The 56,641-nt window shown below is 60.8% G+C and carries 52 protein-coding genes and 1 tRNA gene (1 of these 53 cut by a window edge); 30 read left to right on the forward strand and 23 right to left on the reverse strand.

The window, feature by feature from the left end; translation table 11 throughout:
* Together tusD and ACGLWX_RS01340 are read right to left on the reverse strand one after the other, a co-directional pair.
* On the reverse strand, nt 1-347 hold the 5' portion of the coding sequence (gene tusD, locus ACGLWX_RS01335; protein ID WP_396236704.1) for a sulfurtransferase complex subunit TusD. Its footprint begins 43 nt before the window's first position; 347 of the gene's 390 nt are visible here — the first part of the coding sequence; its start codon is at nt 345-347; the stop codon falls past the left edge of the window.
* A gap of 115 nt (nt 348-462) precedes the next feature.
* The gene (locus ACGLWX_RS01340; RefSeq protein ID WP_396236706.1) at nt 463-1,143 is read right to left on the reverse strand and encodes a Bax inhibitor-1/YccA family protein; all 681 of its coding nucleotides are present in this window, start codon (nt 1,141-1,143) and stop codon (nt 463-465) included.
* A 204-nt stretch (nt 1,144-1,347) separates the two neighbouring features.
* Here ACGLWX_RS01340 and ACGLWX_RS01345 point away from each other — a divergent pair, with 204 nt between their 5' ends.
* A complete protein-coding gene (locus ACGLWX_RS01345) occupies nt 1,348-2,118 on the forward strand; it encodes a dienelactone hydrolase family protein (protein ID WP_396236708.1) in 771 nt (256 codons plus the stop codon).
* A gap of 69 nt (nt 2,119-2,187) precedes the next feature.
* On the opposite strand, the gene ACGLWX_RS01350 is transcribed toward ACGLWX_RS01345, so the two are convergent.
* A complete protein-coding gene (locus ACGLWX_RS01350) occupies nt 2,188-2,364 on the reverse strand; it encodes a hypothetical protein (RefSeq protein ID WP_252108788.1) in 177 nt (58 codons plus the stop codon).
* A gap of 102 nt (nt 2,365-2,466) precedes the next feature.
* On the opposite strand from ACGLWX_RS01350, the gene ACGLWX_RS01355 reads away from it, so the two are divergent.
* Nucleotides 2,467-2,640 carry a hypothetical protein gene (locus tag ACGLWX_RS01355; RefSeq protein ID WP_252108789.1) on the forward strand — a complete coding sequence of 58 codons (174 nt, stop codon included), beginning with the start codon at nt 2,467-2,469 and terminating at the stop codon, nt 2,638-2,640.
* Between the two features lie 64 nt (nt 2,641-2,704).
* On the opposite strand, the gene ACGLWX_RS01360 is transcribed toward ACGLWX_RS01355, so the two are convergent.
* Complete coding sequence (locus ACGLWX_RS01360) at nt 2,705-2,932, reverse strand: hypothetical protein (protein ID WP_252108790.1); 228 nt, start codon at nt 2,930-2,932, stop codon at nt 2,705-2,707.
* A gap of 495 nt (nt 2,933-3,427) precedes the next feature.
* Here ACGLWX_RS01360 and ACGLWX_RS01365 point away from each other — a divergent pair, with 495 nt between their 5' ends.
* Both ACGLWX_RS01365 and ACGLWX_RS01370 read left to right on the forward strand, forming a co-directional pair.
* Complete coding sequence (locus tag ACGLWX_RS01365) at nt 3,428-4,096, forward strand: 7-cyano-7-deazaguanine/7-aminomethyl-7-deazaguanine transporter (protein WP_396236710.1); 669 nt, start codon at nt 3,428-3,430, stop codon at nt 4,094-4,096.
* 30 nt (nt 4,097-4,126) lie between these two features.
* Entirely contained in the window at nt 4,127-4,942 is an 816-nt protein-coding gene (locus tag ACGLWX_RS01370) for an alpha/beta fold hydrolase (RefSeq protein WP_396236712.1), read from the forward strand.
* Here ACGLWX_RS01370 and ACGLWX_RS01375 read toward each other — a convergent pair.
* A complete protein-coding gene (locus ACGLWX_RS01375; RefSeq protein WP_396236714.1) occupies nt 4,939-6,324 on the reverse strand; it encodes an exonuclease domain-containing protein in 1,386 nt (461 codons plus the stop codon). The genes ACGLWX_RS01370 and ACGLWX_RS01375 overlap by 4 nt on opposite strands.
* Nucleotides 6,325-6,398: 74 nt before the next feature.
* On the reverse strand, nt 6,399-7,607 hold the full coding sequence (locus ACGLWX_RS01380) for an ABC transporter substrate-binding protein (protein WP_396236716.1): 1,209 nt from the start codon (nt 7,605-7,607) through the stop codon (nt 6,399-6,401).
* Between the two features lie 148 nt (nt 7,608-7,755).
* On the opposite strand from ACGLWX_RS01380, the gene ACGLWX_RS01385 reads away from it, so the two are divergent.
* The 3 genes from ACGLWX_RS01385 to ACGLWX_RS01395 all read left to right on the forward strand — a co-directional run bounded on the left by ACGLWX_RS01385 (nt 7,756) and on the right by ACGLWX_RS01395 (nt 10,318).
* On the forward strand, nt 7,756-9,462 hold the full coding sequence (locus ACGLWX_RS01385; RefSeq protein WP_396236718.1) for a potassium/proton antiporter: 1,707 nt from the start codon (nt 7,756-7,758) through the stop codon (nt 9,460-9,462).
* 57 nt (nt 9,463-9,519) lie between these two features.
* Nucleotides 9,520-9,610 (forward strand) — tRNA-Ser (locus ACGLWX_RS01390).
* A gap of 291 nt (nt 9,611-9,901) precedes the next feature.
* The gene (locus ACGLWX_RS01395) at nt 9,902-10,318 is read left to right on the forward strand and encodes a DUF3617 domain-containing protein (protein WP_396236720.1); all 417 of its coding nucleotides are present in this window, start codon (nt 9,902-9,904) and stop codon (nt 10,316-10,318) included.
* Nucleotides 10,319-10,515: 197 nt separating this feature from the next.
* On the opposite strand, the gene ACGLWX_RS01400 is transcribed toward ACGLWX_RS01395, so the two are convergent.
* Both ACGLWX_RS01400 and ACGLWX_RS01405 read right to left on the reverse strand, forming a co-directional pair.
* Nucleotides 10,516-10,875, reverse strand: a complete 360-nt coding sequence (locus ACGLWX_RS01400) for a hypothetical protein (RefSeq protein WP_396236722.1) — start codon at nt 10,873-10,875, stop codon at nt 10,516-10,518.
* Between the two features lie 120 nt (nt 10,876-10,995).
* Nucleotides 10,996-12,912 (reverse strand): acetate--CoA ligase, encoded by a 1,917-nt coding sequence (locus ACGLWX_RS01405; protein WP_396236724.1) that lies wholly within the window; start codon nt 12,910-12,912, stop codon nt 10,996-10,998.
* 311 nt (nt 12,913-13,223) lie between these two features.
* Between ACGLWX_RS01405 and ACGLWX_RS01410 the strand changes: the two genes are divergently transcribed.
* Nucleotides 13,224-13,544, forward strand: a complete 321-nt coding sequence (locus ACGLWX_RS01410; protein WP_252108862.1) for a metalloregulator ArsR/SmtB family transcription factor — start codon at nt 13,224-13,226, stop codon at nt 13,542-13,544.
* Between the two features lie 26 nt (nt 13,545-13,570).
* Here ACGLWX_RS01410 and sohB read toward each other — a convergent pair whose 3' ends face one another.
* A complete protein-coding gene (gene sohB / locus ACGLWX_RS01415) occupies nt 13,571-14,611 on the reverse strand; it encodes a protease SohB (RefSeq protein ID WP_396236726.1) in 1,041 nt (346 codons plus the stop codon).
* Nucleotides 14,612-14,806: 195 nt separating this feature from the next.
* On the opposite strand from sohB, the gene ACGLWX_RS01420 reads away from it, so the two are divergent.
* Nucleotides 14,807-15,118: an SCP2 sterol-binding domain-containing protein gene (locus tag ACGLWX_RS01420; protein ID WP_252108864.1), complete on the forward strand. Its 312-nt coding sequence runs from the start codon at nt 14,807-14,809 to the stop codon at nt 15,116-15,118.
* Between the two features lie 19 nt (nt 15,119-15,137).
* Here ACGLWX_RS01420 and nudC read toward each other — a convergent pair whose 3' ends face one another.
* The 4 genes from nudC to ACGLWX_RS01440 are packed head-to-tail and all read right to left on the reverse strand — an operon-like array spanning nt 15,138 to nt 17,932.
* On the reverse strand, nt 15,138-15,923 hold the full coding sequence (gene nudC / locus ACGLWX_RS01425; RefSeq protein ID WP_396236728.1) for an NAD(+) diphosphatase: 786 nt from the start codon (nt 15,921-15,923) through the stop codon (nt 15,138-15,140).
* The gene (dnaQ, locus tag ACGLWX_RS01430; RefSeq protein ID WP_252108866.1) at nt 15,916-16,653 is read right to left on the reverse strand and encodes a DNA polymerase III subunit epsilon; all 738 of its coding nucleotides are present in this window, start codon (nt 16,651-16,653) and stop codon (nt 15,916-15,918) included. The genes nudC and dnaQ overlap by 8 nt, the downstream gene beginning before the upstream one ends.
* Nucleotides 16,641-17,141: a ribonuclease HI gene (gene rnhA, locus ACGLWX_RS01435; protein WP_396236730.1), complete on the reverse strand. Its 501-nt coding sequence runs from the start codon at nt 17,139-17,141 to the stop codon at nt 16,641-16,643. Before rnhA ends, dnaQ begins: the two co-directional genes overlap by 13 nt.
* Complete coding sequence (locus ACGLWX_RS01440) at nt 17,138-17,932, reverse strand: methyltransferase domain-containing protein (protein WP_396236732.1); 795 nt, start codon at nt 17,930-17,932, stop codon at nt 17,138-17,140. Before ACGLWX_RS01440 ends, rnhA begins: the two co-directional genes overlap by 4 nt.
* Before the next feature lie 112 nt (nt 17,933-18,044).
* Between ACGLWX_RS01440 and gloB the strand changes: the two genes are divergently transcribed.
* Genes gloB through ACGLWX_RS01470 form a run of 6 tightly spaced genes read left to right on the forward strand, consistent with a single transcriptional unit; the run spans nt 18,045 to nt 25,802 of the window.
* The gene (gloB, locus tag ACGLWX_RS01445; RefSeq protein ID WP_396236734.1) at nt 18,045-18,812 is read left to right on the forward strand and encodes a hydroxyacylglutathione hydrolase; all 768 of its coding nucleotides are present in this window, start codon (nt 18,045-18,047) and stop codon (nt 18,810-18,812) included.
* Nucleotides 18,813-18,836: 24 nt separating this feature from the next.
* Nucleotides 18,837-20,069, forward strand: a complete 1,233-nt coding sequence (locus ACGLWX_RS01450; RefSeq protein ID WP_396236736.1) for a transglycosylase SLT domain-containing protein — start codon at nt 18,837-18,839, stop codon at nt 20,067-20,069.
* A gap of 48 nt (nt 20,070-20,117) precedes the next feature.
* Entirely contained in the window at nt 20,118-22,040 is a 1,923-nt protein-coding gene (locus ACGLWX_RS01455) for an extracellular solute-binding protein (protein ID WP_396236738.1), read from the forward strand.
* 30 nt (nt 22,041-22,070) lie between these two features.
* On the forward strand, nt 22,071-23,144 hold the full coding sequence (locus ACGLWX_RS01460; protein WP_396236740.1) for a microcin C ABC transporter permease YejB: 1,074 nt from the start codon (nt 22,071-22,073) through the stop codon (nt 23,142-23,144).
* Between the two features lie 2 nt (nt 23,145-23,146).
* On the forward strand, nt 23,147-24,217 hold the full coding sequence (locus ACGLWX_RS01465; protein ID WP_396236742.1) for an ABC transporter permease: 1,071 nt from the start codon (nt 23,147-23,149) through the stop codon (nt 24,215-24,217).
* Nucleotides 24,210-25,802, forward strand: coding sequence for an ABC transporter ATP-binding protein (locus tag ACGLWX_RS01470; RefSeq protein ID WP_396236744.1), 1,593 nt, complete (start codon nt 24,210-24,212; stop codon nt 25,800-25,802). Before ACGLWX_RS01465 ends, ACGLWX_RS01470 begins: the two co-directional genes overlap by 8 nt.
* Before the next feature lie 197 nt (nt 25,803-25,999).
* Here the strand turns inward: ACGLWX_RS01470 and ACGLWX_RS01475 are convergent, their stop codons facing one another.
* Together ACGLWX_RS01475 and ACGLWX_RS01480 are read right to left on the reverse strand one after the other, a co-directional pair.
* A complete protein-coding gene (locus tag ACGLWX_RS01475) occupies nt 26,000-26,704 on the reverse strand; it encodes a pseudouridine synthase (protein ID WP_396236746.1) in 705 nt (234 codons plus the stop codon).
* Nucleotides 26,704-27,519, reverse strand: a complete 816-nt coding sequence (locus ACGLWX_RS01480; RefSeq protein ID WP_396236748.1) for an amidohydrolase — start codon at nt 27,517-27,519, stop codon at nt 26,704-26,706. Before ACGLWX_RS01480 ends, ACGLWX_RS01475 begins: the two co-directional genes overlap by 1 nt.
* A 76-nt stretch (nt 27,520-27,595) precedes the next feature.
* On the opposite strand from ACGLWX_RS01480, the gene rarD reads away from it, so the two are divergent.
* Nucleotides 27,596-28,498: an EamA family transporter RarD gene (gene rarD, locus ACGLWX_RS01485; RefSeq protein ID WP_396236750.1), complete on the forward strand. Its 903-nt coding sequence runs from the start codon at nt 27,596-27,598 to the stop codon at nt 28,496-28,498.
* On the opposite strand, the gene ACGLWX_RS01490 is transcribed toward rarD, so the two are convergent.
* On the reverse strand, nt 28,495-30,123 hold the full coding sequence (locus tag ACGLWX_RS01490; RefSeq protein WP_396236752.1) for a methyl-accepting chemotaxis protein: 1,629 nt from the start codon (nt 30,121-30,123) through the stop codon (nt 28,495-28,497). The two genes, rarD and ACGLWX_RS01490, sit on opposite strands and share 4 nt — an antisense overlap.
* A 220-nt stretch (nt 30,124-30,343) precedes the next feature.
* Here ACGLWX_RS01490 and ACGLWX_RS01495 point away from each other — a divergent pair, with 220 nt between their 5' ends.
* The 14 genes from ACGLWX_RS01495 (at nt 30,344) to ACGLWX_RS01560 (ending at nt 48,927) form a co-directional block, all read left to right on the forward strand.
* Nucleotides 30,344-31,315 carry an IclR family transcriptional regulator gene (locus tag ACGLWX_RS01495; RefSeq protein WP_252108879.1) on the forward strand — a complete coding sequence of 324 codons (972 nt, stop codon included), beginning with the start codon at nt 30,344-30,346 and terminating at the stop codon, nt 31,313-31,315.
* A gap of 46 nt (nt 31,316-31,361) precedes the next feature.
* Nucleotides 31,362-32,516 carry an acyl-CoA dehydrogenase family protein gene (locus tag ACGLWX_RS01500; protein WP_396236754.1) on the forward strand — a complete coding sequence of 385 codons (1,155 nt, stop codon included), beginning with the start codon at nt 31,362-31,364 and terminating at the stop codon, nt 32,514-32,516.
* On the forward strand, nt 32,513-34,630 hold the full coding sequence (locus ACGLWX_RS01505; RefSeq protein WP_396236756.1) for an acetate--CoA ligase family protein: 2,118 nt from the start codon (nt 32,513-32,515) through the stop codon (nt 34,628-34,630). Before ACGLWX_RS01500 ends, ACGLWX_RS01505 begins: the two co-directional genes overlap by 4 nt.
* Nucleotides 34,631-34,716: 86 nt before the next feature.
* Nucleotides 34,717-35,676, forward strand: coding sequence for a Bug family tripartite tricarboxylate transporter substrate binding protein (locus tag ACGLWX_RS01510; RefSeq protein ID WP_396236758.1), 960 nt, complete (start codon nt 34,717-34,719; stop codon nt 35,674-35,676).
* A 3-nt stretch (nt 35,677-35,679) separates the two neighbouring features.
* Nucleotides 35,680-36,141, forward strand: coding sequence for a tripartite tricarboxylate transporter TctB family protein (locus ACGLWX_RS01515; RefSeq protein WP_396236760.1), 462 nt, complete (start codon nt 35,680-35,682; stop codon nt 36,139-36,141).
* Nucleotides 36,142-36,172: 31 nt separating this feature from the next.
* A complete protein-coding gene (locus ACGLWX_RS01520) occupies nt 36,173-37,699 on the forward strand; it encodes a tripartite tricarboxylate transporter permease (RefSeq protein WP_396236762.1) in 1,527 nt (508 codons plus the stop codon).
* 190 nt (nt 37,700-37,889) lie between these two features.
* Nucleotides 37,890-39,590, forward strand: coding sequence for a SulP family inorganic anion transporter (locus ACGLWX_RS01525; protein ID WP_396238152.1), 1,701 nt, complete (start codon nt 37,890-37,892; stop codon nt 39,588-39,590).
* Between the two features lie 217 nt (nt 39,591-39,807).
* Entirely contained in the window at nt 39,808-40,962 is a 1,155-nt protein-coding gene (locus ACGLWX_RS01530) for a TAXI family TRAP transporter solute-binding subunit (protein WP_396236764.1), read from the forward strand.
* A gap of 46 nt (nt 40,963-41,008) precedes the next feature.
* Nucleotides 41,009-43,015 carry a TRAP transporter permease gene (locus ACGLWX_RS01535; protein WP_396236766.1) on the forward strand — a complete coding sequence of 669 codons (2,007 nt, stop codon included), beginning with the start codon at nt 41,009-41,011 and terminating at the stop codon, nt 43,013-43,015.
* Between the two features lie 63 nt (nt 43,016-43,078).
* On the forward strand, nt 43,079-44,224 hold the full coding sequence (locus ACGLWX_RS01540; RefSeq protein WP_396238154.1) for a TAXI family TRAP transporter solute-binding subunit: 1,146 nt from the start codon (nt 43,079-43,081) through the stop codon (nt 44,222-44,224).
* Between the two features lie 163 nt (nt 44,225-44,387).
* Entirely contained in the window at nt 44,388-45,803 is a 1,416-nt protein-coding gene (locus ACGLWX_RS01545) for an enoyl-CoA hydratase/isomerase family protein (protein ID WP_396236768.1), read from the forward strand.
* Complete coding sequence (locus tag ACGLWX_RS01550) at nt 45,800-46,993, forward strand: acyl-CoA dehydrogenase family protein (protein ID WP_396236770.1); 1,194 nt, start codon at nt 45,800-45,802, stop codon at nt 46,991-46,993. Before ACGLWX_RS01545 ends, ACGLWX_RS01550 begins: the two co-directional genes overlap by 4 nt.
* Nucleotides 46,994-47,003: 10 nt before the next feature.
* The gene (locus tag ACGLWX_RS01555) at nt 47,004-48,125 is read left to right on the forward strand and encodes an acyl-CoA dehydrogenase family protein (RefSeq protein ID WP_396236772.1); all 1,122 of its coding nucleotides are present in this window, start codon (nt 47,004-47,006) and stop codon (nt 48,123-48,125) included.
* Between the two features lie 10 nt (nt 48,126-48,135).
* Complete coding sequence (locus tag ACGLWX_RS01560) at nt 48,136-48,927, forward strand: enoyl-CoA hydratase/isomerase family protein (protein ID WP_252108890.1); 792 nt, start codon at nt 48,136-48,138, stop codon at nt 48,925-48,927.
* On the opposite strand, the gene ACGLWX_RS01565 is transcribed toward ACGLWX_RS01560, so the two are convergent.
* From ACGLWX_RS01565 to ACGLWX_RS01595, 7 genes are all read right to left on the reverse strand, one after another.
* The gene (locus ACGLWX_RS01565; RefSeq protein ID WP_252108891.1) at nt 48,897-49,856 is read right to left on the reverse strand and encodes a nitronate monooxygenase family protein; all 960 of its coding nucleotides are present in this window, start codon (nt 49,854-49,856) and stop codon (nt 48,897-48,899) included. The genes ACGLWX_RS01560 and ACGLWX_RS01565 overlap by 31 nt on opposite strands.
* Nucleotides 49,857-49,970: 114 nt before the next feature.
* Nucleotides 49,971-50,897 (reverse strand): electron transfer flavoprotein subunit alpha/FixB family protein, encoded by a 927-nt coding sequence (locus ACGLWX_RS01570; RefSeq protein ID WP_396236774.1) that lies wholly within the window; start codon nt 50,895-50,897, stop codon nt 49,971-49,973.
* A gap of 52 nt (nt 50,898-50,949) precedes the next feature.
* Nucleotides 50,950-51,699 (reverse strand): electron transfer flavoprotein subunit beta/FixA family protein, encoded by a 750-nt coding sequence (locus ACGLWX_RS01575; RefSeq protein WP_396236776.1) that lies wholly within the window; start codon nt 51,697-51,699, stop codon nt 50,950-50,952.
* 108 nt (nt 51,700-51,807) lie between these two features.
* Nucleotides 51,808-53,202: a hypothetical protein gene (locus tag ACGLWX_RS01580; protein WP_396236778.1), complete on the reverse strand. Its 1,395-nt coding sequence runs from the start codon at nt 53,200-53,202 to the stop codon at nt 51,808-51,810.
* Entirely contained in the window at nt 53,199-53,681 is a 483-nt protein-coding gene (locus tag ACGLWX_RS01585; protein ID WP_396236780.1) for a PaaI family thioesterase, read from the reverse strand. The genes ACGLWX_RS01580 and ACGLWX_RS01585 overlap by 4 nt, the downstream gene beginning before the upstream one ends.
* Nucleotides 53,665-55,215, reverse strand: a complete 1,551-nt coding sequence (locus ACGLWX_RS01590; RefSeq protein WP_396238156.1) for a class I adenylate-forming enzyme family protein — start codon at nt 55,213-55,215, stop codon at nt 53,665-53,667. The genes ACGLWX_RS01585 and ACGLWX_RS01590 overlap by 17 nt, the downstream gene beginning before the upstream one ends.
* 62 nt (nt 55,216-55,277) lie before the next feature.
* Nucleotides 55,278-56,429, reverse strand: coding sequence for an acyl-CoA dehydrogenase family protein (locus ACGLWX_RS01595; RefSeq protein ID WP_396236782.1), 1,152 nt, complete (start codon nt 56,427-56,429; stop codon nt 55,278-55,280).
* Nucleotides 56,430-56,641 lie beyond the last annotated feature (212 nt).

Consider the following 56,641-nt stretch of genomic DNA (forward strand, 5'->3'; position numbering starts at 1 on the left):
AAAAGCTGGCCCAGCCCCGTCAGCTCGAATGGCGCTTCCAAACTGTGCTGGGTCAGGCCGTGCCGTTTGGCCTCGGCGTGGTCGAGCACGCCACGGCGAAGCGCCGCCGCCACGCAAACGTCCAGGGTAGTGGCGTGGTCGCGATGAAGCGACGCCCAGGCCTCTCGTAAATTAAGCTCGTCCTGGGGTGGGCTCATCAGCGACGAGGCGTTGTGCACGCCGTCCTGATAGAAAAACACGCCGGTAAGCGTATGGCCCGCGCCGATCACGGCGTGAGCAAAGCGCAGCGCCGAATGCGGGGCCGGGCTTGAATAGGGCGCGCCTGTCACCAGTAGTCCGTACTTCATGGCTTTAACTTCATGCCCCTGACTCCAACACCTGTTCGTTGCGGGCATGAACCGCCCATAAAAAAACAGACCCTACCGAAGTAGGGTCTGTTTGGGTAGCGGGTCGACTAAAAAATCAGTCGTTGCTCATAATACCCAGGATAGAGAGAAGGCTTACGAACAGGTTGTAGATGGAGACGTAAAGGGTGATCGTCGCCAGAATGTAGTTGGTTTCGCCCGCACGGTGAACGATCTCGCTAGTCTGGTACAAAATCGACGCCGAGGCGAACAGTACGAAACCGGCAGAGACCATCAGCGACAGCGCCGGAATCTGGAAGATCAATCCAGCCACCATGGCGAGGACCAGCACGATGGCGCCCGCCATCAGGAAGTTACCAAGGAAGCTGAAGTCCTTTTTAGTCATCAGCGCGACGGCGGAAAGACCGATGAAGGTCAAGCCGGTCATGGCCAGCGCGTTCATGATCAGCGCGCCGCCATTTGGCAGCGTCAGATAAGCTGAGATGATCGGCCCAAGCGTGAAGCCCATGAAGCCCGTGAACGCAAAGGTGGCCAGTAGCCCCGCGGCGGAGTTGGCGGTTTTATGAACCAGAAACATCAGCCCGTAAGCGCCGATGAAGAAAACGAAGATATTCATCTGCTGTACGCCGAGCGCGACAGAGGTGCCAGCAGTAACGGCCGAGAACAGCAGCGTCATGGCCAGAAGTGCATAGGTATTACGCAGTACCTTATTGGCTCTAGCGCCGCTAACCGCCTGATCCTGCTGCGGTCGTACGGTGTGCGAATCGTTGAACGCCATGGTTATAAACTCCCTGGTAGTCGTACTAACAACGGACAAGCATGCCGGTACGTAGTTCCCGGTGCAAGCCCTTCAAATTTAGAAAAAGCTCGTCGTTGGACGATGGTTCAACGCAATGAGTCTATGCTGACTTTACAGATATAACATCACCTCGAATAAATGCGAGTTTATTCTTTCCATGTAAACCCGGTAAAAGGAGTCACCATGACGCTATCCATCCGCCCTATTCTGACGCTTAACGCGCTGGCTGCCGCCACTCTTTTGAGCAGCCAGGCATTTGGCTTTGACCCTCAGGGGGAAGACGTGACCTATCAGGTCGGTGACGAAAGCTTTGAAGGCTATTTCGTTGAGGCTCAGGGCGAATCCAAAGGCAGCGTGCTGATCGTCCATGATTGGGACGGCGTCGATGATTACGAGCGTGAGCGCGCCGACATGCTCGCCGAACAGGGCTACGACGCTTTCGCGGTGGATCTTTTCGGTCAGGGTAACCGCCCCCAAGAAGTGGAAGCGAAGCAGGCCGCCACCAGCGCCCTGTACGAAGACCGTGAGCGGATGCGCGAACTGACGCTGGCAGGATTGAGGCAGGCACGCGAGCACGGTGCAGCAAATGAAACCGTCATCATAGGCTACTGTTTTGGCGGCACTGTGGCACTAGAAATGGCGCGCTCTGGAGAGGCAGAGGGCATTGCCGCCTACACGAGTTTCCACGGCGGCCTTGAAACGCCCGAAGGTCAGTCCTACTCGAGCGATACGCCGCCGATTTTTATCGCTCACGGGGGTGCTGACGAAATGGTAAGCCTGGACGATGTCGCCGACCTCGCCTCACAGCTCGAAGAAGCAAATATCACCTACGAAGTAGGCATCTACTCCGGCGCCCCTCACGCCTTTAGCGTTTTTGGTAGCGACCGTTTTGATGAGCGTGCCGATCAGCGCTCCTGGGCCACCTTTCAAACGTGGCTCGAGGAAATGCTATAAGCCGATCAAGTTAAATAGAGATCGCCCACTTCTGCCCGCCCCTTAGCCGAGATTTTAGGGGCGGGAGTTTCAGCTTTCGACCTCCCGCAAATCCTCGATTTCGACGCCGTCGGGCAGGTCTTCCGCTTCGGCTGGCATCCAAACAGGATGTAGATCGCTATCCTCGCGGCCGTCTTCCAGGGTTTGTCCGGGAATGCGGTAGACAATGCGTTCGCGCTTGACGTCCCAAGCGTAGATTTTATCCATCGGTCCTCCTAGAGGGGGTTGAATCGTTATAGCCCATGCCCAAATGGTGGCATGGCTGCTATCATCGCACAGTGTTAAACACGTCAATGTCAGGAGAAGGTTATGAAGTCCATGTTCGCTTTGGGTTTGGTTGCCATCATGCTGGTAAGCGCCGGTTGCGCCTCAGGCGCTAGCTCTTCGCGCTCGGCAGAGTGTCGTAAACAGGCAGAACAGCTGGGTGATACCATGCACTATGGCGACTGCCTACGCGGCTCACGTACCGAGGCGACCTACTAGGCTACTCATCGAAACGCCTTGACCTCATAAAAAAACGGTTCAGCTTAGGCTGAACCGTTTTTGTTTAATCGTCTGTATCGGCCTTATGAGAGGCTTCTCTCAGCGTTTTTTCGAGCATGTGCTGACCGCCATCTTCTTCGTTGCTGTCATCGACCAGAAAACTTGATCGACGTCCTTTAGGTTTGATATCGGCGCCGCAGCTATCGCAATTTTCCGGATCTTCCGGGGCTCCCTTGGGTTCAGAGGGGTCATACTCCTTGCCACACTGCTCGCACTTCTCAAGATGCTTCATGCTGTTTCTCCTTTCCTGACCACCTGATGATATTGAACACGCTAAGTGCCAATAGGTTCCTGAAAAATCCCCTCAATCAACACCGGCGCGGCGTTAACGGTTTCCGCTATTTCTTGTCACGGTACTGTAGCGAGTGTCGCCCATCGCTTGGGGTCGAGTCTATTCAACTATCTTTCTAATTCAATCTTATAGATAACAATCGATGCGAATGCACGAACGAAATAGTCGCGCCTCATCGACCTTGACTTTCCTGTTGTAGCTTCGCATTTTAAGCGATCTTCAAAGTCGGTTATCACCAGGTCAATACGCAAGCATAACCGCGATTCCAAATGCGCTGGACGCGGCGTTTGGCCGCACACTCAATTGTGCTCCCTCTTTAGAGGGGGGCTTGCTCTCTATTTAATTACTGGAGGGTTTGCGTATAATGCGCGGCCCCGGCGCTTGCGCCCCGTTGAGGGTTCCCTAACCCCTCCTGCTATTAAAAAGGCCTTTCACATGTTTGCACTGACCGACGCTCAGCACCGCCGCTGCCTACTAATCATGGTGCTGTTTCATATCGGCGTTATCGCCGCCAGCAACTACCTCGTACAGCTTCCTTTTACGCTTTTCGGGTTTCATACCACTTGGGGCGCGTTTAGCTTTCCGTTCATTTTTCTGGCCACTGACCTGACCGTTCGCCTGTTCGGCAAGGGGCCGGCGCGGGCGATCATTTTGCGCGTCATGTTCCCGGCGCTTGCGATCTCCTACGTGGTCTCGGTCATCTTCCCTCAAGGGAGCTTCGCCGGCATCGAGGCGCTTGGCGAATGGAACCTGTTCGTGGCGCGCATCGCTCTGGCAAGCTTTCTGGCTTACTTTCTCGGCCAACTGCTCGACGTTCAGGTGTTCGACCGGCTGCGCCAGTGGGCCTGGTGGGTCGCGCCGGTCTTCTCCACCGTGCTGGGCAACCTGGCGGATACGTTCGCCTTTTTCTTCACCGCTTTCTACAATAGCCCGGACCCGTTCATGGCGGCCCACTGGGTAGAAATCGCCGCGGTGGACTACGCGATCAAGCTGGCCATCAGCCTGCTGTTCTTTTTGCCGCTATACGGGCTGCTGCTAGCCTGGCTGACCCGGCGTCTCGTGGTGTGGACAGGACAGCGCGACCACGCCCCAAAAGTCGCCTGATTCAAAAAACGTGCCCATCAAGGAGGCTCAATGAGCCGCGCTACTCCGGTTGATCTTCATTTCATCGAGGCCGACGAAGGCGCCGACCCCGACAAAACGCCGCTCGTCGTGCTGCACGGCCTTCTCGGCAGCGCCGACAACTGGCGCTCGCACCTGAAGGTATGGCAACAGCAGCGCCGGGTGATGGCGGTCGACCTTCGCAACCACGGTCGCTCCCCCCACGCCGACGGCATGGACTACGAGGCGATGAGCCAAGACGTGATCGCGCTGCTCAAAAAGGAGAAGATCGAGCGGGCGCACATTCTGGGTCACTCGATGGGCGGCAAGGTTGCCATCAGCCTGGCGCGGCTGGCGCCGGAGCTTACGGCATCATTAATCGTCGGCGACATCGCTCCGGTTCGCTACGACCACGGCCACGACGACGTTTTCAGCGCCCTGAACGCGGTGCGCGAAGCCAAACCTACCGATCGCAGGAGCGCCGATGCGGTCATGGCCGAGCACGTTGACTCCCGCCCGACGCGTCTTTTCCTGGCGACCAATCTGGTGCGCAATGACGACAAGCAGATGTCGCTACGCGTGGGCCTCGACGAGATACAGGCAGATTATGACGCGATCATCGGCCTGCCCGCCGGCGAAGAGCCCTACCAGGGCCCGACGCTGGTGCTGCGCGGCGCCGACTCGCACTACGTCACCGATGACATGATTCCAGCCTTGAAAGAGATGCTGCCGACCGCACGCGTCATCACGCTCAAAGAGGCGGGCCACTGGCTGCACGCCGACCAGCCCGACGCGTTTCAGCAAGCGGTCAGCACCTTTATAAACGCAGAGGACGACTCCGAGGCCTAAAGCGGCGTGATGCTTAGCCCATGTTCCTCCGGGCTTCGCAGAAAGCGGTTCAGGATGCGATAGGTATCCACGTCGAACTGAACCGCCTCGAAATCGAGCCGTTTGGCCTTATCAAGCGACGCGGCACTGCCGAGATAGCACCAGTGATCCACCGCGTGGTAGGCGCTTTTACGGGTATGGGCGCTTTTTTCGCGAATCACGATCCTGTTCGGCCAGGGCCAAGCGCTCACCTTCAAACGCTCGAGTGCCGCCTGCGCTCTTTCGGTATGCACCTCGAGCGACTCCTTGCCACAGCACGCGCCGGCGCACTTGCCGAGCTGATTGGCAAAGCAGCGCTCTTTTCCCTTCTCAAGCCCCAGCACCTGCGGGCAGAGCTTGTGCTCCTCGATGATCGTTTTGAGTGCCTGCTTGGCCTCGCGCCCGTGGCGAAAAAGCCCGAAGCGCTTGCCCGGTGCCGAGCTGATCAGTACGGAGCTTCCGGCAAGCGTCGGCGCGTGCTCGCCCTCGGGCCAGAACCAGGTTTTCAGCCCACCCTGGCGGCGTAGCTGGCGGTTCATGATCGGCATCAGTTCCTTGATTAGCTGCGCCTCGCGAAGCTGAGCGCCCAAATCGCCGGCGGTCTCCTCCCACTCGATGTGCTGAATCTGCTGGAGCATGCGCATCGCTTTGTCATCCTGATGATCGCGCTGAAAGTGCCCTTTCACCCGGTTTTTCAGGTTAATGCTTTTGCCCACGTAAAGCGGCAGCCGATTATGGCCATAGAAGAGATATACCCCCGGGCGCGGTGGAAGCTCGCTCACCAAAGCGCTGTCGAGATGCGCCGGCAAGTTGCGGTGCTCTCGCTCCTGGCCGGTAGCGGCCTGCCACTGCTCGGCGGGAAAGCGCTGCTGCCAGGCTTGCCACAGCCGCCATAGCGCCTCGGCATCGTCCTCGGCGCGATGGGCGCGTGCGGTCTGGATATCGAAGCGCTCGAGCAGGCTTTTCAGGTTGTGCTGGCGCTGCTCGGGTTCGAGCCTTCGCGAGATACGCAGAGTGCACATCAGCCGGGGGCGATAGTCGATCCCGGCGCGTTTAAAGGCGTTGCGCAAAAAACTCGAGTCGAAGCGGGCGTTATGCGCGACCAGACAGCTCTCGCCAAGCCACGTTTTGAACGCCTCGGCGATCGTCTCAAATCGCGGGGCGTCGGCAACCATATCGTCGTGAATGCCGGTGAGCTTTGAGATGAACGGCGGAATGCTGGTACCCGGGTCGATCAGGCTCACCCAGCGATCAACGATCTCCCCTTCGACCACCTTCAGCGCGGCGATTTCGGTGATGCGATCGCGGGTGGCTCTCGTACCGGTGGTTTCCACATCGATAAACGTCAGAACGGGCTCGCTCATGGCTCTCCGTGTTCGGTGCTCTCTATGGAAAAATCCATGGAAATTTCATGCAGGGATTTTTGAAAAGTGGTGCGTCATTCGGCCAGCGTATGCGGGTCGACCGCCAGTCGCGATACCGGCAACGTCTCCTCGATAAGGCCGCGCTTTAACAAGTAGGTTTCAAACGCCTGATAGCGGCGAGTGTTCACCGCCGCCGGGCTGAGTGACAGGCGGCGCAGAAGCGACGCCCAATTCGCTTCATTGATCGCGTTATCGAGAATCGGGTGCTGCTCGGCGATGAGCGCCCAGGACGCGTCGGGATTTTCGATCATCCAGTGGCTCGCCTGCTCGACGGCGCTCATGAAGCGCGCCAAGGTCGGGCCGCGGCGGCCTAGCGTTTGGCTATTGGCCACTATGATGACGCCATCGTGGCGGGGAATGTCGATCTCTTCATAGCGAATGACGTGGCTCTCGATCCCCTCCGGCGCAAGCTGCTCGGGTAGCGAGTCAAAGTAGCCGTCCGCGATGACGTTGGCGTCGCCGCGCACGACGGCGGCGGTGGCATCGAAGTGGACGTTGACCGGCGCCTTGAAGCCATCGGTTTGACGCAGCGACTGAGGAATAAGCCGCTCGGCCACGATGGTCTCGCCTTCTCGGGTAGAAAAGCCGTAATCGCGCCCGGCCAGCAGGGCCACATCGTCGGTTTCGGCGGCGCTGCCGGTCACGATCACGGCGTTCAAGGGCGTTTCGATCAGCGTCCCCACCCGCGTGAGAGGCTCCCCCTTATGTGCCTGCAGGTGGAGTATAGGCTGGCGAGTCAGCGCCAAATCCACCTCTTCGGCCACCAAGAGTTTGAGTGCAATGGTGGGGTCTGCCGGGCTCAAAAGCTCTACCGCCAAGCCCTGCTCCTTGAACAGTTCCCGCGCCTGGGCGATCAACAGCGCGGCGTGCTGTGGGCTCAGGTACCAGTCGAGCATGACCGACACCTCGGTTAGCGGCGGCGGATCCAGCGGCGGCGGCAGCGCAAGCGCGGCCGAAGGCACCGGCTCGGGCTGATCCGGCGATGCATTCTCGGCTTGAACCTCGGGATCAGCGTCGGCGGCGCTTTCATCGCGCGCCAAGGGGGCAGCGTCGGGCCATAGCGCTGGAGGCAGCATGACCTCGCTTTCAAGCGATAACACTTCGGCGTTTTGATCCGACGCCGTGTCCTCATCACCGGCCAGCGCCAACCAGGATAAAAACAAAAGACACAACGCACCGGCGAACACCAGGCGCGTCGGCCAGCGGATAGTCAGGTGAGGCATCGCTACACTCCAGGGGCGTGAAGCCGGAGTGTAGCGGGTGGCCGCCGCCCCTGGCCAGCGTTGGGCCGCCATAAAGCCCTTAAGCGGCGCAGTAAAATAGCGGGGGGCGTGCAATAATAGAGCGGCATTGATGTAGAGACGGAGAGACATGGACGCACTGTATACCTTTTTTTTGATCGGCGGCATTCTCATGACGCTGAGCATTCTGGCCAGCCGGCTTTCATCAATGTTTGGCGTTCCGCTGCTGCTGATCTTTCTGGGGCTGGGCATGCTGGCCGGCGAAGAGGGCCTGCTGGGCGTCGTCTTCGACGACTACAGCATGGCCTTCGTCATCGGCCACCTGGCGCTGGCGATGATTCTGCTCGATGGCGGGCTTCGCACTCGCCTAAAGACGTTTCGGGTCGGCTTCAAACCGGCGCTGTCGTTGGCCACCGCAGGGGTATTCATCACCAGCGCCATCGTCGGCATCATCGCCATGTGGGTGTTCCAGCTTAGTCTGATTCAAGGGCTATTGGTCGGGGCGATCGTCGGCTCCACCGATGCGGCGGCGGTCTTTTCGATGCTCAGCGGTCGCGGGGTTAGCCTCAACGAACGGGTCAGCGCCACGCTCGAGATCGAGTCCGGCACCAACGATCCGATGGCGATCTTTCTCACGCTGATGCTGGTCGAGCTGCTCGTCGGCGATATGGGCGGCATCGTCGAAACCCTCATATTTTTTGTCTCACAATTTGGCATCGGCTTGGTCGTAGGCTTGGGCGGCGGGTGGCTTTCCGCGAAGCTCTTGCGCTGGCTCGACCTGGCGCCGGGGCTCTACGCCATGCTCGCCCTGGCACTCGGTTTTAGCGTCTTCGGGTTGACCAGCGTTCTCGGGGGCAGCGGCTTTTTGGCAATCTACCTAGCGGGGCTGATGATCGGCAACCAGCCGGGGCGGCACTTGAATTTCATCCTGCCCGTACACGACGGCCTGGCTTGGCTTAGCCAGATCGGTCTGTTTCTGGTGCTGGGGCTTTTGGTGACGCCGAGCCAGCTGGTCGAGGTCATACTGCCCGCCGGGCTGGTGGCGCTGGCGCTGATTTTCATCGCCCGCCCCTTGGCGGTCTTAATCACCATCAAGCCGTTTTTCAAGTTTCGCTGGCGCGAGACGTTCTTCATTGCCTGGGTCGGGCTTCGCGGCGCGGTACCGATCGTGCTGGCGATCTTTCCGGTGATCGGCGGTGTAGAGAACGCCTCGCTCTACTTCAACGTCGCCTTTGCGGTAGTGTTGATGTCGCTTCTGATCCAGGGCGGGTCGCTCACACTGGTCGCGCGCTGGCTCAAAATCCAGGTTCCCGCTGGCACCACGCCCAACCGGCGCGGGCCACTGGGCATTCTTCCGGAGAACGACTTCGAGATGTTCGTCTACGTGGTCGAGAACCAGGATCTCGAGGATGTGCCCATCCGTTTGCTGCGCTTTCCCTCCGGGGCGCTGATCTCGGCGCTGTTTCGTAACCACGTTATGCTCCACCCCAAGGGCAATACCCGGCTGAAGCTCGAGGACGTCATCTGCGTGATCGGCCGGTCGGAAGATTTAACCGCGCTCAACCGGCTGTTCAACGGCGACGCCAAGCTCAAGCAGGAACGCGCCTTCTTCGGTACCTTCACCCTCGAAGGCAGCGCTTACATGCAGGACATCGCCCAGGCTTACGGGCTGACCCTGAGCCCCGGCGAGCAGGAAATGAGCCTGGCGGAATTCGTCTCGCTGCGCGTGGGCGGCCACCCGGTGGTCGGCGACGACATCGATTGGCACGGCATCCACTGGGTCGTGAGTGAAATGCAGGGCGGCAATATCACCCGAGTAGGCCTCCGTCTCTACTAATTTGACCAAAGGCGTTGACTTCCAAGGAAATAGTGGTAGTATACGCACCCATAAGCCGGAGGGATGGCAGAGCGGTTGAATGCACCGGTCTTGAAAACCGGCATAGGTTAATAGCCTATCCAGGGTTCGAATCCCTGTCCCTCCGCCACTTATACTGGGGAATCAGCTACTTGGCTGGTTCCCTTTTTAGTTTCTAGCCTTCCAAAAATCCCAAAAGTATAACGAGGGGAACACCTGCCGTTATACTGCCTGAGCCAGACCAGTGCACTTTGGCACAAAATTAGACTAAAGCACTGGTTGTTACATTGTTTTCAGCTCCTGCTTTTACCCCATCTCTGTTTAGCCACGCTTGCGTTTGAGCTGCCTAATATCGCCACGCTTAAAGCCGGCCATGACTTGGGCTATTCTTGGCGCCTGTTGATTTAGTTATGGAGGAAATATGCTGAAAAAAAGCCTGTTTGTCTCATTGCTTGTAGCGGTTTCTCTACCAGCCGGGGCCTTTGAAGTTAAACCTGGCCTATGGGAGACAACGGTCACGATCGAAAGCGAAGTGCCTCCAGAAGTACAGCAAGGAACCTACATCGAACACCAATGTATTACCGTGGAGGAATCGCAGGATTTTGAGCCCACTATAAGACAACACTTCTCTGAAGAAGGCTTTCAGGAAATCGATATCTCGGATGATACGAACACGCTGGAAGTTAAAGCCTCAAAGTCCACGCCTGATTTGAATGTCGACATCGCTATATCGTCAACACGGCATAGCGAAAAACATTTCTCTACGAGAACTCACGTCACAAACGTCGACACCATGACCTCATCGCAAGAGAGCCATTGGGTTTCAGAAGACTGTTAACGCAGTCAGCGCATACGCTCAAGGCCGCCCATTGAGGTGGCTTTTTTGATGCCTGTTATTCGTCTGACCCACTTTTTAGGTTATTCGCAGCGTCATACCCGAACGCTGGGGCACTATTCCGAGTCAGGCGCCAGCATCGGCCAGGGGGTAACCAAAGAAAAAGCCAGGCTTTCGCTGGCCGCTAGCGACTCGTTCGCTTAAATCCTTGAGCGCGGCGATAGCGAGTCGATAAACGTTTCCATCTTGCCGATCTCATCGATTTTTCGAAACATTTCATCGATCCGCGACTCCTTGATACCGCCGTAAACGTTGTAATCAGCCGTGTTCATTTCCTGGCCGAATTTCAAAAGCCCGGTAGAGTAACGCTCGATGTGAAACTCCATGAACGCCTCGCACTCGGGCGTCATCACCTCATCGGTGCTGGCCTGGCACTCCACCCCTCTGGAAAAGGCTTCGTTCACCGTTTGCTCCATGTCATCGAACGTGTAGCGATTCTCCTGAGCGTGGGCTGCGCTCATTAGCAAAAGCGCCGCGAGCATGCCTACCGGTTTCATCATCCAACTCTCTCCTTGCATCCTTAAACGATCCCTATTGAGCGCGTAACATCCAGCGGACGATGTTACCTGCTCACCGGCGTGCAAAGTATTGCTCTCGGCCGCTTTAGGGCCGCGCCTGGCTTACTGCTCCGCCGGCCTGGCTTCATCCACACGCCCTACGCCGTGGCGAGCCATGGCGGCCTGGGCATCCTCTAGGCTCGTCGGGTCGTCGATGGTCGAGGGAACGGTATAGGGCTTGCCATCGGCCAGCGTGCGCAGCAGTTTGCGCAGGATCTTGCCCGAACGGGTCTTGGGCAGACGGTTGACGATCAGCACCTGCTTGAAAGCGGCTACCGGGCCGATCGTCTCGCGCACCTGCTGAATGAGCGCGGTTTCCAAAGCGGCCTCGTCGCCGTCGAAGCCGTCCTTGGGAATCACAAGCCCCACCGGGCGCTGGCCTTTCAGGTCGTCATGGATACCGATGACCGCGCACTCTGCCACCGCTGGGTGGGCGCCAAGCACGCCCTCCATCTCGCCGGTCGAGAGCCGGTGGCCGGCCACGTTGATCACGTCGTCCGTGCGCCCCATGATGAAAAGATAGCCATCGTCATCGAAATAGCCGCCGTCACCGGTCAGGTAGTAGCCGGGGAAGGCGGCCATGTAGGCGCTGTGAAAGCGCGCCGGGTCGCGCCAGATACCGCTCAAACAGCCGGGCGGCAGCGGTTGTTTGATCAATACGCTGCCCTCCTCCATCGGCGCGCTTTTTTCACCTTCGCGGCCGATGATCTCTACGTCGAAGCCCGGCACCGGATAAGTTGCCGAACCCGCTTTGGCCGGGGCGAGCTCGATGCCCGCCAAATTGGCGGCGATGGGCCAGCCGGTTTCGGTTTGCCACCAGTGATCGATGATCGGCACTCCCAGCACGTCGCTTAGCCAGTGAAACGTGGGCGGGTCGAGGCGCTCGCCGGCGACGAACACGTATTTCAGGCTATCAAGGGTATAGCGGCTTAGCGCCATCGCCTCCGGATCCTCTTTTTTGATCGCGCGAAAGGCGGTGGGCGCGGTGAAGAAACTTTTGACCCTGTACTCATCGATAATGCGCCAAAAGCTGCCGGCATCCGGCGTTTTCACCGGCTTGCCCTCGTACACCACGCTTGTGCAGCCGCGCAGTAGCGGCCCGTAAACGATATAGGAGTGGCCCACCACCCAGCCGACATCAGAGGCGGTAAAGCACACGTCCCCCGGCGACAGGTCGTACACCGCCTCCATGGAGTAGGCCAACGCCACGGCGTAGCCGCCGGTATCGCGCACTACGCCCTTGGGCTTGCCGGTGGTGCCGGAGGTATAAAGGATATAGAGCGGATGGGTCGCCTCGACCTCGACACACTCGGCAAACACGCCGCTCTGCTCAAGAGCTTGCCAGTCGTGCTCGCCCTCGCTCAATTGGGCACGCTCGGCCTCGCGCTGAAACACCACCAGCGCCTCGGGTTTGAAGGTGCTTTGGGCAATGGCCTGATCGACGATCGGCTTGTAGGGCAGCACCGTGTTCACTTCGATTCCGCAGGAGGCGTAGATCACCACTTTGGGCTCGGCGTCCTCGATACGAAGCGCCAGCTCGCTGGCGGCGAAACCACCGAACACCACCGAGTGAACCGCGCCAATCCGGGCGCAGGCGAGCATGGCGATGACTGCCTCTGCCACCATGGGCATATAGATCACTACCCGGTCACCTTTACCGACGCCCAGCGTCTTAAGCCCGCCGGCCACGTGCGCCACCCGGTCGCGCAGCGCGCGATAGGTGATCGTTTGTTTCGTGCCGGTGACCGGCGAATCGTAATAAAGCGCCGCCTGCTCGCCGCGGCCTTCGTCGACATGATGGTCGAGTGCGGCGTGGCAGATATTGAGGGTACCGTCCTCGAACCATCGGGCGTGGCGCTGCGCGTCCCATGAAAGTATGGTCTCGGGAAAGCGCGCCCAGGCAATACGCTTAGCCTGCTCCTGCCAAAACTCGGCGGGCGATTCGATGGAGTATGCGTGGGTAGCGTGGTAGCGGCTCATGGTCACCTTGTCTTTATTGTGTTAGCGATCAACCCCTGTTGTTGACACTTTAACCATAAAAACAAAAGCGGCGCCGTTAAACCATCGGATAATCTGACACCCTTGCGTGCGAAATAGCGCACATTGTCGACAGTCAGGCACATTAACTACCATTGACTCAGCGTTAAACGCCGACTTGGACAAAATTCGCTAATTTAACGACTATTGATTAACAATATTTCAACGAAAGACCGTCGACGTTACTAAACCGCACCGCCGCGACCGCATTGTGACGGGAACACGCATTCCCGCGTCTCGGCAAGGAGAAAACCATGGCTACTCACTCAAGCGCCGCCGCTCGTCTTCTTGAGCATAATGGGCAGGCGTTGGAAGCGGGCACCCTGCTTCTCAAGGCGCTCGCCAACGAAAAACGCTTGCAGATTCTCTGCCTGCTGGCAGAAAAAGAGCTTTCGGTGACACAGATCAACCAGCAGCTTGCGTTGAGCCAGTCCGCGCTTTCTCAGCACCTGGCCATTCTGCGTCGCGATGGGCTGGTTCAGACCCGGCGAGAGTCGCAAACCATCTACTACTCGCTCAAAAGCGAAAGCGCCAGAGCGATACTCTCCGCCCTGGCGCTTCACTACGCGGCTTAGTTTTTTCAAGCCGATAACAACGGGCGCTAGCGCCGCTGCCAGCCGGTGGCGTCGATGGCGCCCAGCGCTCTGGTCACGGCCTGCTCGATACCGCTGGATACTGCAACGCTGATACGCCGCCCCACGGTTTTAGCTGGCTCGAGCTTGACCGTGAACGCCTCCACGTCTTTCATGCGCTCGACCAGATACGCTTCGCTGGTGCCGAGGCTATCGATCAGTTTCACGTCCAGCGCTTCGCTGCCGTACCAGATCTCACCGGTGGCCAAGCGGTCGATATCCATCGCCGGACGATGGCGGGCTACGTACTGCTTGAAGAGTTTATGCGTATTTTCAAGATCGTCGATGAACTTGGCTCGCCCCTCTTCGGTGTTCTCCCCCAGCACCGTTAGCGTGCGCTTATAGCGCCCGGCGGTCAGCATCTCGACATCGATATCGTTGCGCTTTAAAAGGCGGTGGATATTGGGCACCTGGGCCACCACGCCGATCGAGCCGATCACCGCAAAGGGGGCGGCCTTTATATGGTGCGCCGTGCACGCCATCATGTAACCGCCGCTGGCGGCAACCTTGTCGATACACACCGTGGTGGTAATGCCTGCCTCGCGGAGCCGATCAAGCTGTGCCGCGGCGAGTCCGTAGGCGTGTACCAGCCCCCCGCCGGATTCGAGGCGAATCACCGCCTCGTCCTGGGCGCCCGCCACTTCGATCACCGCCGATACTTCCTGGGCGAACTGCTCGGTGCGTGAGGCCTTGATATCGCCATGAAAATCGAGCACCCAGAGCCGCGGCGCGGCGCCCTTTTCGCTCTTTTTGGTCGTCTTATGGCGCTCTTTCTCCTCTCGGCGAAGCTGCTTGATCAGCTTTTTACGCGCGCCCTGGGCGGTGGCGTTCACCTTGAGGCGCCGGTTGCGCGCGCGGCGCTGCTCGTTGAGCGACTCTACTTTTAGCGTAGCGCCGCGCTCGCCGCCGCGTTTGCCGCGCATGAGCAGAAAGCCTGCCAACAGCGCCAGCAGGGTAAGAATCGCGCTTTGGACCAGAAAGGTGCCTATCTCAGCCGTCCATTCACTCATGTCCCTCTCCTTTGGGTCGATACGCCTCAATACGCATGTGCAACGCCTGGTTAGCTCACTATACTCGCTTGATTAAAACGCGTGCTTTAAATAGGCTCTTCGCGGGCACCACGTTAGACTCCTTCTACCCAGTATCCTCCTATCGTGGCGAAACATCGCCCGATTTTTGCAACGACACGCTACAGGAAACTATTGATGTCCTCGACCACCTTTGAAAAGCTCGAATCGCGCTTCGACCCGCAAGCGGCGAAGGGTATGGACGAAATTTTTCAGTTTCATTTCTCTGACGAACAGAGCCACTACCTGCACGTTCAGGACGGCACCCTCGGCATTCACGAAGGCGAACACGATGACCCGTCGGTCACGCTGACCACCAGCACCGAGACGCTGCGCGGCATCATGTCCGGCGACATCAGCGGCATGAGCGCGTTCATGAGCGGCAAGCTCAAGGCCTCCGGCAACGTCATGCTGGCAACCAAGCTGACGAGCCTGTTCCCCGGTCAATAGTGACCTATCAAATCAAGTACTAGTCGCCGCGCACGCGCGCCAGGTGCGTCTCGATCAGCTCGCGAGAAATGGAGTAGGCCGGGGGAAGCATTGGCAGCTTGCGCGGTGAAAACCAAGCCGCATCGCTGATCTCGACGCCGTCGATGTGGATGCGCCGGGTCGTGGCCTCGGCAAAATAGCCCAGCATCAGCGAGTGCGGGAAGGGCCACGCCTGGCTCTTGTGGTAGCGCAGGTTGTCGATGTACACGCCCACCTCTTCGAACACCTCGCGGTGAACCGCCTCCTCCGCAGACTCACCGGGTTCGATGAAGCCGGCAAGCGTGGAGTAGCGCCCGGGTGCAAAGCGCGGGCTACGCGCCAGCAGCATTGCCTCCCCCCGGGTTACAAGCGTGATGATACAGGGCGAGATGCGCGGATAGTTGCGGTGACCGCAGGCGTCGCAGTGCATGGCGAACTCGGCGCCCAGCCGGGTGGCCTCTGCGCCGCAGCGCCCGCAGAAGCGGTGGTTGTCGAGCCAAGCGCTTACCTGCAGCGCCGTCGACAGCAGGCTGAACCAGCTCTCCGGCAGCAGCGAAAGCCACTCCCGGCCTTCGATCCAGTTCTCCTGCGGCGTTTGCTCGATAGAGAGCGCCACCGGCTCGTCGTCCCAGTAGCAAAGCGGCTGCATATCGGCGCTCCAGGGCTGAAACGGCTGGAGCGGGGTCAACGTACCCTCTTGTGTGCTGATACCCGGCGCTAGCCGCCCGCGCGCCAAGCGAATCACATGGCCTTCGCCGGCATTCAGCGGGATATTGCGTTTAAGCATCGGCGGGTGCGCTCCCACTCCAGTGAAGCGAATGCGCCTGACACTTGGCGAGATGCGCCGCTTCCTCTTCCTCGGTGGGACGAACCACCTTGAGCGCGCCGGGCTTAAGCGACAGACGCTGGATCGATAGCCCCTCGCTTGCCTCGGAAGACTCCTCGCGCTCGGCGTTCGCTTCGGCATCGAGGGTAAGCGCGGTCTGCCCGCCGGTCATCGCGAGATAAACGTCGGCGAGAATCTCGGCGTCGAGCAGTGCGCCGTGAAGGACGCGGTGGCCATTGTCGATATCGTAGCGCTTGCACAGCGCGTCCAGGCTGTTGCGCTGTCCCGGATGCATCTGGCGCGCCATGGTCAGCGTATCGAGCACGCGACAGTGATCGCGTACCGGGCCAAGCGCCGGGCCCTGGCGGCGCTGATTGGCCAGGTTCAGCTCATGATCGATGAAGCCCACGTCGAACGGCGCGTTGTGAATGACCAGCTCCGCGCCTTCGATGAATGCCCAGAACTCATCGGCGATCTGGGAAAATATCGGCTCGTTGGCCACCTTCGCGTCGTCGATGCCGTGGACCGCCACGACCTCGGCATCGATATGGCGTTCCGGGTTGATGTACTGGTGATAGGTGCGCCCGGTCAGGCGGCGGTTGATCATCTCTACCGCGCCGATCTCGACCATGCGGTGGCCGTCCCGGGTTTCGATACCCGTGGTTTCGGTGTCGAGGATTACTTGCCGCATGCGCTGCTCCTTTTCTGTTCGTCGCTGGCCTCATCGATCGCTTCGTTGGCCAGGTCGTCGGCCTTTTCGTTGCCCGGGTGGCCGCTGTGCCCCTTGATCCAGTGCCACTGGACGTGGTGACGTTTCGTCTCTTCGTGCAGGGTTTTCCAAAGCTCGGCGTTTTTGACCGGCTGCTTCGCGGCGGTTTTCCAGCCGCGCTTGATCCAGTTATGAATCCACTGGGTAATGCCCTGGCGCACGTATTGGGAGTCGGTCCAAAGCTCGACTCGGCAGGCGGTGTTGAGCGTGCGCAGCGCCATGATGGCGGCCATCAGCTCCATACGGTTGTTGGTGGTCTGCGGCTCAAACCCCTTGAGGGTCTTTTGGTGCGGGCCGCTTTCGAGTACCACGCCCCAGCCGCCGGGGCCCGGGTTTCCACGGCAGGCGCCGTCGGTGTACACCACGACGCTGGGCTCTTTCACACCGGACTCTTTGTCTTGCTTGGTCACTGACGTTCCTTTGACATACGAGAGGAGGTTTCGCTTGGCGGCGCAAGCCGGGCGCCGTGGCGCGTAACGCCCAGCGACGAGGACGGCGCCCGCGAGGGCAGCTTGAACCGAACCCGCTCGATGGGCGCGCCGCGCTCTCGCCGGCAGGCCTGGATCATATAGCTCTGCCCCAGCGGCAGGTTATGGCGGCGCCCCCAGGCCTCCCAGCGCTCGCCGCAGGCTGCGCTCATACGGGCGCGAAAACAGCAGTAGTCTACGCGTTTCACCTCGAAATCGACAAACGCCAGCCAGTCGCGAAGCCGATTCACACCCTGCCAGTCGCCGTTGAAAGGGAACGCCGAGTGGCCCTGGCGCCGGCGCTTCAAAAGCCCGCTGGCGCACAGCGGGTTGAAGCCAAACAGCACCAGCACGCCGTGGTCGCTCGTCACCCGGGCGGCTTCCTTGAGCGTGAAGTGAGCATCCGGCAGCTGTTCGAGCCAGTGGTGAAGAATCACGGTATCCATGGAGCGCTCTGGCAGGGCGAAGCAGTCCGGCGGGCACACCAGGGTCGACGCCGACTCGGCAAGCTCCCAGGTCGGTGCCCATCGTACCCGGTGAGGAATTTGGGAAAGCGACATCAGCGATCGACCCATGCTCATCTCCAAACAGTGCTGGCCGCGGCGATTTTCGACCACCGGCCCAAGGCAGGCGCGCTGGGCTTCCCAAAGCGAGCGACCCGCCGGGCCTTGCCAATAAGGTTGGCTTTGGACCATGCGCCGAGCAAGCTCTACGGCCATCGGAGAATTTGACATGGAACGCGCTTCCCTCCAAAGTAGCGACTTTTTTGCGCGGCTACGTGCGATATTCTTGCAGACGCGGCAGGCACACGCAGTAGCGTTTTTCGAACGTTTAAGGATCTCGCCCATGATGAGCGTGACACCGATTCCCGCCCTTAGCGACAACTATATTTGGTTGCTAAGACAGGATACCAGCCCCAACGTTTGTGTCGTGGACCCCGGTGAAGCCGCCCCCGTTATCGAGCTTTTGGAGCGCGAGGGCCTGACGCTCACCACTATTTTGATCACCCACCACCATCACGACCATACCGGTGGGATCGAGGAGCTTCAAAAACGCTACTCTCCCCACGTCATCGGCCCGAAAGACTCCACCATCGAAGGACTCGATGAAGTGGTCGGTCACGGCGATGAAATTCGCGTCATGGGGCGCATGTTCGAGGTCATCGCCACGCCCGGCCACACCCTGGATCATGTGAGCTACTTTGCAGCGGGCATTCCGGCGCTGCTGTTTTGCGGCGACACGCTGTTTTGCGCCGGGTGCGGGCGGCTATTCGAAGGCGAGCCCGCGCAGATGCACGCCTCGCTGCAAACGCTTGCCAGCCTTCCCGAAGACACGCTGGTATTTGGCGGGCATGAATACACGAAGGCCAATCTTACCTTCGCTCGGGCGGCCGACCCGGATAACAAGGCCATTCCCAACGCACTGGAGGAGTGCGAGAAAGCGCGTGCGATGGATCGCCCCACGCTACCCAGCACCATTGGGCGCGAGCTTGCCATCAACCCCTATCTGCGCGTGGACACCGACAGCGTGCGCCGCGCCGCCGGGGAACAGGGCCCAAATGGTGACGATCTCGCGACGTTTACCACGCTTCGCGAGTGGAAAAACCGTTTCTAACGCCTTTACCCGACAAGATTTTCTATGACCTATCAAACGATTCGCCAGCGCTTTGTGCTAAGCGCTGGCAGCACCGTCATTATGGGCCTTTTGATGGCCGCAGCGACGAACTCCGAAGCCTCTGCCAATCGCCAGGCTTTCACACCGGCCCCGACGGCGCCGAGCGTTTCACAGCGCGCCGCCGAGCGCCCGGCCAGACTCGATGCCTATCACGCTCACTTTTGGGATTCGCTGACGCTGGAGCCGCAAAGCGTCTGGACCACGCTTCGAGACGCCTTTCAGTGGCAGAACAAAACCCTGCGTCCGGACGCCCAGGCGCGGGTCGATGAGTGGATCGACCACTACCGCGCCCGCCCGGAAAACATCGTCGCCATCATCGAGCGCGCCACGCCTTGGCTTGCCTATATCACCGAGCAGGTCAGCGAACGGGGCTTGCCCGGCGAGCTTGCGCTGATTCCCTTTGTGGAAAGCTCGTTTGACCCCAACGCGACAAGCCACATGGGCGCGGCGGGGCTTTGGCAGTTCATGCCACGCACCGGCGACGCGCTGGGCTTGACCCGCAACAGCCGCTACGATGGCCGCCTCGACGTGCTGACCTCGACACAAGCGGCGCTCGATTATCTGGAGTCCCAGGCCGAGCAGTGGTATCACGGTGATATGATGCTCTCGCTTGCCGCCTACAACGCCGGCGCCGGTACGGTTAACAAGGCGGTGCGCCGCGCCCAAGGGCAAGGACTGGAAGGCAGCTACTGGGATCTCAGCCTGCCTTCAGAGACGCTGCAGTACGTGCCCAAGCTCAAGGCGATTTCGACCATCATTCAGGACCCGGAGCGCTACGGCGTAACGCTGCCCGACATTCACGCCTCGCCGGCCTTCGCCAAGGTACAGCTGGCAACGCCCTTGAGCCTAGCCGAGGCCTCGGCACTTTTGGACGTCAGCCAGCAGCGTTTGGTGGATTTGAACCCGGGGCTTCTGGCGGCGCAGGCCGGCCCGCGCAGCGCCCAAACGCTGCTGGTGCCCGAGGAAGCCGACACGGCGCTGATCGCCGAGCTTTCGCAAAACAGCGCCTCTGTGCTCGCTTCGACACAGACGCCATCGGTGCACCGCGTTGAAAGCGGCGATAGCCTTTCTGCCATCGCCGCGCGCTATAATCTTGACCAACGCGACCTGATTCGCTGGAATGCACTCGAGCGGCCGGGCGCCATTCAGCCGGGCCAGCTGTTGGCACTGTCGGCGCGTCAGGAGAGCAATACTTAACGCTTTCAGGCGGCTGCGTGGTGACTTTTAACCTCAAGGACATCCTCGATGCGAAGCGGTGTGGCCTTTGAAAAGAGCTTTTGGATAAAGCGCTTACGGGTAAAGAGCTTGCGCGCACTGGCGCTTACCGTCTGCGCGCTGGCGCTACCGGCGCTGGCGCAGAGCGAGCACGTACCCCAGGCGCTTCTGGACGAACCCGAAAGCGAGATGGTCGAAACCACCCACGCGCTCTCGCTCTACGATAGCCCTGAGCTTGACGACGGCTTCGCCTACTTTCCCCACGTCAACCCTCAGGCGCCGAAAGGCGGCTCTATCGTTCACACCGCGGTGGGGTCGAGCTTCGATTCGACCAACCCGTTCATCATTCGCGGCACGCCCGCCACCGGCGTGAGCAGCTACGTTTACGACACGCTCATGGCGAGCAACCCGAACGAGCCCTTCAGCCTCTACGGACTTCTCGCCGAAGGCGTGCGCCTGGACCCGGACCGCGAGTGGATCGAGTTCGACCTGCGCCCGGAAGCGCGCTTTCAGGACAACGAGCCGGTCACCGCCTACGACGTGGTGTTTACGTTCAACCTGCTGCGCGAAGAGGGCAACCCGTTTTTTGCCAGCTACTACGCGGGTGTCTCGAACGTGATCGCCCAGAGCGAGCATCAGGTACGCTTCGAGTTCAGCGACACCACCTCCCGCGAACTTCCGCTGATCGTGGCGCAGCTGCCGATTTTGCCGCGCCACTATTGGGAGCCGCGGGATTTCACATCGCCAACGCTTGCCGCTCACCCGGGCTCCGGGCCCTACCGCATCGGCGAGGTCGACCCGGGCCGGCGCATCGTCTTCGAGCGCGATGAAAACTACTGGGGCAAGGACCTGCCGGTCAATATCGGCCGCTACAATTTCGATCGCATCGTCTACGACTACTACCGCGACCGCGACATCGCTTGGGAGGCGTTCAAGGCGGGGCTGATCGATTTTCGCGAAGACGCTCGCGCCGCGACCTGGGCGATCGGCTACGACTTTCCCGCCTACCGCGAGGGGCTGATCAAGCGTATCACCGTGCCGGACGTCAACCCGGCGATGATGCAGGCGTTCGTCTTCAACCTGAAAAAAGAGAAATTTCAGGATCCACGGGTGCGCGAGGCGCTTGCGCTTACCTTCGATTTCCCTTGGCTCAACACCAATATTTTCTACAACGCCTACCAGCGCACCGAGAGTTACTTCCAGGACTCCGAAATGGAAGCCACGGGCCTGCCATCAGAAGCCGAGCTTGCGCTTTTAGCACCACACCGCGACGAGCTTTTGGCCTCTCACGGCTCTGACCGCCTGTTTAGCGAGCCACTACCGATGGCCGAGCCTACTGCGCTTCGCGAACGCCTGCGCCGGGCGCTCACGCTGTTACGCGAAGCCGGCTACGAGGTGGTGGACGGCGAACTGATCCATCGTGAAACCGGCCGGCCGCTGCGACTGGAAGTGCTGATGTATGACGCGGCGCTCGAGCGTGTAGTGCAGCCGATGCTCAGGAACATGGCCAGACTTGGTATCGAGACCTCGATGCGCATCGTCGATATTAACCAGTACCTGAACCGGGTGCGCAACTACGACTACGACATCGTCATCAGCCACTACCCGCAGTCGAACAACCCGGGCAACGAGCAGCGCGACTACTGGACCAGCGCGGCCGCCGAAGCGCCGCAAAGCCGTAATCGCATGGCGCTGGCGCACCCGGCAGTGGACGACCTGGTCGATCACATCATCTCGGCCTCCGACCGCGAGGAACTCGATACCGCGACCCGGGCGCTTGATCGCGTTCTGCGCTGGGGCTTTTATGCCATCCCGCACTACTACTCCGGCGAGACGCGCATCGCCGTGTGGGACAAGTTCGGCTATCCGGAGCCGTTTCCCGCCTACGCCATGGACCTCGACGCCTGGTGGGTGGACCGCGAACGCGAAGCCCGGCTCGAGCGCCACCGCTAGGGCTTTTACGACTACCTCCAGGAGCGCACCGTGGCCCGCTACACTCTTCGCCGACTGCTGTTGATGATACCCACGCTGCTGGGGATCATGCTGCTCAACTTCATCATCGTACAGGCCGCTCCGGGCGGGCCGATCGATCAGATGCTGGCGCGCTTCGAAGGCGCGAACGCCATGGCCAGCACGCGCCTGGACATGGGCGGCGCCGATATCCAGGTCAACGACGACTCCCGCGGGGCGCGGGGGATCGACCCGCGCTTCATCGAACAGCTCGAGCAGCAGTTTGGTTTCGACAAGCCCGCCCACGAGCGCTTTCTCACCATGCTGTGGGACTACGCACGGCTGGACTTCGGCACCAGCTTCTTTCGCGACCGGCCGGTCATCGACCTGATGATCGAGCGCCTGCCGGTGTCGATTTCGCTCGGGCTCTGGTCGACGCTGCTGGTTTATTTGATCTCGATCCCGCTGGGCATTCGCAAGGCGCTGCACCACGGCTCGCGCTTCGATGTGTGGAGCTCGGGGCTGGTGATCGTGGGCTATGCAATCCCCGCCTTTTTATTCGCGATTCTGCTGATCGTGGTGTTCGCCGGCGGCAGCTACCTGGACTGGTTTCCGCTACGTGGCCTCACCTCCCCCAATTTCGACGAGCTCACGACGCTTGGCAAAATCAAGGACTACTTCTGGCATATCGCGCTGCCGGTGGCGGCCACCGCTATCGGCAGCTTCGCCACGCTCACCATGCTGACCAAGAACAGTTTTCTCGACGAGATTCACAAGCAGTACGTGCTCACCGCCCGCGCCAAAGGGGCAAGCGAATACCGCATTCTCTACGGCCACGTGTTTCGTAACGCCATGCTGATCATCATTGCGGGGCTTCCTGCAGCGCTGATCGGTATTTTCTTCACTGGGGCGCTCTTGATCGAGGTCATCTTCTCGCTCGACGGGCTGGGCCTGCTCGGCTTCGAGGCGGTGATGCAGCGCGACTACCCGGTGATTTTCGGCACGCTATTTCTCTATACCGTCATCGGTCTGATTCTAAAGCTGGTGTCGGATTTGACCTACGTCTGGGTCGATCCGCGTATCGACTTCGCGACCCGGGAGTCCTGACCATGGCCGCTGCCAACCGCCTATCTCCCATTACTCGGCGCCGCCTGGCGGCGTTTCGCGCCAACCGCCGCGCTCGGGTCTCGCTCTGGATCTTCGGCGTACTGTTCATTATAAGCTTGGCCGCCGAGCTGATCGCCAACGACAAGCCGCTGGTCCTCCACTTCGATGGCCAGTGGTACGCCCCGCTTTTGGTCGACTACCCGGAAACCGAGTTCGGCGGCTTTTTGCCGACCCGCACCGACTACCTTGACCCCTTCATTCGCGAGCAGATCGACGAGAACGGCTGGGCGCTGTGGCCGCTGATTCCGTTCTCCTACCAGACCCTCGACATGCAGATGAGCCGGCCCTCGCCGGCACCGCCGGATTCGCGCCATTGGCTCGGCACCGACGACCAGGGCCGCGACGTGCTGTCCCGGGTCATCTACGGCTTTCGTTTGTCGGTGGCATTCGCCCTGGTGCTCACCGCTGGCTCGATCGTAATGGGCGTGCTCGCCGGCGGCGTGCAGGGCTATTTTGGCGGCAAGGTGGACCTGATCGGCCAGCGTGTTACCGAGATCTGGTCGGGGCTTCCGGTGCTTTTTCTGCTGATCATTCTGGCAAGCTTCGTGCAGCCCGGCTTCTGGTGGCTGCTGGGCATCATGCTGCTCTTTTCCTGGTTGGGACTTGTCGATATCGTGCGCGCCGAGTTTCTGCGCGCGCGCAACCTGGAGTACGTGCGCGCGGCCAAAGCCATGGGATTACCCTCACGGCTCATCATGTGGCGCCACGTGCTGCCAAACGCCATGGTCGCCACGCTCACTTTCATCCCGTTTCTGTTCACCGGCGCCATCGGAACGCTGACCGCGCTGGATTTTCTCGGCTTTGGATTGCCGCCGGGCGCGCCGTCGCTTGGCGAGCTCGCCGCTCAGGGCAAAAACAACCTCCACGCGCCCTGGCTTGGCATCACCGCCTTCATGACGCTTGCCATCATGCTTTCGCTGCTGGTCTTCATCGGCGAGGGCTTGAGAGACGCCTTCGATCCGCGCCACGTCAGCCACGGTGCCACGCCCGCCCCGGGAGCCTCGCATGCCTGAACCGCTTTTTCGCCTCGACAACTTCAGCGTCGCCTTCGATGGCCAGCCGGTGGTGGAAGGGCTTTCGCTCGAGGTTCAGCGCGGCGAGACGCTGGCGATCGTAGGGGAATCCGGCTCGGGCAAGTCGGTGTCGGCGCTGGGTGCGATCGATCTGCTGCCCGCCAACGCCCAGGTGAGCGGCGAACGCTGGCTGGAGGGCACCGACTTGAACCGCCAAAGCAAAGCGCAGTGGAACGCGCTCAGAGGCAGCCGCGTGGGTTTCGTGTTTCAGGAGCCAATGACCTCGCTGAATCCGCTGCACCGCATCGGCAAGCAGTTGGGCGAGACACTGCGCCTGCACCAGGGATTGAGAGGCCTAGCCGCCCAGCGGCGCGCGAAGGAACTTCTGGAGCAGGTCAAATTGCCCCGCGCCGACGAGCTTTTGAATGCTTGGCCGCATCAGCTCTCCGGCGGGCAGCGCCAGCGGGTGATGATCGCCATGGCGATCGCCAACACCCCGGCCCTTTTGATCGCCGACGAACCCACCACCGCGCTGGATGTAACGGTGCAGCAGGAAATTCTGGCGCTATTGAAAGCGCTTCGCGATGCGCACGGCATGGGCATGCTGTTCATCACCCACGACTTGAACCTGGTGCGCCGCTTCGCCGAGCGGGTTTGCGTAATGAAGGCGGGGCGCGTCGAGGAGACCGGCCGCGTCGAGGAGGTTTTCCGCCACCCGCAAAGCGCCTACACCCAAGCGCTGATCGATGCCGAACCCGCCGGGCGACCAACGCCGGTCAGCGCCACCAAGCCGCTTTTGCGGGCCCGCGGGCTCAGCGTGCGCTTCGAGCGCACTGCCGCTGGGCTCTTCAAACGAAAGCGCCCCGCCTTCGAGGCGGTCAAAACGGTGGATCTCGACATCGCCCCGGGGGAAACCCTGGGCGTGGTGGGCGAATCTGGCTCCGGCAAGACGACGCTTGCCTCGGCGATCATGCGCCTGGTGCCCTCCCAGGGCGAGATCACCCTGGGCGAGACGCCGCTTGGCACGCTGGGTGGCAGCGCCCTGCGTCGCGAGCGCCGCCGCCTGCAAATGGTGTTTCAGGACCCTTACGGGGCGCTATCACCGCGAATGCCAGTATTCGATATCGTCAGCGAAGGCCTGCGCTTTCACTACCCGGAGCTCCCCAAGGAAGAGATCGCGCGCCGCGTGGCGCATACGCTCAAGGAGGTGGGCTTGCCCGAAAGCTGCGCCGCCCGCTACCCCCACGAGTTCTCCGGCGGCCAGCGCCAGCGCATCGCGGTGGCTCGTGCCATCATTCTGGAGCCCGAGCTTCTGGTGCTGGACGAGCCGACCTCGGCGCTGGACCGCACGGTGCAAAAGCAGCTTATCGCGCTACTGCGTGAACTGCAGGCCCAGCGCCAGCTCAGCTATTTGTTCATCAGCCACGATTTGGCCGTGGTGCGCGCCATGGCGCACCGCGTCATGGTGCTGAAGGATGGCGAAGTCGTCGAACAGGGTCCCACGCACGAAGTGCTGGCAAGCCCCCAGCACGCCTACACCCGCGCGCTGCTCGACGCCGCTCAGCTCGAACCGCAGGAGATTTAGCGGGCGCTGGATTGGCGGCTTTTCTTTGAGCCGTTTGTCCACACAACGCTTTTAACTACCGGTTTTCCAGCTCGGCGTAGTTTGTTAGGCGATTACTACTCCAAAGTTTATCTTTTCTGTAATACCAAACAGAAAGATAACGGTATAAAAAACGCTCCCTGAGGAGCGTTTGGCCTGACACCGACATAAACCCGACATCAAAAGCGGTCGATTTCCTCCGCCGTCAGCTCGCGCCACTCGCCCGGGGCGAGCTCGTCGGGCAAGGCGATCGGCCCAATCGACTGACGATGAAGCGCTTCCACCCGGTTGCCGAGCGCAGCGAACATCCGTTTGACCTGGTGATAGCGCCCCTCGGTGATCGAAAGCGATGCCTGCGTCGAGCTCAAAAATTCGAGTGTCGCCGGTGCGGTGGGCGTTTCGTCATCATCGAGCAGCACGCCTTCGGCGATTTGCGCAACGGCGCGCTCTGCCGCGGCCCCTTCGACGGGCTCGGCAAGCTCAGCGATATAAACCTTGGCACAGCGGTGCTTCGGCGAGGTGATGCGGTGGGCCCACTGCCCGTCGTCGGTCAACAGCAAAAGCCCGGTCGTATCCACGTCAAGCCGCCCGACCGGCTGCAGCCGGTCGGCCTTGGGAAGCTCGATCAAGTCAACGGCGCGCGGGTAGAGCCCGCGCCGCGCGGTGCATTCAACCCCCTCGGGCTTGTGGAGCATCACGTAGCGAAGCCCGACCAGCGCCAAGCGTTCGCCGTTCAATTCGATGACATCCTCTGCGGTATCGACATGGATCGATGCCTGCTTGACCGGCTCGCCATTGAGCGTCACTTCGCCGTTTTTGAGCGCGCGCTTGGCCAGGCTTCGTGTGAGTTCGGTGGTTTCACTGAGAAAACGATCCAGGCGCATTACTGACCGACTCCCGGCAGCAGCTCGAAGCGGTCCGCGTCCTGCCAAGCGGGAAACTTCTCGCGAAATTCATCGAGGGCGGTTTTATCGAGCACTCCGGTGTCGATGAACGCGCTATTGGCGGGCCGGTCGATAAGCGGCTCGCCCTTGAAGTCGACCAGCATCGAATCGCCGCTGTAGGCGAGCCCCTTGGCGTCTTCACCGACGCGGTTGACGCCGATTACGTAGCTCAGGTTCTCCACCGCGCGGGCCTGAAGCAGCGTGCGCCAAGGGTTGCGTCGCGGGGCCGGCCAGTTGGCCACGCACAAAAGCGCGTCGTACTCGAAGTGCTCGTCCTCGCCCGGCTGCTGGCGCGACCAAACCGGGAAGCGCAGGTCATAACAAACGCTGAGCAGAATTTTAAATCCCTTGAGCTCGACGAGCTTACGCTCGCGGCCCATTCCGTAGCGTTCGTGCTCGCCGGCCATGCGAAACAGGTGGCGCTTGTCGTAATAATCGACCTTGCCGTCCGGGGTGGCCCAAATCATGCGGTTGTAATACTCACCGTCATCGACGATCGCCACGCTCCCGGTGATCACGCAGTCGCGCGCCTTCGCTTGCTCCAAAAGCCAGGCCACGCTCTCGCTCTGCGCCATGGGCTGGGCCATGTCGCGGGAGTTCATGGTAAAGCCGGTGGCAAACATTTCCGGCAGTACGATCAGGTCGGTATCGCGACCGTCGAGTTCGCCCAGCAGCTCTTGAAGGTGGGCGTGATTGGCTTTTGGGTCTTCCCAGCGCAGATCGCACTGAACCAGGCTCGTTTTCAACTCGGCCATGGGGTATCTCCTTGTCACTCTGCCGATGTATTCAATATTGTGTGATAGATTAGCATTTTTTGATAATGAGGCCGTCATGCTCTCTGCACCCGCGCGCGATCCGGAAGCCGTTAAAGGCGTCACTTTTGGGCTAACCGCCTACGTGCTGTGGGGCTGCTTTCCGCTCTATTTCGCGCTGTTTGAAGGCGTACCCGCCTTTGAGGTGTTGATTCACCGCATCGTCTGGTCCTGCGTGTTTTTGATCGGGGTGATTACACTCCTCAAGCGCTGGTCGCCGGTCATAAGCGCATTGAGAGCGCCCAAGCGGCTGGGGCGGGTGTTGATTTGCGCAGTATTGATCGGCGCCAACTGGGGCCTCTATATCTACGCGGTGGAAAGCCACCAGGTGCTGCAGGCAAGCCTTGGCTATTTCTTGACGCCGCTAGTCAACGTTGCGCTCGGGGTGATCGTACTGCGTGAAACGATGGCCAGAACGCAGCTCGCCGCCCTCGGGCTTGCGAGCATCGCCATCGTCATCCAGCTTCTGACGTTGGGCGAGCTCCCTTGGATCAGCCTGATGCTGGCGCTGAGCTTTGGAAGCTACGGGCTCTTTCGCAAGCAAGTACCCTTGGACGGCCTTTCGGGGCTGTTCGTCGAAACGCTACTGCTTTTGCCGCTGGCACTGCTCGCACTGACCTGGCTCAGCGCCCAGGGCGCTTCGCACTTTCTGGTGGATGCGCCGACGAGCGCGCTGTTGATCAGCTGTGGTGTCGCCACGGCGCTTCCGCTTTTGGCCTTTGCCGGCGCCGCCCGGCGGCTGCGCCTGTCGACCATCGGCTTTTTGATGTACATCAACCCTAGCATGCAGTTTCTGATAGCGTTGACGGTGTTCGACGAGCCGCTCGGCACCATCCAGCTCATTACGTTCATCATGATCTGGCTAGGGCTTGCGCTCTACTCCTGGTCTTCCTGGCAGTCACGTCCGCGCGCTGGCGCTTAACTTAATGAGGCAACCGCCATGGGCCTGGGCTCTTTGCGGTGCTCGTGTTCGGTGTGCTCGGGTGGATAGCCCACGCGAAAACCGCCCCAGTGCTTGCCGTTGACGAAGATCGGCACCGACAGGTCATGCATGATCTCGCCAGTATCGCGCCGGTACGTTTGCAGCAGTAGCGGCTGGGTATGAGCGCCGCAGCGCTTGCCCGTCGGGTCGTCGAAAATTCGCTTGCTGCGGCAATACTTCAGATCGTGGGCCGGGTCGCCGGTGGGTTTACGACTCACCGCCGCATTGTGAGTGGGTACGTAACCCTGCCGGTCGCAGGCGATGGCGTAGTTCACCTCCAGCGCCTTCAGCAGCGGCTCTTGAAGCGCGGGCAGGTGGGCATCGGTGAAGGTATCGAAGCCGGTTCGGTAAAGCGTTGGGTTGGTATCCGGTACCGGTTGATAGTCCTGGTCAAACAGCGCCTCTCGGGTGAGTTCACCGCGGGCGATCGCTTTTTCAAACAAAGCCTGGATGCAATCGGCACTTTCACGCGCGGCGGCGAAAACCGCCTGATGGCGACCGTGCAGGCGCTGCTGGGCAAGCTCGCCATCCACACCTTCGGCGGCGGCCATCAGCTCACGCGCCTGAACCGCCAGGTCGTGCATATCGCGATTTCCCTCGTCGACATCGCGCTCTAGCTGGGAGAGCGTTCGGGTCACCGTCTCGCTATGGGCCTTCGTGCTCTCCATCGACTGGGCCACCCCGCCGATCTCCTCCCCGACGTCATCGAATTCGCGAGTCGTTTCATCAAGCCCTATTCCTACTGCTTGCATGCCTTTGGAGCGTTCGCGAACCCGCGCCATGAGATCGTTCATGGTCGAGATCACCCGCTGACCGCTCTGGTGCATGTCGCGCACCAGCTCGTCGACTCGTTGGGTTGCTTCAGAGCTCTTCTGCGCCAGGCTTCGCACTTCGCCGGCCACTACGGCAAAACCGCGGCCATGTTCACCGGCGCGGGCCGCCTCGATCGACGCGTTGAGCGACAGAAGATGCGTTTGCTCGGAAATTGCTTCGATCATTGATGTCACACTACGCACTCGCTCGATCCGGTCGTTAAGCGCGGCCAGCTCGTCCAGCGCCTCGACGGACTGCTTCGCCACGTCGTTCATGTCTTCGACGATCGCCGACAGACTCGACTGATGGTGATGGCTTGCATGGCGCGCCTTTTCGGCGAGCTCGGCGACCCGCGTCGCACTGGCGCTGACCTGTAAAATCGTTGCGTTGATCGACGCCATGCTGGACGCCGCTTCGCTGGCCATGCGCTCCTGGTTAAGCAGCCGCTTATCCATCAGATCGGCGGTGTGCGAAACCTGCGCCGAGGCAATCGCCGTACTGCTGGCTCGTCCCATTAGCCGGTAGGCCATCGCCTTGAGCGAGACATAGTCGGCAAGCGCCTTCAAATGTCGTAAACGCGTCGGCACAGGGTGTCGTGCACCCAATACCCGCTTAAACGCATTCGAAACCAAGAGTGCGCCCGCCAATCCGCCAACGACCGGCGCCGCGTAGACATAAGCAGCGTCTAGTGTCACCAGCCAAAACGCGAGTACCGTTAACGCAACGGGGATCAGCCACTCAATCAGCCGCATGGATCATGCTCCTTAGGCTCAAACGTCTTCATGAAATTGCGGCAACTTTTTCCAGCTCATTAATGCTCAAATTTACCCGCTTTAGAGCCTGAGAGAAGTAACACTTTGGGAGTAAATATCCTTCGTTTTATTAGCTAACAGAGTTTTCGCTAACGGGTTAGTAAAAACATTTGCACAGCGAAAAAATTACGCTTAACGTAATCGAATACGGAGAACGTAAATGAAAGCAGAAAAAAACCGACTTCAATCGCTCTCGAGAGCGCTGGACGTGCTTGAACTGGTCGAAAGCGCCGATCAGCCGGTGTCGCTGACCGATATCGCCAAGGCGCTCGATGAAGCCACACCCATCGTCTTTCGCGCGCTGGAAACCCTTGAAGCACGTGGCTACGTGCACAGGCGCCCCAACGATAAACGTTACCTGCGTCTGGCGCCCTCGTCGGGCCATAGCGCCATACGCCGCTCCATTGCGCTAATGCGCGCGCTAGCCTCGACGGACAACCGGGGGTCGGGAACGCCGTGGCTTGCTACTCAAACCGGGCTCGAACCCCAGTTGGTCGACGAGCTTTTGGCCACGCTCGTCGAAGAGAACATGGTCGAGGCGCTGCCCAACGGTACCGAGTGGCGCCTGGCCTACTCGCTGCTCGAACTGAGCCGGCCGCTGCTCAACGGCAACGAGCTTGCCCGTATCGTTGGGCCTGCCATGCAGCGCCTGCACGCCGATACCAGCGAGACCGTGTCGCTTTTCAATCTGGCCGGTCACCACCAGGTGCTTTCGGCGGTTCTGCCAAGCCCCCACCCACTGCGCTACGTGCTCGATATTGGAAGCTCGTTTCCACTTCATCTGGGCGCGGCCGGCAAGGCGGCGCTCGCCGGTATGGAGAGCCCTGAGGTGGAGGCGCTGCTGGCGCGCGATGACCTTGTCAGACTGACCGACTACGTGCCCGATAGGGACCGGCTTCGCGACGAGCTCGCCGCCACGCGCCAGCGCGGATACGCACTCTCCTTCGGCGAGCGCGTCGAGGGTGCAACGGCAGTGGCCGCGGGCGTGCGCGACGCCTCGGGCAGAATGCGCGCGGTGCTCAGCTTGATGATGCCCTCTTCCCGGGCGCCTGCGGACAAGGCCCACGCGCTCGGCGAGCGTCTGGTCAGAGAGGTTGACGCCATTTACATACCGCCGCTTGCATTCGAGTGATGCCGCAAGCGGTTTGTATCGCAAAACAATCACAAGGAGAGACTTGATGATACGCGACCAGCAACGCCTGGATGCCCTACTGGCGGACGTTCGCCGCTGGGTGAGAGAGGTAGCCATTCCAAGGGAAGCAGAGGTCGAAGAGCTCGACCGAGTGCCGGACGATCTGGTCAAAGAGATGCGTGAGCGCGGCTTCTTTGGCTGGAGCATTCCCGAAGAGTTCGGCGGTTTGGGGCTCACCACCGAAGAACTGGTGCGTGGCGCACTTGAACTCTCGCAGTGTTCGACCGCCTTTCGCGCGCGGGTGGGCACCAACACTGGCATAGGCTCCGAGGCGCTGGTCGCGGATGGCACCGAGGAGCAGAAAAAGCGCTATCTGCCCAAACTCGCCTCGGGAGAGATGACGGGCAGCTTCGCGCTCACCGAGCCCGAGGCAGGCTCCGATGCCACAGCGCTTACCACTTCGGCGGTGCGCGAAGGCGATCAGTACCGGCTTAACGGTCAGAAGTGCTATATCACCAACGGCCCGATCGCCGATTTGTTCACGGTATTGGCGCGTACCGATCCAAACGACCTGTCCAGTCGCGGCATCAGCGCCTTTCTGGTCGAGCGCGACACACCCGGGCTGACCACGGGCAAGCCTTACAAAATGATGGGACAGTCCGGCTCGCCGGTATCGGAAATCCATTTCAATGATTGTTTGGTGCCTGCGGCAAATCTGATTGGTGGGCAGGAAGGCGTCGGTTTCAAGACGGCGATGAAGGTCCTCAACAAGCAGCGACTTCACTTGGCGGCGCTATGCACGGGCCCGGCCATTCGCATGCTTGACGAGGCCACGCGTTTTGCACGAAAGCGCCAGCAGTTCGGCCGTCCGGTCGCTGATTTCCAGCTCGTGCAGGCACTGATTGCCGATTGCCAGACAGAAATTCACGCCGCGCGCGCCTTGATCCTGCAGACCGCCCGAGAGCGTGATGCCGGTGAGGACGTCAAGATGACCGCCTCGATGTGCAAGTACTTCGCCTCTGAAATGTGTGGTCGGGTCGCCGATCGCGCCGTGCAGATATTCGGGGGCGCCGGCTACGTCGCGGACTACAGCTGCATCGAGCGGCTCTATCGCGACGTTCGCCTGTTCCGCCTCTACGAAGGCACCAGCCAGATTCACCAGCTCAATATCGCCCGCCTAACGCTCAAGGAGTCGCCATGAGTACGCCTAACGATTCGAATACCCCGCCTCGCTCGTTGAAGCGGCTGTTCGAACCCCGATCCATCGCGGTGGCGGGCGCCTCTACCAACCTGGAGTCGATCGGCGGACAGCCTATCAAGCACCTGCTCGACGCGGGCTATGCGGGCAATATTTATCCTATCAACCCAAAATACGACCGTGTGGCTGACCTGGTCTGCTATCCGGGCATTGATGACCTGCCCGAGGCGCCGGATGTCATTGTCATCGCCGTTGCCGCAAACCGCGCTCTCGATATGATCAAGGCGGCCGGTGAAAAGGGCATCCCCTACGCTATCGTGTTCTCATCCGGGTTTGCCGAAACCGGCGATGAGGGCCACGCCGCCCAGGCCGAGCTTCGCAGCGTAGCCCGCGCTGCGGGAATCACACTGATCGGCCCCAACTGCCAAGGGTTGATGAACATTGCCGAGAATATTCGCATCGGCTTCGGCACCCCCTACTCGCTTGATTATCATAAAGGCGGGGTTTGCATGAGCTCGCAGTCCGGCGCGTTCGGCAACTCCCTTTTGATGGCGCTCAGCGACGAAGGCATCGGGTTTCGCCACTACATCTCGACCGGCAACGAAGCCCAAACCACCTCGCTCGACTGCCTGGAGTATTTCATCGACGACCCGCAAACCCAAGTGGTGACCGGCTATGTCGAAGGCTTCCAGGATGCCTACCGGCTGCGCCAGCTAGGCCAGAAAGCGCTGGCCAGCAACAAGCCCGTAGTACTCTGGAAGGTGGGCAACAGTGACGCCGGCGCCCGCGCTGCCTCGTCACATACGGCGAATCTGGCCGGCGCCTCTACCTATTACGAAGCGGCGTTTCGCCAGTTCGGCATCGTCAGTGCCAACGATGTCGGCGACATGGCGGACTGCGTGCGGGCACTCCTGACCAACAAGCGACCCAAGGGAAACGGCGTAGCGGTGCTCTCCGTCTCGGGCGGTGCCGGCATCGCCATGGCCGACCGTTGCGCCGAACAGGAGCTGACCCTACCGGACTTCAGCGAGCAAACGCTCGACGAGCTGCGCCCGCTACTCCCGGGCTTTGCGAGCCTTTCGAACCCGATGGACATCACCGCCGGCGTGCTTTCCGACCCGGCCAGTTTCGCCACCGCGCTGCGGGTAGTGATCAAGGACCCGGCCGTTGACATGCTTGGGCTCTGCCTCGCTGCCCTATCGGGCAAAGTGGCTACGCTCATCGCCGAGGAGATCGCCCAGGTCGCTGCGGAGTCCGATGTTCCCATTCTGGTTGCCTGGAACGCGCCAACTGGCACCGCCGATGACGCTTACCGAATCCTCGAAGACGCCAATATTCCGCGCTATGGCTCGCCGGTTCGCAGCGCCCGGGGCTTTGGTGCCATCTGGCGCTTCACCTCTGCCGCGCTCGCACAACACGAAACCGCAAAGGTTCGTCCTCATCAAGCGCCGGACAATGCCAAGCCACTCAACGAATACAGCGCCAAGCAGCTGCTGCAAACCTATAGCCTGCCGGTCACTCGGGAAGTGGTGGCATCCAACGCAAACGAAGCGGTATCGGCGGCGCAAGAGATCGGCTACCCCGTGGTGATGAAGATCCTTTCAAAGGATATCGCGCACAAGTCGGATGCGGGCGGCGTACTGGTCGGACTCGACAGCGACGAGGGCGTTCAGGAAGGTTTCGAGCGACTGGCCCGCCTGCCCGCCACCCTTGGAGAGAATATCGCCTTCGAAGGCGTACTGATTCAGGAAATGGTGAGCGGTGGCACTGAAGTGATCTTGGGGGCGGTCAACGATCCAGGTTTCGGCCCGGTGATCATGGTGGGAGCCGGCGGCGTCTATACCGAAGTATTCGAGGATGTAGCGTTCGCGATTGCCCCCATCAATCGACGCCAGGCTCAGGACCTGATCGACAGCACGCGTATCAGTCGCGTACTGCGAGGCGCGCGCGGCCGGCCGCCCGGCGATATCGAAGCGCTGGTCGATACTCTCGTACAGCTCTCCAAACTGGCCATGGCCGAGTCAGAGCGATTTACCGAGATCGATATCAACCCGCTAATCGTACTACCAGAAGGAGATGGTGCGCGCATAGTCGATGCGTTCGTGCGCACAAGCTAACCCGAATCAGTCTGTCGAATAGCGTTTCACCACTACTGCAGGTTTTATCTACAACACAACAACGAACGCCATAGTGGAGCACAAAAATGAAAACCGAATTCAAGAACAACACACGCCGTTTGCTCACAAGCCTTGCGCTCGTGGCCATTGTGCCGCTGGCCTCGGCCCAGGACTATCCCAACAAACCGGTCAAGGTCATCGTGCCGTTCCCCGCCGGCGGCAGTACCGATCTTATGGCCCGCGCTACGGCACGCGAACTGGCCGAAACGCTGGGGCAGAACGTGGTGGTCGATAACAGGGGCGGCGGTGCCGGTACCATCGGCGTTGCGGCGCTGGCCCGCGAGCGGCCGGACGGTTACACCTTGGGAGTCGTGCCGGCGGCAACGCTAGTCAACCAACCGCATATGCGCAGAACGCCCTACGATCTGGATCAATTCGACTACATCTGCCAGCTTTTCTCGAGCCCCATGGCGCTGGCAGTCAAGCCGGACTCACCCTTCGAGAATCTCAATCAGTTGGTCGACTACGCCAAGGAGCATCCTAACGAGCTGACCTACGGTACGCCGGGGCCTGGAACGTTAATGCATCTGGCCATGGAACAGTTCCTACAACTTGCCGATATCGAACTCGAGCACGTCACCTTCACCGGCGATGCGCCCGCAGCGACCGCTTTGCTGGGTGGCCATATCGATCTATACATGTCGATGACCAACGTGGTCAACGATCGCGGGCTCGCGTCTATCGGTGTGTTCAGTGAGGAACCCGCGCCATCGCTGCCCGAGGTCGAAACCGCCATTGAACAGGGTTACGACATCACCGCTGCGTGGTGGGGCGGCCTGGTTGCGCCCCAAGGGCTCGAAGACGGGATCAAGAGCCGGCTCGTCGAAGGTTGCCAAAGTGTCGTCGACGCGGAGCGTTTCGCACAGACCCTTGAGGATCTGGGAGCCGACGTTCACTTTCGAGACCCGGACGATTTCGAAGCGTACGTTCGCGGTATTTCCGAGACCAACGCGCAGCTGATCGAAACCGTTTTCAAGGGAGAGTGAAAAATGAAAGCTCGCCTGCTCGACATCACTTACGGTGCCGTCTTTCTTGCCGGTGCGGGCTACCTCTTCTGGATCAGCACGGTAACTGGCACCGGCGCAAGCCGTATCTCCAGCGACCCCATGTGGTACCCCAAGCTACTGCTGGTTTTGCTGGCGATCTGCTCCGGTGCGCTGATGTTGCGTGAAGCGCTCAAGCGTGGCCATCGGCGCGTGCCTTCACTGGATTTTGCGCCCGTACTGATAGTACTCGCAACGTCCGGGGTCTATCTGGCGCTATTTCAGAAAGCCGGGTTCGTTCCGGCAAGCCTTGTATTGATACCACTAACCAGTTGGCTACTAGGGTTTCGTCGACCTCTCGTACTGACCATGGTGAGTATCGGCTTTGTAGCTTGCGTCTGGTACGGCTTTCACTATCTGATCAACATCACCCCTCCCGGGCCTGGCCTGCCAACGCTGGCAGGCTAGTCGGTTTTGCTGGCTCACAGGAGTCTTTGCAATGGATTCAATCCTGGCTGGATTACACCTGCTACTGGCGCCGGAGGCGCTGTTTTCGCTCACCGTCGCCACGGTGGTAGGCATCATCGTCGGCGCCCTACCCGGGCTTGGCTCGGTACTCGCCATTACCATGGCACTCCCATTGACCTTCGTGCTCGGACAAAGCGCAAGCATCACCTTGCTGCTCGGCCTCTACTGTGGGTCGGTTTATGGCGGCTCTATCTCGGCGATTCTGCTTAATACGCCGGGCACGCCTCAAGCGGCGGCTACGGTACTGGACGGCTACCCGATGGCGCGCGCGGGTCGGGCCGATCTGGCCTTGGGCTGGGCGACCACGGCGTCGGCCATCGGCGGCATCATCGCCACGCTCATCCTCTCCATTGCCGCACCGCTGCTGGCACGCGTCGGGTTAAAATTCGGTCCGATCGAGTATTTCGCCCTGGGCGTATTTGCCCTGACCTGCATCGTTAGCGTCTCAAAAGAAGACATGATCAAGGGGCTCATGGCCGCGCTGGCCGGCCTATTCGTGGCCGTGGTTGGGCAGGACACAGTAACCGGCGCCCTGCGTTTCGATTTCAACTCTTTCGAGCTCTCGGCAGGTATCGGGCTGGTCCCCTTTTTGGTCGGGCTCTTCGCGCTGTCGGAAGTTTTCTGGCGAGCCTCAGAGCTTTACTCGGTCGAAAGCGTCAAGGCGGGAAAGTCACGCTTCACCTTCCCAGGCTTTGGCGAGCTTCGAAATCGCTGGAGTGTCCTGCTCAAATCCTCATTGATCGGGACTTGGGTCGGCTGCTTGCCCGGCGTGGGAGCGACGTCGGCTTCGATGGTGAGCTATGCAGAAGCCAAGCGCAGCTCGCCGCGACGCGCCAATTTCGGCAATGGCGAGCCCGACGGGCTGATTGCCTCGGAGGCCTCTAACAATGCCGTTACCGCAGGCGCCATGGTGCCTACGCTCTCTCTCGGCGTGCCGGGTGACCCCATAACCGCCGTCATGCTGGGGGCGCTGGCGCTTCAAGGCATTACGCCGGGGCCGCGACTGTTCATCGAGCAGGGCGATTTGATCAACTTCATCTTCATGGCGCTGCTGGTGGCCAACGTGCTGCTGTTCGTATGCGGTGCGTTAATGACGCCACTTTTCTCGCGTATCCTGAAAGTGCCTGAGCCCATTTTGCTGTGCGCTATCGTGGTACTGGTTGCCATTGGCACGTACAGCATCAACGCGAGTACCTTCGATCTGTTGATCATGTTCTGCGCCGGCGTTGCCGGGTTTCTACTGCGTTATGGAGGCTTTCCCCTCGCACCTATCGTCATAGGCTTCGTACTTGGCCCGATGATCGAACAGAGCCTTCGCCAAGGACTGATCATCACCCGGGGTGATTTCCTCGCATTTTTGCACTACCCCATCGCTCTGGCTTTTTTCATCCTGACCCTGCTTTTTCTTTTGCTGCCGATCATGCGCTCATGGCTATGCAGCATTTTCGGCCAGCGCCAACGCAAGCTTGATAAGCAAGAGCACTCTCATGACCTTTAATGGCTACCATCTTTCTCAGCAAAATCGCAGCATTTCAAATAACGTTAAGGTATCTCGTATGAGCGTCAAACCGCCGGGGCGCTGAGTCATTAATTGGCACTAACGTTAAAACGTCGGACTATAAGCGCTGATTTAAAATGGATTATCCCTTACCCTCAATGTTCGCCCCATTCAATTGCTGAAAATCATTATGCTCAAGCGCTACTTCCCCATCCTCACTTGGCTGCCCCACTACCATCGAGGGCTTTTTAGCGCCGATTTACTGGCCGGGCTTATCGTGACGGTCATGGTGATTCCACAGTCGCTCGCCTATGCGCTGCTAGCCGGCCTGCCCGCGGTGGTGGGGCTCTACGCCAGCATTCTGCCGCAGATTTTCTATACCTTGATGGGCACCAGCCGCACGCTGGCGGTCGGGCCAGTAGCGATCATCGCGCTGATGACCGGCGCGGCGCTGAGCGCGGTCGCCGAGCCCGGCTCCGCGCTATATCTGGAGGCAGCGCTGGTGCTGTCGCTGCTATCCGGGCTCATTTTGGTGGGCATGGGCATTGCGCGCATGGGCTTTTTTAGCAACTTTTTGAGCCATCCGGTCATCTCCGGCTTTTTGACCGCTTCGGGCATTTTGATCGCCGCCAGCCAGCTTGGAAACCTGCTGGGCATCCAGAGTAGCGGCTTTACCCTCGTCGAGCGCGTCATGACGCTTGCGCCCAACCTGATGTCCATCAATGTTTTCACGGTCGTGATCGGCGTGGGCACGCTGCTCTTTTTGGTCGGTATGCGCCGATTTGGCAAACGGGCGTTTGCAAAAATCGGCGTTCCAGCGGGGCTTGCGGATCTTCTGACCAAAGCGGGACCGGTATTCGCCGTGATCGTGACTACGCTCGTCTGCTGGCATTGGGATCTGGCGTCACAAGGCGTGGCCGTGGTGGGCGACGTGCCCGGCGGCCTCCCCGCGTTCAGCTTTCCGCTGGGTGACATTGCACTCTGGAAAGCGCTGTTTATTCCCGCACTGCTGATCAGTCTGGTGGGCTTTGTAGAGTCGGTCTCGATGGGGCAAATGCTCGCCGCCAAGCGGCGCCAGCGCATTTCACCCAATCAGGAGCTGGTGGGCTTGGGCGCGGCGAACCTGGCCGCCGGGGTGACCAGCGGAATGCCGGTGACCGGCGGGCTTTCGCGCACGGTGATCAATTTCGATGCCGGCGCGCAAACGCCCGCCGCCGGCGCTTTTACTGCCCTCGGCATTGCGCTGGTCACGCTGGCTTTCACCGGCTGGCTGTTTTATCTCCCTATCGCCACGCTGTCGGCAACCATCACGGTGTCGATTTTGACCCTGGTGGACATTCCCATGCTGCGCCAGACTTGGCGCTACTCGCGCAGTGATTTTGCCGCCATGGCGCTCACCATCGTGCTGACGCTGGTGGAAGGCGTCGAGGCGGGTATTATCGGCGGCGTAACGCTCTCACTTGCGCTATTTCTCTACCGCACCAGCCGGCCGCACAGTGCGCTGGTAGGGCGAGTGCCGGACACCGAGCATTTTCGCAATATCCAGCGCCACGATGTGCAGGCGCCGAAGAGCGCCGCGCTCTTGCGCATTGACGAGAGCCTCTATTTTGCCAACGCGCGCTACCTGGAAGATACCGTCTATAACCTGGTGGCCAGCCGCCCGGAAATCGAACACGTGGTGCTGATCTGTTCGGCGGTCAACCTGATCGACGCCTCGGCACTCGAAAGTCTGGATGCCATCAACGCACGCCTAAAAGACTCCAACGTCAAACTCCACCTTTCGGAAGTGAAGGGCCCGGTCATGGATCGACTCAAGCAGAGCGACTTCTTGGATGCGCTTACCGGACGGGTGTTTCTGAGCACCTACACCGCTTGGCGCGAATTTTTCTGACGCTTCCTGAACACTGAATAGCCGGGTAACACCCGGCTTTTTTACGTCTTCCTCCCCTTACCCGCCCCTACAAACGTTGACGTTGACATTGATCGCAAGGTATCTCTACTATCAATTGAGATATGCAAAACGAAGTACCGCTTAGCGGAACAATAAGTAACTAAATGTAACATAAAAATCGCCATATCGGCCTATAACCACAATAAAGGAGCTCTCCATGCGCTCGTTTACTCAACGCCTGCTCATCGCTACTCTACCTCTTTCGCTCGTCGGCCCCGTGCTCGCCAATGAGGTCGATCTCCCGGGTACCATGGCCTGGACGGCCTACGGCACTAACTCCAGTGGCTACGCCCAAGCGGTAGCCATCGGCAACATGCTACAGAACGAGTACGGCTCGTCGGTCCGCGTACTGCCTGGCGAAAACGACGTGTCGCGGATGACACCGCTCAAACAGGGGCGCGTCGATCTTTGTGCTTGCGGTATCGCAAGCTACTACGGCGCCGAGGGCGTAATGATGTTCGCTGACCGCGATTGGGGCCCGCAGCCAATTCGTGTCATCACGACTTCGACTGCGTCCTTCGGGCTGTCGCTTGCGGTGGCCGGGGATCTGGACGTCGAGACGCCCGCGGATCTTGCCGGCAAGCGTATCGCCTATATCCGCGGTGACGATGCACTTAACAAGGGCACCGAAGCATATTTGGCCTTTGGTGGTCTCACTTGGGATGACGTAGAGCGGGTGGATTACCCCGGCTACGCGCGTTCCTTCGATGGCATCATCGCCGGCGACGTGGACGCCTCGTTCACCACCACCGTCACCCCGCCTGCCCAGCAGCTTGCCAGTAGCCCCCGCGGCATCAGTTGGCCGGTACTGGATCCAAACGACGAAGCGGGCTGGGAACGCATGGCCGCCGTTGCCCCTTATTTCCGTCCTCATGAAGTCACTGCCGGCGCCGGCGGTATCAGCCCGGAGAATCCGCTAGCCAGCGCCAGCTACCCCTACCCGATCGTGGTCGCCAATCAGGATTTGGAGGACAACGTTGCTTACGGATTGATCCGCGCGCTTCAGGAGCATTACGACGACTACAAGGATAACGCCCCTGGTGCCAACGGTTACGCGTTGGAATTCCAGGATCTGGAATGGGTGGTGCCGTTTCACGATGCGGTAGTCGAGTACTACAAGGAAACCGGCGTCTGGAACGATGACCTTCAAGCGCACCAGGACCAATTGGTCGAGCGCCAGCAGGTATTGATGCAAGCCTGGGAGACGTTCATGCAGGATGCACCCGACGATGACGATGCCTTCACCTCAGAGTGGATGGCTGCACGTGCGACCGCGCTAAGCGACGCCGGCTTCGAACCGGTTTTTGAGTGACTGGCCCGGGGCGGCGCTCGCCGCCCCTGCTGATGGACGACCCCCTATGACTACCCAGACACCACCTGCCCACCAGAATGGGCAGGTAAAAGAGAAGATCAGCCAGATTCGCGAGCTGCCCGCTGCGCTTCGCTGGATCCCCGCCGCGGTCACCGTCGCTCTGATGCTGATGACCCTGGACTACCTGTTCAATATGGGGCTTCTGACCTTCGTTACCGGCCTCGAGACCCAGTTCTACTACGCCGTGGTGGCGCTGCTACTGCCGCTGGTGTTTCTACTTTGGCCCTTGAGCGCGAGCCGACAGGAGCAGCCAATACCGTGGTACGACTATCTGCTCAGCGCCGTTACCCTGATCGTGGGCGGCTACTTCGTCTACAACGCCGTACCCATTCTGGAGCGCGGCTGGGCATTCTCGGCCCCAGAGACCGCCATCTACGCAAGCTACGCCTACTGGGTATTGATCATCGAGGCGGCGCGCCGTGCCGGAGGCTTGCCGATCGCTATCATCGCCGGGGTCTTTTCGCTCTACCCCCTAGTGGCGGATAAAGTGCCCGGTCCGATTCAGGCGTTTCCCTCGACGCTCGAACAGACTGCGATGTACCACACCATGAGCACCGAGAGCATCATGGGCGTGCCGCTGCAGGCCTTCGCGGGGTTGGTCATCGGTTTTCTGGTGTTCGGCGTGGTGCTACAGAAAAGCGGCGGCGGCAAGTTTTTCATCAACCTCGCCTTCGCGCTTCTGGGCCACGTGCGCGGCGGCCCGGCCAAGGTTTCTATCTTCTCGAGCGGTTTGATGGGATCGATGAGCGGCAGCGTGATCAGTAACGTTCTAACAACCGGTGTGCTGTCGATTCCGGCAATGCGGCGTATCGGCATGAGCCGGTCATTTGCCGGCGGTGTCGAGGCCTGCGCCTCGACCGGTGGTGTGCTGATGCCCCCGGTGATGGGCGCGACCGCCTTCGTTATGGCGATGTTTCTGGATATTCCTTACTCGGCGGTGGCGCTAGCGGCGGTCATCCCCTCCATCCTTTACTTTCTGGGGCTGTTCATACAGATCGATGCTTACGCCGCGCGCAACGACATTCAAGGCCTGCCCGAGATCGAGCTGCCCTCGCTAAAACAGACCCTGAAGGAGGGCTGGTACTTCGTCTTCGTTTTCGCCCTGCTGGTTTGGATGCTGCTGGTCATGCAACGCGAAGCCGTCGCGCCCTTCTACGCCACCGCGCTGCTTTTAGTACTCAACCAGCTCTCCAAACACAACCGCTGGGGCTGGTCGGATGTGACCGACACGCTCTCTTCAGCGGCCAAGCTCTTTGCAGAGCTGATCGCCATACTCGCTGGCGTGGGCATGCTGGTGGGCGCGCTTTCCATGACGGGTCTCTCCGGTACCATCGCCAACGACTTCATCAACATCGCCGGCGGCAGCGTCCCACTTCTGTTGATCATGGGCGCGGTTACAAGCTTCGTGCTGGGCATTGGCATGACCGTGACGGCGGCCTATATCTTCCTGGCCGTGGCGCTGGCGCCAGCGCTGATTCAAGGCGGTGGGCTGGATCCAATGGCGGTACACATGTTCATTCTTTATTGGGGCATGTTGAGCTTCATCACACCGCCAGTGGCGCTCGGCGCCTTCGCCGCCGCCACGGTGGCCGGCGCCCGCCCCATGGCCACCGGCCTGCAGGCCATGCGCTTGGGCAGCGTGATCTATTTCATTCCGTTTTTGTTCGTACTCAACCCGGCGCTGATCATGCAAGGCGCGCCGCTGTTGATTTTGGCCGTATTCGTGCAAGCGGTCATCGGCATCGTGCTGTTCGCCTCCGCCATGCAGGGCTATTTAATCGGGGTGGGCCGTTTGGGCTACGGCGTTGTGCAGGAGAGCATCATTCGCACCCTGGTGCTGTTGGCAGGGCTGCTGCTGGCACTGCCTGGTGGCGGCCTGGTGCCGCTGAGCCAACTCGAGCTTATCGGTTTGGCGCTCGCCGCGCTCGTACCCGGCGTACTGCTCGCCCGCCTGAGCCAGCGCCGGCAAAAGCCGGCGCATCAGCCTGGCTAACGGTATTGGCAGCGCGAAAAGCATGACAATGACAATCATAAAAATAGCTAAAAGGTGTTCATGATGAAAACAACCCTTAGATCACTTGCCGTCGCCGTGCTTTGTGCAAGCCCGGTGGGCATGCCCTTTGCCGGTGCGGATATGCCGACCACCTTGAACTGGACCTCTTATGGAACCGGCACCAGCGCCAATGCCCAAATCATGGCCATCAGTCAACTTCTGCAAAGCGAGTACGGCACGCAGTCCCGGGTGATTCCCGGGGAGAACGACACCATGCGCATGACCCCACTCAAGACGGGACGCGTGGATCTTTGCGCCTGCGGCATCGCCAGCTACTACGGCTCGGAAGGCGTGATGATGTTCGCGCGGCCAGACTGGGGGCCGCAACCTATTCGCGTCATCACTACCTCCATGGCGGGTTTTGGCCTCGGTATGGCGGTAGCGGGCGATATCGAACTCGAAACGCTGGCCGATTTGAAAGGCAAGCGGCTTGCCTACCTGCGCGGCGACGATGCACTGAACAAGGCTGCCGAAGCGTACCTCGCTTTCGCCGGGCTTACCTGGGATGACGTGGAGCGGGTCGATTTTCCCGGCTATAACGCCGCCTTCGATGGCATCATCAGCGGCCGCGCAGATGCGGCTATTACCACCACCGTCACGCCGGCAGCGCAGCGCCTGGCCGCCAGCCCTCGCGGTCTGCAATGGCCAGTACTTTCGGCCGACGACACGGCGGGCTGGGAGAGGATGCTTGAAGTAGCACCTTACTTTCAGCCTCACACGGTCACCTCAGGCGCCGGCATCGATCAAAGTGCGCCGCTCGCTAGTGCAAGCTACCCCTATCCTATCGTCGTCAGCAACGCAGACCTTGCCGACGAGACCGTTCACGGGCTCATCTCGACGATGGTCGAATCCTATGACGATTATAAGGACAACGCACCAGGCGCTAGCGGCTATGCGCTAGAAAACCAGAACATGGCTTGGGTGATTCCGTTTCACGATGCAGTGGTCGATTACTATCGCGATACCGGTATTTGGACCGACGCCATGGAGGAACATCAGCAAGCTCTGATCGCGCGACAGACGCTGCTCATGGAAACCTGGCAACGTTATAAAAGCGATGCACCTCAGAACGAGGATGCCTTCATCGAGGGCTGGATGGAGCAGCGTCGTAGTGCGCTGCAATCAGCCGACATGGCCCCGGTCTTCTAAATCAGAACGGTAGTTAGACGTTGGCGGTTCAACCTCTTCGTCATTAATTACATGATTGAAATAATCTTAATTTTGCATGGCGGAATATGGTTTCGCTATATTGACTCGCTGCGTCGCATTCGCCATGATTTGACGATCCAACATTTATTCAAGCGAGAAAGCCATGACCGTTTCTTACCAGCGCCAAGGGGATATTGGCGTCATTGAAATCGACAACCCGCCGGTCAACGCACTGGGTCACGCGGTTCGCAGCGGCCTGATCGCGGCGCTCGAGGAAGGCATTGCCGACCCGCAAACCCAGGCTCTGGTACTTTTAGCCAAGGGGCGGACGTTTATCGCCGGTGCCGACATTCGTGAATTCGGCAAACCTTCGAAGCCCCCGGTGCTTCCTGACGTCATCAACGCATTGGAGGCCAGTCCCAAGCCGCTGATCGCAGCACTTCATGGCACGGCCTTGGGCGGCGGGCTCGAGGTGGCGCTGGCCTGTCACTATCGCGTAGCGCTTGAAGGCACGCGTGTCGGCCTGCCGGAGGTCAAGTTGGGGCTATTGCCTGGCGCCGGCGGCACCCAGCGCCTGCCGCGCCTGACCGGCGTTAAGCTTGCGCTGGACATCATTACCAGCGGACGTTTCGTGAATACCGATGAAGCGCTCCACGCGAACATTATCGACGCTTTGAGCAATGCCCAGACGCCACTGGAGGCGGGCCTCGAGGCAGCGCGCGAAGTCTTGGCCGGGCGTATCACGCCGCGCGTCACCGGCGAGCTGCCCGCCCCGCAGGCGGACCCGGAAGCCGTGACGACAACCCGTGATCGACTTCAAAGTGAAACGCCCGATCTTTTCTCGCCCTTTCGCATCATTGAGGCCGTAGAAGCCTCTACCACCGCGACAACGCTCGCCGAAGGGCTCAAGCGCGAACGCGAGCTGTTTCTGGCCTGCATGGACTCCCCCCAGCGTGCCGGCCTGATTCATCTATTCTTTGCCGCGCGCAGCCCGCATCTGGTCAGCAGCGTTGAAGACGCGACTCCCTTCGAGCGTGTGGCGCTCATCGGCGAGCACCCGTTATTCGAAGCGCTTTCGAAAGCCGCCTCCCGCGCCAATATCTCGCTACTCGAGGCGCCGGATGCGCAAACCGAGCTCTGCCTGATCGCCCCGAACGCAGAGAGTGACGCCTGCCCGCCAGGCGCCGTTCGCGTCACACTTCAAAGCGCCTCGGACGGCTGCCCCGACACCGGGCTTGGCTTGATCCTCGCTAACACCGGTGCTTTTCACGAGCTGGTCGACTGCAACGATGACGCGCTTGCCCACCAGCGCACCGCGCTGACGCTCAAGGCACTGCGCGTCAACGTGGTTGCAAGCCGCCGTCACAGCATACTGGCCACGCTCAAGGGCGCTAGCGAGAACGCCTCGGCAGGTGAGAAGCGGGCCTCACTTGAAGCCGCAAGCTTGGGCATCGCCGAGCGCGGCGAATGTTTTCGCCCCGCCGATATCGACCTGCTGGCCGTCGAGGCGCTCGACTATCCGCGCGCGCTCGGTGGTCCACACCGACAGGCCACGCTGAGCGACAAGGAGTCGTCATGAACCTGACCTTTACCACCGAAGAGCAGCGCTTTCGCGCCGAGGTGCGCGAGTTTCTCGCCGACTCGCTGCCTGACGACATTCGAAAGCGCGTGCGCCTTGGCCGACACCTACGCGCCGATGATCACCTGCGCTGGCAGAACATACTGAGCCGCCAGGGGTGGCTTGCCGCCAACTGGCCCGTCGAACATGGCGGTCCGGGCTGGGGCCCGGTACAGCGCCATATCTTCGATGAAGAGTGCGCCGCGGCTCACGCCCCGACCGTCGTGCCCTTCGGCGTCAACATGGTAGCACCGGTCATCATGAAGTTCGGCACCGCCGAGCAGCAGGCGCGCTACCTGCCGCGCATTCTCGATAACCAGGACTGGTGGTGCCAAGGCTACTCCGAGCCTGGCGCCGGGTCGGATCTTGCGAGTCTCAACACTCGCGCGGTACGCGAGGATGATCACTACATCGTCAACGGTCAGAAGACCTGGACCACCCTGGGCCAGCACGCCAACATGCTGTTCTGTCTGGTGCGCACCGATCCCGCTGCCAAGAAACAGGCCGGCATCAGTTTCTTGCTGATCGACATGCAGACACCGGGCATCACGGTGCGGCCGATCGTAACGCTCGACGGCGCTCATGAGGTCAACGAAGTCTTTCTCGACAACGTGCGTGTACCGGTCGAAAACCGGGTGGGCGACGAAGGCCAGGGCTGGACCTGCGCCAAGTTTCTGCTCACCCACGAGCGCACCGGTATCGCCGGGCTTGGCCATGCCAAGCAGGCGCTCGTCCACTTGAAATCGCTGGCAAGCCGTATCCAGCATCGCGGCAAACCGCTGCTCGAACAGCCTAGCTTTCGCCAGCGCGTGGTCAAGGCCGAAATCGAGCTGATGGCGCTGGAGGTGACCAATCTACGCGTGATCGCCGCCGCCCGCGACGGCGGCGCCCCCGGCGCCGAGAGCTCGCTCTTGAAAGTGCGTGGATCAGAACTTCGCCAGGAACTCAGCGAACTGACGAGACGAGCGCTGGGACCTGCCGCGGTGGCGTTTTTTCCCGAGTTTCTCTACCAGGATGAACCGCTGGACGAGGCCTACGCCGCAAGCGCGGCGGCAAGCGCCCAGTATTTCAATCGGCGCAAACTCTCGATTTACGGCGGCGCCAACGAGATACAAAAAGGCATCGTCGCCAAGACCATTCTAGGTATGTAAGGGGAGCGCCATGGATTTCGCATTGACCGATGAACAGCGCATGCTCGATGAGACGCTGACCCGCCTGGTGGCCGACAAGGTCTCCTTCGAGCAGCGCCGCCACATGCTTAACGCTTCTAAAGCCGGTGCCGACGACCCTCTTTGGCAGAGCTTTGCCGAGCTTGGCCTTCTGCATATGCCCTTCGATGAGTCGGTGGGCGGGCTCAATGGCGACGGCACCGATCTGATGATCATCCTGCAGGCTCTGGGCCGCGGTCTGGTACCGCAGCCCTACCTATTTGGACTCGTACTGCCCGGGCAGCTTTTGGCCCTGACGGCCAACGCCGAGCAGCGGACCCGTTGGCTAGACCCTCTGCTTAGCGGCGAGCATCAGTTGGCGCTCGCCTGGCAAGAGGTTGCCGCACGTTACGATGCCAAGGGAATCACCACCACGGCGCGCCGCGAGGACGATCATTGGCGCCTCACCGGCCAGAAGACGCTGGTCATGAACCTTGAGTCGGCCGCAGCTATCCTGGTCACGGCGAAACTTGATAGCGGCAAGCTGGGGCTGTTCGTAGTGCCCACCGACAGCATCGGCGTATCGGGCTTCAATTACCGCACGATGGACGAGCAGAGCGCCGGCGATCTGGCGCTGGAGGACGCGATGCTAAGCGTTGAGCACTGCCTGAGCGAGGACGTGGAAAGTGCGCTGGACGAGGTACTCGCCTTGGGCCGGGCCGGGCTCTGCGCCCAAGCGTTGGGCGCCATGGAGTCCGCCTGCGACCAGACCCTTGAGTATCTCAAGGATCGCAAGCAGTTCGGCGTGCCGCTTGCGACGTTTCAGGCGCTGCAGCACCGCATGGTGGACATGCACCTGCACCTGGAGCAGTCGCGTTCCATGACGATCCTGGCGGCCACCAGCCTGACGCTCGATTCTACTGATCGTGACTATAAGATCGCCGCCGCCAAGGCCTACTGCGGCGAATCCGCCCGCTTCATCGCCGAACAGGCGATCCAGCTACATGGCGCCATGGGCATGACCGACGAGTGCCATGTCGCAAGCGTTGCCCGGCATCTTGTGATGTTCGATCACTACTTGGGCGATTGCGATTTTCATCTTGAAACCGTCAGCGATCGAATCGACGCTGCCTAAGGAGCTTTGCATGTCGTCCTACCCCGATGAAGTGGTCACCGTCAGCGCCGTGGAAGAAGGCGTTGTCGAGGTGGTGATCAATCGCCCGAGCGTGCGCAACGCCTTGAACGAAGAGACTGCGCTGGCGCTTGGCGATGCCTTGAAAGGCGTTGCCGAAAATGCTGATGCGCGCTGCGTGATTCTGCGCGGCGAAGCCAGCGCGTTTTGCGCCGGTGCCGACCTTGGGGAGTTCGAGAAGGCCGGTGCTCAGCCGGCCAGCGAACGATTGGCGCGGCTTTTCCTGCCCGCTCTAAAAAGCCTGATGGCCATGGAGAAACCCGTGATCGCTGCGGTGGGCGGAGCGGCAGCGGGTATTGGCGTCTCCTACGTGCTGGCAAGCGACATGGTGGTAATGGGCCGCTCGGCCTACTTGAAGCTTGCGTTCATCAATATCGGTCTTATTCCCGATGGCGGTGCCAGCTGGCATCTGGTGCGCAAACTGGGCCACACTCAGGCTTTCGAGATGGCCGCACTGGCTACCCCCATTGATGCAGAGCGCTGCCGGTCGCTGGGTCTTGCCAACCGTGTCGTGGACGACAACGAGGTCGTGGCTCAGGCACGTGAGCTGGCAAGCCAACTGGTCAAGCAGTCATCCCAGGCGCTAGCGGCCACCAAACGAGCGCTTCGCAGCGCCCAGGAGTTCTCTCTTGTCGATACCATGAAGCTCGAAGGCGAGCTTCAGGATCAGTGCAAGGCATCAGACGAGTTCAAGGAACGGCTCGCGGCGTTTCGTCAGAGCCGGCGCAAGGCGTCCAACGCCTGACGGTAATCGCGCGATAATGTGGCGACCGAGGTCGCCACGCTCTCCAGTGAGTCGATCGACCCCACGCCCTGCCCCGCACCCCATATATCCCGCCAAGCCTTCGCCTTGCTGCTGCCGCCGGAGCCATAACGCATGGCGCTCTTGTCGCCCTCGGGAAGCGCGTTCGGGTCAAGCCCCGCCGCCTCGATGCTCTGACGCAGATAGTTGCCGTGCACCCCGGTAAAAAGATTGGTGTAAACGATATCTCCCGCTGCAGCCTCCAGCACCATCTGCTTGTACGACGCCTCGGCGTTGGCCTCTTGAGTTGCGATAAAGCGGGTGCCCATGTAGACCATGTCAGCGCCCATGGCGCGGGCCGCCGCGATCTGCTCGCCGCGTGTGATCGAGCCGGCAAGCACTAGCGGCCCATCAAAAAAGGCGCGCACCTCCGCCAGAAAGGCGAAGGGGTTGAGCCGACCGGCGTGGCCTCCGGCGCCCTGACAGACCAAAATCAAGCCATCCACGCCGGCCTCGACGGCTTTTCTAGCGTGGCGCAGCGTGGTGACATCGTGAAAGACCTGCCCGCCATAGGCGTGTACCTGCTCCACCACCTGGTTCGGCGCGTGTAGGCTGGTGATCACTAGCGGCACCTCGAACTCGGCGCATAGCGCCACGTCGTGCTCAAGGCGGTCGTTGGTCGGATGCACGATCTGGTTCACCGCAAACGGCGCCGCCGGTGCGTCGGGATGCTCATCGCTGTACTGCCGCAGTTGCTCGCTGATTTGTTCAAGCCATTGGCGCAGCGCCTCTGCCGGACGGGCGTTGAGCGCGGGAAAAGCACCGATGATACCGGCCTGGCACTGGGCAATAACGAGTTCAGGGCCGGAGACGATGAACATGGGAGAGCCGATCACTGGCAGCGCCAGCGAATCGGTAAGATCGTTCAGCATGGTCAGCTCGCAGTCGAATCAGGTGGAAATAAAAGGTGTCACAATCGAAACGGCCGGCAAGCGCCGGCCGCAGACATCGTTACCACAAGAGGCCTTCGAGGTCCTCCTGCGCTACTAGAGCTTGCTCTCGAGTTCCGGCAGAAGCTCGAACAGATCCCCCACCAGCCCGTAATCCGCTACCTGGAAGATCGGCGCTTCCTCGTCCTTGTTGATCGCCACGATCACCTTCGAGTCCTTCATCCCCGCCAGGTGCTGGATCGCGCCACTGATGCCCACCGCGATGTACAGATCCGGGGCCACGATCTTGCCGGTCTGACCCACCTGCATGTCGTTGGGTACGAACCCTGCGTCCACCGCCGCCCGCGAGGCGCCGACCGCCGCACCCAGCTTGTCGGCGATGCCGTCGAGCAGCTTGAAGTTCTCGCCGTTGCCCATGCCGCGGCCACCGGAGATCACGACCTTCGCGCCCCCCAGCTCCGGGCGGTCGGACTGCGCGAGCTCCTCACCGATGAACTGCGACTGGTCGTTGTCGACCACGGTGTCGAGGGCTTCGATCGAGGCGGCGTTGTCGCTACCCACGGCGTCAAACGCCGTGGTGCGCACGGTCATGACCTTGAGCGCGTCGTCGCTTTTCACCGTGGCGATGGCGTTGCCGGCGTAGATCGGACGCTTGAAGGTGTCCGGGCCGTCGACCGCAACGATCTCGGAGAGCTGGCTGACGTCCCTGAGCGCGGCGACCCGCGGCAGCACGTTCTTGCCGGTGGTCGAGGCGCTGGTGAGAATATGGGTGTAGTCGTCGGCCAGCGCCACGATCAGTGCGCCCAGCGGCTCGGCGAGCTGGTGGGCGTAGACGGTGTTATCCGCCAGCCGAACCCGGGTGACGCCGTCGAGCTTCGCGGCCTGATCGGCGGCGGCCTGAACGCCTTCGCCGGCGATCAATACATCGATATCGCCGCCGATCTCGCGGGCGGCGGCCACCACGTGGGCGGTGGCGTCAAGCAGGTGGCCGTCGTGGAGATCGGCCAGTACCAGAATGCTCATGGAGTGTACTCCCTGGAATAACGGTGAAAGAGGCAGTCGGACGGTGGAGTGATCAAAGCACCTTCGCTTCGTTCTTGAGCTTGTCGACCAGCTCGTCGACCGAGGCCACTTTCACCCCGCCCTTGCGCTCCGCCGGCGTTTCGACTTTCACCAGGCTCACTTTTGATCCCACCTCGACGCCGTAGTCCGCCGGGGTCTTGACGTCCATCGGCTTCTTCTTGGCCTTCATGATGTCGGGAAGCTTGGCGTAACGCGGCTCGTTGAGGCGCAGATCGGTGGTGACGATCGCCGGAAGCGACAGCGACAGGGTCTGCAGGCCGCCGTCGATCTCGCGGGTGACGGTAACCTTGTCGCCGTCGACGGCGACCTTCGAGGCGAAAGTCGCCTGGGGCAGGTTCGCAAGCGCCGCGAGCATCTGGCCGGTCTGGTTGTTGTCGGTGTCGATCGCCTGCTTGCCGAGAATCACCAGCCCCGGCTGCTCCTGTTCGACCACCTTCGCCAGCAGTTTTGCCACCGCCAGCGACTCGACGCGCTCGTCGGTCTCGATCTGAATCGCACGGTCGGCACCGAGCGCCAGCGCGGTGCGCAGCTGCTCCTGGGCGGCTTTCGGGCCAATGCTCACGGCGACCACTTCCGTGGCCACGCCCTGCTCCTTCAGACGCACCGCCTCTTCCACGGCGATCTCGCAGAAGGGGTTCATGGCCATCTTGACGTTGGTGAGATCCACGTCCGAATGGTCCGCCTTGACGCGAATTTTCACGTTGTAATCGATGACGCGTTTGACCGCGACGAGTATCTTCATTGGATGCTCCTGCCTGGTTTATCGTTCCGCAAAGCAAAACATTATTTCAATTTATAGAAATCAACAGTAAAAAAACCCGGCGCAAAAATCAAGCGCGAACCACACGCTTCAAACAGGCGAGCAGGCAAACCAAAGCGCCAGCAGCGGCACGGTGGCGAGCAGAAATCGCCCGTTCCAACGATAGCCGATGTGTAGGGTGGACACGCCGGTGAAGCGCGAAAGGATGAGCATCGATGCGGTCATCGGTGACGACATCAGCGATAGCGCCCAGCCCACCATGAGCGAAGCGGCAATCAAAACCGGCGGCAGACCGTCGATGCCGAGCGTGGGCAGAAGCCCCGCCAATAGCGTTACCGTGACGATGGGATTCACCCCGAGCTGGGCGAGCCCCAGCACCGTGAGCATGGCCAACACAGCATTCAGTGCTCCCAACGTATTGAGTATTGAGAGAAGCGGTGCCAGCGACTGGGTATCCACGAGCGCGATACACAGGTGCCCAAGATAGCCCGCCGCCCCGAGCACCACGATCTCGTTGGCGCTAGGCGAGAGAAGCCAGGGAAGCTTGCGATGGGCGGTGGCAATGGCGCCGGGAAGGCCCCCGTGGCCGAGCCGGCGACGCTGCCAGGCAAGCCACAAAAGCGCGCTGGCAGGCGCGCCGATCAGCGTCGCCACCGGCAGGCGAACCCCCAAAAGCAAGGCGATCAATACCACCAGCGCAACCACGGCGGCCAACAGCGCGCTGAATCGGGCCAGCGGCAGCAGTGACGGCGCAACACGCGTGCTGTCGGCGGACGGGTGCGGGCCGGTCAGGTAATCCACCCCCCAACCGATCAGAAAGGTAAGGCCCGCAGCGAAAAACACATAAGGCGCAAGCTCGAGCCAGGTGATCTCGGGGATGCTCGAGAGCACCACCGCCACGCCCATTCCCATGGGCGAAATCAATGGGGCCAAGGCAAACCCGCGCAAAAGCGCCAGCATCATTCGGCGCTGACGCGCCTCACGCACCCAAGCGCGGCCCTGGGCCGCCTCGAGCGTGTTGCTCTTCTCGATCATGGCGGCAAAGAGGTTCAACACCCCGATATTGAGGATGATACCGAACAAAATCGAGCCGAAAGAGAGAATCGGGTAGCGCCGGCCAGGGGGCTGCAGCAGCATGGCTTGTCCGCAGCGACGTACCAGCGGCGAGCCGTAGGCGGGCAGACGCATCATGCCAAGCGCCACCACGAAGGTCGCGAAAAAGGCGAAGCGGCCTCCCGCCTCGAACAAGAGCATTGCCGGAGACGGCAAGATAACGATCGCCAGTATGCTCACCAAGCCCGCCACGCCAAGCAGCCCCCGCGCCATGGCGTTCAGCTGGCCGGACAGCGTGAAGAGGTAGGCGACCAGGGCCGCCACCCCCACCCCTTGGGTCACCACGGAGACTCCCCCACCACTCACCAGATGCAACAGTGTCGCCAGCGTCACCACCAGCAGCAGCGAAACCCGCAGGCGGGCAAGCGTCACTCGCGGTGTCCTTTCAGACGCTCCTTGAGTAGTGAGATGGGCACGCCATCAGGTGATTCGCTGCCGCTCAAGCGCTTGAACGACCCCTCACCCATGGCGATGAGCCTACCCTGCTCGTCGACGACCTCGGCACTGGCCATGTAGATCTTCCGCCCGCCGCCGCGCAGCACGCCGACACAGCGCAGCACACCCTGCTTTGCCGGGCCAACGAACGTGGTGCTAAGCGAAAGCGTGACGGCGCGGCGAGCATTGCCGGGCACGGGACAAAAAAGCCCGGATAGGCTCAAGGCGTTGTCCAAAAGCGCAGAGAGCACGCCACCGTGAACGTTGCCGCTTCGATTGAGATGCTTCTCCTCAAGGGTCATCTCGATGACGGCGCGGTCGGCACTCCACTCGACCACGCAAAGCCCCAGTAGATCATTGAAGCCGCCCGGCTCGTCTATCGGCACGCCGCTTTGATCATCATCGATTCGACGCATCACTCGCCTCCTGCTGGGCCAGATCACGCAAGCGCCCCTTGAGAATCTTGCCCGTCGCGGTGGAAGGCAACGCCTCCATCGTGACGATTCGGGAGGGCCGCTTGTAAGGAGCCAACCGTTCGGCGATGAACGCCTTGAACTCGGCCATGTCGAGCTCAACGCCCTGCTCGCACTGCACGAAGGCGATGACTTCCTCGTTACCCGCCACCTGGCGCCCGACCACGGCACAGAGCGTGATCGCCGCGTGCTCGTTGATCACCGCTTCGACATCCGGCGGATAGATATTGAACCCGGAGCGAATGATGAGCTCTTTACTGCGCCCGACGATATAAAGCTGGTCATTACGATCGACCCGGGCGATATCTCCGGTGTTGAGCCAGCCATCCGCAGTGAGGCTTTGGCGTGTCGCCTCAGGCTGACGAAAGTAGCCCTTCATGACGTTAGGACCGCGTACCCAGAGCTCGCCCACTTCGTCACCGGCGGTTTCGCCGGTAGCGGTGCTGCCCAGTGGCTCGAGACGATACTCGAGAAGCGGCAGTACCCGACCGACCGTATTGCTTTCGTGGCGATCATCGATACGCGTCTGGCTGATGGTCGGACTGGCCTCGGTTAGCCCGTAGCCGTTGTGAAGCGTCAGGTTGAAGGCCGCTTCCACCCGGGTCTTGGTATCGCTGTCCAAAGGCGAGCCGCCGGCCGAGATGTAGATCAGCGCCGGCGCCTTGAGTTCGCAGCGCTCGCGCTTTAGGTACTCGAGTGCGCGGGCGTACATCGCCGGCACACCCTGAAGCACGCTGATCCGTTCCTCATCGAGGGTCTTGAGCAGATGCGCGGCATCGAAGCGAGGCACCGTATACAGGCAGGCGCCGTTATAGAGTGAGCCCATACAGACCGACGACAGGCCGAACACGTGGGACATGGGGAGAACGCCGTAAACCCGCTGGCCCTCGTTCAAGTGACGCATACCGCCGGAAATCGAGGCGATATAGAGAATGCCGCGATGGGTCAGCATCACGCCCTTGGGCGTTCCCGTCGTGCCCGAGGTGTAGATCATCGCGGCCACCTGCTCGGCACCGCTTTCGCTCACCGGCTCCGGGTCGCTTTCTAGAAGCGCCGAGAGGGCAAGCCCGCCGAGCTGCGGGTGCTGATAGCGATCGGCGCCGTGGCGCTCGGCATGGCTGGCGGCATCAATCGATGCCTCGCAGGTATAAATGATGCGTCGGGGCAGGCAGTTATCGCGAATAAGATCGATCTCCTGCGCCGAGAGTCGCGAGTTGACGATCGCAACCCAGACGTCCATCTCACTGGCCGCCAAAAGCAGCACCACCAGAGCGCGGCCGTTTTCGCTCACCGTCATCAGGCGATCGCCGGGACGAAACCCGAGCCCTTCGAGCCAGCGGCGGGCGGCGCATATCTCATCGCCAAGCTCGGCGTAGCTCCAGCGGACCCCGCCATCGACGATGGCCGGATGCTCGGCGAGACGCTGGGCGTTTTCCAGCACCCGGGTGCTGAGACGTTCGGGTAGTTGCGCCACCAGCTCGCTTGCAAGCGTGCCGAAGATATCCTCGTCCGGCGCCTGGTAGGGAACCGACAAAGCCATCAGGACGCCTCCCGAACCATGTTACGGGCGATCACCAGCTGCTGGATTTGCGTAGTGCCTTCGTAGATCCGAAAGAGTCTGACATCGCGGTAGAAGCGCTCGACGGGGTACTCGGACATGTAGCCCGCACCACCGTGAACTTGCACCGCACGATCCGCCACGCGCCCCACCATCTCGGCGCAGAAGAGTTTGCAGCACGACGCCAGGGTCGAGACATTCTCGCCGTCGTCCTTACGCCGAGCGGCGTCCATCACCATGGTGCGTCCGGCGTAGGCCTCGGTCTTGCTGTCCGCCAGCATCGCTTGTACCAACTGGTGCTCAGCGAGTGCGGCGCCGAACTGCTGGCGCTCCATGGTGTAGTTGAGCGACTCCTCGACCAGCCGCTCGGCAACGCCCACGCAAACGGCGGAGATATGCAGGCGTCCACGATCGAGCACCTTCATGGCGGTCTTGAACCCCTGACCTTCCTTGCCGCCGATAATGTTCTCTGCGGGCACCCGGCAGTTGTCGAAGATGATGTCGCAGGTATGAGCCCCCTTCTGGCCCATCTTGCTGTCCGCCGGGCCACGCACGAGCCCCGGGGTATCGCCTTCAACGATGAACGCCGAAATACCGCCGGCCCCCTTATTGTCCGGGTCGGTGCGCGCCATGACGGTGAACAGATCCGCCTCGGGGCCGTTGGTGATATAGCGCTTGGTGCCGTTGAGAATGTAGTAATCGCCGTCACGTACGGCGGTGGTGCGCAGACTCGCCGCATCGGAGCCGGAATCCGGCTCGGTCAGACAGAACGAGCTGAGAATCTCACCGGTCGCCAGACGCGGCACGTAGCGGGCCTTCTGCTCGTCGGTGCCGTCGATCAGAATACCCTGAGCGCCGATACCGTTGTTGGTCCCGAAGACCGAGCGAAACGCCGGCGAGGTCTTGCCGATTTCCATGGCGACCAGCGCCTCCTCCTCCATGGTCAGGCCCAGACCACCATACTCTTCGGGGATAGAGAGACCAAAGAGGCCCATCTCCTTCATTTCCGCCAGCAGTTCAGCGGGCACGGCATCGTCCTCGGCCAGTCGCGCTTCGTTGGGAATCAGGCGCTCGCGCACGAAACGGGAGATAGTATCGACTAGTTGATTGATCAATTCGGGGTCGCGAATCATGACGGCTCCAGAGAGTAGAGAGTGGCGTTTGGCTCACCGACGACCCGGGGTGGGTCCATCAGCGGCGTGCAAAGCGGCTTGGCCTTGAAACTTGGTGCGTAAAAACGTAGTGCTTAAAAAAGTAGTGCTTAAAAACTTAGTACTTAAAACCTAGTGCTTAAAAACGTAGCGCGTAAAAAGACTTGAATCTCGAGGGCTGCTGCTCGAACGGC

Source organism: Halomonas sp. HMF6819, from assembly GCF_044335525.1.
GTDB lineage: Bacteria > Pseudomonadota > Gammaproteobacteria > Pseudomonadales > Halomonadaceae > Vreelandella.

Bases quoted from the DNA above. Each gene is read 5' to 3' on its own strand.
- ACGLWX_RS01395 (WP_396236720.1), top strand. From the start codon at position 9,902: ATGCTGAAAAAAAGCCTGTTTGTCTCATTGCTTGTAGCGGTTTCTCTA.
- ACGLWX_RS01355 (WP_252108789.1), top strand. From the start codon at position 2,467: ATGAAGTCCATGTTCGCTTTGGGTTTGGTTGCCATCATGCTGGTAAGC.
- ACGLWX_RS01545 (WP_396236768.1), top strand. From the start codon at position 44,388: ATGACCGTTTCTTACCAGCGCCAAGGGGATATTGGCGTCATTGAAATC.
- ACGLWX_RS01450 (WP_396236736.1), top strand. From the start codon at position 18,837: ATGACCTATCAAACGATTCGCCAGCGCTTTGTGCTAAGCGCTGGCAGC.
- ACGLWX_RS01575 (WP_396236776.1), bottom strand. From the start codon at position 51,699: ATGAAGATACTCGTCGCGGTCAAACGCGTCATCGATTACAACGTGAAA.
- ACGLWX_RS01525 (WP_396238152.1), top strand. From the start codon at position 37,890: ATGCTCAAGCGCTACTTCCCCATCCTCACTTGGCTGCCCCACTACCAT.
- ACGLWX_RS01570 (WP_396236774.1), bottom strand. From the start codon at position 50,897: ATGAGCATTCTGGTACTGGCCGATCTCCACGACGGCCACCTGCTTGAC.
- ACGLWX_RS01400 (WP_396236722.1), bottom strand. From the start codon at position 10,875: ATGATGAAACCGGTAGGCATGCTCGCGGCGCTTTTGCTAATGAGCGCA.
- ACGLWX_RS01490 (WP_396236752.1), bottom strand. From the start codon at position 30,123: ATGCGGCTGATTGAGTGGCTGATCCCCGTTGCGTTAACGGTACTCGCG.
- sohB (WP_396236726.1), bottom strand. From the start codon at position 14,611: ATGAGTGAATGGACGGCTGAGATAGGCACCTTTCTGGTCCAAAGCGCG.
- ACGLWX_RS01405 (WP_396236724.1), bottom strand. From the start codon at position 12,912: ATGAGCCGCTACCACGCTACCCACGCATACTCCATCGAATCGCCCGCC.
- ACGLWX_RS01505 (WP_396236756.1), top strand. From the start codon at position 32,513: ATGAGTACGCCTAACGATTCGAATACCCCGCCTCGCTCGTTGAAGCGG.
- ACGLWX_RS01585 (WP_396236780.1), bottom strand. From the start codon at position 53,681: ATGCGTCGAATCGATGATGATCAAAGCGGCGTGCCGATAGACGAGCCG.
- ACGLWX_RS01495 (WP_252108879.1), top strand. From the start codon at position 30,344: ATGAAAGCAGAAAAAAACCGACTTCAATCGCTCTCGAGAGCGCTGGAC.
- ACGLWX_RS01455 (WP_396236738.1), top strand. From the start codon at position 20,118: ATGCGAAGCGGTGTGGCCTTTGAAAAGAGCTTTTGGATAAAGCGCTTA.
- ACGLWX_RS01565 (WP_252108891.1), bottom strand. From the start codon at position 49,856: ATGCTGAACGATCTTACCGATTCGCTGGCGCTGCCAGTGATCGGCTCT.
- gloB (WP_396236734.1), top strand. From the start codon at position 18,045: ATGATGAGCGTGACACCGATTCCCGCCCTTAGCGACAACTATATTTGG.
- nudC (WP_396236728.1), bottom strand. From the start codon at position 15,923: ATGCTTAAACGCAATATCCCGCTGAATGCCGGCGAAGGCCATGTGATT.
- ACGLWX_RS01520 (WP_396236762.1), top strand. From the start codon at position 36,173: ATGGATTCAATCCTGGCTGGATTACACCTGCTACTGGCGCCGGAGGCG.
- ACGLWX_RS01555 (WP_396236772.1), top strand. From the start codon at position 47,004: ATGGATTTCGCATTGACCGATGAACAGCGCATGCTCGATGAGACGCTG.
- ACGLWX_RS01535 (WP_396236766.1), top strand. From the start codon at position 41,009: ATGACTACCCAGACACCACCTGCCCACCAGAATGGGCAGGTAAAAGAG.
- ACGLWX_RS01345 (WP_396236708.1), top strand. From the start codon at position 1,348: ATGACGCTATCCATCCGCCCTATTCTGACGCTTAACGCGCTGGCTGCC.
- ACGLWX_RS01470 (WP_396236744.1), top strand. From the start codon at position 24,210: ATGCCTGAACCGCTTTTTCGCCTCGACAACTTCAGCGTCGCCTTCGAT.
- ACGLWX_RS01420 (WP_252108864.1), top strand. From the start codon at position 14,807: ATGTCCTCGACCACCTTTGAAAAGCTCGAATCGCGCTTCGACCCGCAA.
- ACGLWX_RS01440 (WP_396236732.1), bottom strand. From the start codon at position 17,932: ATGTCAAATTCTCCGATGGCCGTAGAGCTTGCTCGGCGCATGGTCCAA.
- ACGLWX_RS01530 (WP_396236764.1), top strand. From the start codon at position 39,808: ATGCGCTCGTTTACTCAACGCCTGCTCATCGCTACTCTACCTCTTTCG.
- ACGLWX_RS01385 (WP_396236718.1), top strand. From the start codon at position 7,756: ATGGACGCACTGTATACCTTTTTTTTGATCGGCGGCATTCTCATGACG.
- ACGLWX_RS01380 (WP_396236716.1), bottom strand. From the start codon at position 7,607: ATGCCTCACCTGACTATCCGCTGGCCGACGCGCCTGGTGTTCGCCGGT.
- ACGLWX_RS01365 (WP_396236710.1), top strand. From the start codon at position 3,428: ATGTTTGCACTGACCGACGCTCAGCACCGCCGCTGCCTACTAATCATG.
- ACGLWX_RS01500 (WP_396236754.1), top strand. From the start codon at position 31,362: ATGATACGCGACCAGCAACGCCTGGATGCCCTACTGGCGGACGTTCGC.
- ACGLWX_RS01350 (WP_252108788.1), bottom strand. From the start codon at position 2,364: ATGGATAAAATCTACGCTTGGGACGTCAAGCGCGAACGCATTGTCTAC.
- ACGLWX_RS01360 (WP_252108790.1), bottom strand. From the start codon at position 2,932: ATGAAGCATCTTGAGAAGTGCGAGCAGTGTGGCAAGGAGTATGACCCC.
- ACGLWX_RS01560 (WP_252108890.1), top strand. From the start codon at position 48,136: ATGTCGTCCTACCCCGATGAAGTGGTCACCGTCAGCGCCGTGGAAGAA.
- ACGLWX_RS01510 (WP_396236758.1), top strand. From the start codon at position 34,717: ATGAAAACCGAATTCAAGAACAACACACGCCGTTTGCTCACAAGCCTT.
- ACGLWX_RS01370 (WP_396236712.1), top strand. From the start codon at position 4,127: ATGAGCCGCGCTACTCCGGTTGATCTTCATTTCATCGAGGCCGACGAA.
- ACGLWX_RS01375 (WP_396236714.1), bottom strand. From the start codon at position 6,324: ATGAGCGAGCCCGTTCTGACGTTTATCGATGTGGAAACCACCGGTACG.
- ACGLWX_RS01515 (WP_396236760.1), top strand. From the start codon at position 35,680: ATGAAAGCTCGCCTGCTCGACATCACTTACGGTGCCGTCTTTCTTGCC.
- rarD (WP_396236750.1), top strand. From the start codon at position 27,596: ATGCTCTCTGCACCCGCGCGCGATCCGGAAGCCGTTAAAGGCGTCACT.
- ACGLWX_RS01595 (WP_396236782.1), bottom strand. From the start codon at position 56,429: ATGATTCGCGACCCCGAATTGATCAATCAACTAGTCGATACTATCTCC.
- ACGLWX_RS01480 (WP_396236748.1), bottom strand. From the start codon at position 27,519: ATGGCCGAGTTGAAAACGAGCCTGGTTCAGTGCGATCTGCGCTGGGAA.
- ACGLWX_RS01540 (WP_396238154.1), top strand. From the start codon at position 43,079: ATGAAAACAACCCTTAGATCACTTGCCGTCGCCGTGCTTTGTGCAAGC.
- ACGLWX_RS01550 (WP_396236770.1), top strand. From the start codon at position 45,800: ATGAACCTGACCTTTACCACCGAAGAGCAGCGCTTTCGCGCCGAGGTG.
- ACGLWX_RS01340 (WP_396236706.1), bottom strand. From the start codon at position 1,143: ATGGCGTTCAACGATTCGCACACCGTACGACCGCAGCAGGATCAGGCG.
- ACGLWX_RS01465 (WP_396236742.1), top strand. From the start codon at position 23,147: ATGGCCGCTGCCAACCGCCTATCTCCCATTACTCGGCGCCGCCTGGCG.
- ACGLWX_RS01475 (WP_396236746.1), bottom strand. From the start codon at position 26,704: ATGCGCCTGGATCGTTTTCTCAGTGAAACCACCGAACTCACACGAAGC.
- ACGLWX_RS01410 (WP_252108862.1), top strand. From the start codon at position 13,224: ATGGCTACTCACTCAAGCGCCGCCGCTCGTCTTCTTGAGCATAATGGG.
- dnaQ (WP_252108866.1), bottom strand. From the start codon at position 16,653: ATGCGGCAAGTAATCCTCGACACCGAAACCACGGGTATCGAAACCCGG.